Source organism: Polaribacter sp. (assembly GCF_036480315.1).
GTDB lineage: Bacteria > Bacteroidota > Bacteroidia > Flavobacteriales > Flavobacteriaceae > Polaribacter.
Window position 1 is genome coordinate 1 of sequence record NZ_JAZGGG010000043.1, and the last position, 55,203, is coordinate 55,203.

At 29.4% G+C, this 55,203-nt stretch carries 57 protein-coding genes, 1 tRNA gene and 2 pseudogenes; 31 read left to right on the forward strand and 29 right to left on the reverse strand.

Going from position 1 to position 55,203, the window contains the following annotated elements:
- The 10 genes and pseudogenes from V3V28_RS08710 to V3V28_RS08750 all read left to right on the forward strand — a co-directional run.
- Window positions 1-107 (forward strand): annotated as a pseudogene (locus tag V3V28_RS08710) (IS982 family transposase); the annotation flags it as partial.
- A 60-nt stretch (window positions 108-167) separates the two neighbouring features.
- Entirely contained in the window at window positions 168-581 is a 414-nt protein-coding gene (gene mscL / locus V3V28_RS08715) for a large conductance mechanosensitive channel protein MscL (RefSeq protein WP_331364637.1), read from the forward strand.
- Between the two features lie 183 nt (window positions 582-764).
- Window positions 765-1,301 carry an RNA polymerase sigma factor gene (locus tag V3V28_RS08720; RefSeq protein ID WP_331364638.1) on the forward strand — a complete coding sequence of 179 codons (537 nt, stop codon included), beginning with the start codon at window positions 765-767 and terminating at the stop codon, window positions 1,299-1,301.
- The gene (locus tag V3V28_RS08725; RefSeq protein ID WP_331364639.1) at window positions 1,298-2,056 is read left to right on the forward strand and encodes a hypothetical protein; all 759 of its coding nucleotides are present in this window, start codon (window positions 1,298-1,300) and stop codon (window positions 2,054-2,056) included. Before V3V28_RS08720 ends, V3V28_RS08725 begins: the two co-directional genes overlap by 4 nt.
- A gap of 14 nt (window positions 2,057-2,070) precedes the next feature.
- Window positions 2,071-2,886 (forward strand): hypothetical protein, encoded by an 816-nt coding sequence (locus tag V3V28_RS08730; RefSeq protein WP_331364640.1) that lies wholly within the window; start codon window positions 2,071-2,073, stop codon window positions 2,884-2,886.
- 62 nt (window positions 2,887-2,948) lie between these two features.
- Window positions 2,949-3,680 (forward strand): DUF4097 family beta strand repeat-containing protein, encoded by a 732-nt coding sequence (locus tag V3V28_RS08735; RefSeq protein ID WP_331364641.1) that lies wholly within the window; start codon window positions 2,949-2,951, stop codon window positions 3,678-3,680.
- Window positions 3,681-3,995: 315 nt separating this feature from the next.
- Window positions 3,996-4,193, forward strand: coding sequence for a hypothetical protein (locus V3V28_RS14680; protein WP_442957527.1), 198 nt, complete (start codon window positions 3,996-3,998; stop codon window positions 4,191-4,193).
- A gap of 501 nt (window positions 4,194-4,694) precedes the next feature.
- Window positions 4,695-4,877: a hypothetical protein gene (locus V3V28_RS08740; protein ID WP_331364642.1), complete on the forward strand. Its 183-nt coding sequence runs from the start codon at window positions 4,695-4,697 to the stop codon at window positions 4,875-4,877.
- A 219-nt stretch (window positions 4,878-5,096) separates the two neighbouring features.
- Window positions 5,097-6,221, forward strand: a complete 1,125-nt coding sequence (folK, locus tag V3V28_RS08745) for a 2-amino-4-hydroxy-6-hydroxymethyldihydropteridine diphosphokinase (RefSeq protein ID WP_331364643.1) — start codon at window positions 5,097-5,099, stop codon at window positions 6,219-6,221.
- Window positions 6,222-6,293: 72 nt separating this feature from the next.
- Window positions 6,294-7,775 carry an OmpA family protein gene (locus V3V28_RS08750; protein WP_331364644.1) on the forward strand — a complete coding sequence of 494 codons (1,482 nt, stop codon included), beginning with the start codon at window positions 6,294-6,296 and terminating at the stop codon, window positions 7,773-7,775.
- 140 nt (window positions 7,776-7,915) lie between these two features.
- On the opposite strand, the gene gldC is transcribed toward V3V28_RS08750, so the two are convergent.
- Together gldC and gldB are read right to left on the reverse strand one after the other, a co-directional pair.
- Window positions 7,916-8,251, reverse strand: a complete 336-nt coding sequence (gene gldC, locus V3V28_RS08755; RefSeq protein WP_331364645.1) for a gliding motility protein GldC — start codon at window positions 8,249-8,251, stop codon at window positions 7,916-7,918.
- Window positions 8,251-9,210 carry a gliding motility lipoprotein GldB gene (gene gldB, locus V3V28_RS08760; RefSeq protein WP_331364646.1) on the reverse strand — a complete coding sequence of 320 codons (960 nt, stop codon included), beginning with the start codon at window positions 9,208-9,210 and terminating at the stop codon, window positions 8,251-8,253. Before gldB ends, gldC begins: the two co-directional genes overlap by 1 nt.
- A gap of 59 nt (window positions 9,211-9,269) precedes the next feature.
- Here gldB and nadE point away from each other — a divergent pair, with 59 nt between their 5' ends.
- The gene (gene nadE / locus V3V28_RS08765; RefSeq protein ID WP_331364647.1) at window positions 9,270-10,058 is read left to right on the forward strand and encodes an NAD(+) synthase; all 789 of its coding nucleotides are present in this window, start codon (window positions 9,270-9,272) and stop codon (window positions 10,056-10,058) included.
- 63 nt (window positions 10,059-10,121) lie between these two features.
- On the opposite strand, the gene V3V28_RS08770 is transcribed toward nadE, so the two are convergent.
- From V3V28_RS08770 to V3V28_RS08795, 6 genes are all read right to left on the reverse strand, one after another.
- A complete protein-coding gene (locus tag V3V28_RS08770; protein ID WP_331364648.1) occupies window positions 10,122-10,253 on the reverse strand; it encodes a hypothetical protein in 132 nt (43 codons plus the stop codon).
- Window positions 10,254-10,355: 102 nt separating this feature from the next.
- Window positions 10,356-12,389 carry a DNA primase gene (dnaG, locus tag V3V28_RS08775; RefSeq protein WP_331364649.1) on the reverse strand — a complete coding sequence of 678 codons (2,034 nt, stop codon included), beginning with the start codon at window positions 12,387-12,389 and terminating at the stop codon, window positions 10,356-10,358.
- 127 nt (window positions 12,390-12,516) lie between these two features.
- On the reverse strand, window positions 12,517-13,755 hold the full coding sequence (gene clpX, locus V3V28_RS08780; RefSeq protein ID WP_331364650.1) for an ATP-dependent Clp protease ATP-binding subunit ClpX: 1,239 nt from the start codon (window positions 13,753-13,755) through the stop codon (window positions 12,517-12,519).
- Window positions 13,756-13,837: 82 nt separating this feature from the next.
- Window positions 13,838-14,500, reverse strand: a complete 663-nt coding sequence (gene clpP, locus V3V28_RS08785) for an ATP-dependent Clp endopeptidase proteolytic subunit ClpP (protein WP_331364651.1) — start codon at window positions 14,498-14,500, stop codon at window positions 13,838-13,840.
- Between the two features lie 163 nt (window positions 14,501-14,663).
- Window positions 14,664-15,986: a trigger factor gene (gene tig / locus V3V28_RS08790; protein ID WP_331364652.1), complete on the reverse strand. Its 1,323-nt coding sequence runs from the start codon at window positions 15,984-15,986 to the stop codon at window positions 14,664-14,666.
- A gap of 93 nt (window positions 15,987-16,079) precedes the next feature.
- A complete protein-coding gene (locus V3V28_RS08795) occupies window positions 16,080-16,439 on the reverse strand; it encodes a phage holin family protein (protein ID WP_331364653.1) in 360 nt (119 codons plus the stop codon).
- A gap of 180 nt (window positions 16,440-16,619) precedes the next feature.
- Between V3V28_RS08795 and V3V28_RS08800 the strand changes: the two genes are divergently transcribed.
- Window positions 16,620-16,754 (forward strand): hypothetical protein, encoded by a 135-nt coding sequence (locus V3V28_RS08800; RefSeq protein WP_331364654.1) that lies wholly within the window; start codon window positions 16,620-16,622, stop codon window positions 16,752-16,754.
- A gap of 125 nt (window positions 16,755-16,879) precedes the next feature.
- Here the strand turns inward: V3V28_RS08800 and V3V28_RS08805 are convergent, their stop codons facing one another.
- The 3 genes from V3V28_RS08805 to V3V28_RS08815 are packed head-to-tail and all read right to left on the reverse strand — an operon-like array spanning window position 16,880 to window position 20,480.
- Complete coding sequence (locus tag V3V28_RS08805) at window positions 16,880-18,691, reverse strand: lysophospholipid acyltransferase family protein (RefSeq protein ID WP_331364655.1); 1,812 nt, start codon at window positions 18,689-18,691, stop codon at window positions 16,880-16,882.
- Between the two features lie 53 nt (window positions 18,692-18,744).
- A complete protein-coding gene (locus V3V28_RS08810; RefSeq protein WP_331364656.1) occupies window positions 18,745-19,998 on the reverse strand; it encodes an aspartate kinase in 1,254 nt (417 codons plus the stop codon).
- Window positions 19,999-20,000: 2 nt separating this feature from the next.
- Complete coding sequence (locus V3V28_RS08815; protein WP_331364657.1) at window positions 20,001-20,480, reverse strand: GNAT family N-acetyltransferase; 480 nt, start codon at window positions 20,478-20,480, stop codon at window positions 20,001-20,003.
- 216 nt (window positions 20,481-20,696) lie between these two features.
- Here V3V28_RS08815 and fbp point away from each other — a divergent pair, with 216 nt between their 5' ends.
- The 3 genes from fbp to V3V28_RS08830 all read left to right on the forward strand — a co-directional run bounded on the left by fbp (window position 20,697) and on the right by V3V28_RS08830 (window position 23,554).
- The gene (gene fbp / locus V3V28_RS08820; RefSeq protein ID WP_331364658.1) at window positions 20,697-21,707 is read left to right on the forward strand and encodes a class 1 fructose-bisphosphatase; all 1,011 of its coding nucleotides are present in this window, start codon (window positions 20,697-20,699) and stop codon (window positions 21,705-21,707) included.
- A 112-nt stretch (window positions 21,708-21,819) separates the two neighbouring features.
- Window positions 21,820-22,425, forward strand: a complete 606-nt coding sequence (locus tag V3V28_RS08825; RefSeq protein ID WP_331364659.1) for a superoxide dismutase — start codon at window positions 21,820-21,822, stop codon at window positions 22,423-22,425.
- A 154-nt stretch (window positions 22,426-22,579) separates the two neighbouring features.
- Window positions 22,580-23,554: an endonuclease/exonuclease/phosphatase family protein gene (locus tag V3V28_RS08830; RefSeq protein WP_331364660.1), complete on the forward strand. Its 975-nt coding sequence runs from the start codon at window positions 22,580-22,582 to the stop codon at window positions 23,552-23,554.
- On the opposite strand, the gene V3V28_RS08835 is transcribed toward V3V28_RS08830, so the two are convergent.
- Window positions 23,551-23,790, reverse strand: a complete 240-nt coding sequence (locus V3V28_RS08835; protein WP_331364661.1) for a hypothetical protein — start codon at window positions 23,788-23,790, stop codon at window positions 23,551-23,553. The genes V3V28_RS08830 and V3V28_RS08835 overlap by 4 nt on opposite strands.
- A gap of 48 nt (window positions 23,791-23,838) precedes the next feature.
- Between V3V28_RS08835 and glpQ the strand changes: the two genes are divergently transcribed.
- A complete protein-coding gene (gene glpQ / locus V3V28_RS08840; RefSeq protein WP_331364662.1) occupies window positions 23,839-24,777 on the forward strand; it encodes a glycerophosphodiester phosphodiesterase in 939 nt (312 codons plus the stop codon).
- Between the two features lie 5 nt (window positions 24,778-24,782).
- Here the strand turns inward: glpQ and V3V28_RS08845 are convergent, their stop codons facing one another.
- The 5 genes from V3V28_RS08845 to aspS are packed head-to-tail and all read right to left on the reverse strand — an operon-like array spanning window position 24,783 to window position 30,220.
- Window positions 24,783-25,388: a hypothetical protein gene (locus V3V28_RS08845; RefSeq protein ID WP_331364663.1), complete on the reverse strand. Its 606-nt coding sequence runs from the start codon at window positions 25,386-25,388 to the stop codon at window positions 24,783-24,785.
- A gap of 15 nt (window positions 25,389-25,403) precedes the next feature.
- Window positions 25,404-27,179: a chloride channel protein gene (locus V3V28_RS08850; protein ID WP_331364664.1), complete on the reverse strand. Its 1,776-nt coding sequence runs from the start codon at window positions 27,177-27,179 to the stop codon at window positions 25,404-25,406.
- Window positions 27,180-27,887 carry a DUF6503 family protein gene (locus V3V28_RS08855; RefSeq protein ID WP_331364665.1) on the reverse strand — a complete coding sequence of 236 codons (708 nt, stop codon included), beginning with the start codon at window positions 27,885-27,887 and terminating at the stop codon, window positions 27,180-27,182.
- A 21-nt stretch (window positions 27,888-27,908) separates the two neighbouring features.
- Window positions 27,909-28,421: a GTP cyclohydrolase gene (locus tag V3V28_RS08860; protein WP_331364666.1), complete on the reverse strand. Its 513-nt coding sequence runs from the start codon at window positions 28,419-28,421 to the stop codon at window positions 27,909-27,911.
- Window positions 28,422-28,465: 44 nt separating this feature from the next.
- Complete coding sequence (gene aspS, locus V3V28_RS08865; protein ID WP_331364667.1) at window positions 28,466-30,220, reverse strand: aspartate--tRNA ligase; 1,755 nt, start codon at window positions 30,218-30,220, stop codon at window positions 28,466-28,468.
- Window positions 30,221-30,820: 600 nt separating this feature from the next.
- Between aspS and V3V28_RS08870 the strand changes: the two genes are divergently transcribed.
- The 6 genes from V3V28_RS08870 to V3V28_RS08895 all read left to right on the forward strand — a co-directional run bounded on the left by V3V28_RS08870 (window position 30,821) and on the right by V3V28_RS08895 (window position 34,588).
- Window positions 30,821-31,180: a cupin domain-containing protein gene (locus V3V28_RS08870; protein ID WP_331364668.1), complete on the forward strand. Its 360-nt coding sequence runs from the start codon at window positions 30,821-30,823 to the stop codon at window positions 31,178-31,180.
- A gap of 142 nt (window positions 31,181-31,322) precedes the next feature.
- Window positions 31,323-31,613, forward strand: coding sequence for a GIY-YIG nuclease family protein (locus tag V3V28_RS08875; protein ID WP_331364669.1), 291 nt, complete (start codon window positions 31,323-31,325; stop codon window positions 31,611-31,613).
- 162 nt (window positions 31,614-31,775) lie between these two features.
- A complete protein-coding gene (gene rsmI / locus V3V28_RS08880) occupies window positions 31,776-32,447 on the forward strand; it encodes a 16S rRNA (cytidine(1402)-2'-O)-methyltransferase (RefSeq protein WP_331364670.1) in 672 nt (223 codons plus the stop codon).
- Between the two features lie 103 nt (window positions 32,448-32,550).
- Window positions 32,551-32,784, forward strand: a complete 234-nt coding sequence (locus tag V3V28_RS08885) for a uracil-DNA glycosylase family protein (RefSeq protein WP_331364671.1) — start codon at window positions 32,551-32,553, stop codon at window positions 32,782-32,784.
- 104 nt (window positions 32,785-32,888) lie between these two features.
- Window positions 32,889-33,563 carry a hypothetical protein gene (locus V3V28_RS08890; RefSeq protein WP_331364672.1) on the forward strand — a complete coding sequence of 225 codons (675 nt, stop codon included), beginning with the start codon at window positions 32,889-32,891 and terminating at the stop codon, window positions 33,561-33,563.
- Window positions 33,536-34,588: a M28 family peptidase gene (locus V3V28_RS08895; RefSeq protein ID WP_331364673.1), complete on the forward strand. Its 1,053-nt coding sequence runs from the start codon at window positions 33,536-33,538 to the stop codon at window positions 34,586-34,588. Before V3V28_RS08890 ends, V3V28_RS08895 begins: the two co-directional genes overlap by 28 nt.
- On the opposite strand, the gene V3V28_RS08900 is transcribed toward V3V28_RS08895, so the two are convergent.
- Window positions 34,577-35,548 (reverse strand): hypothetical protein, encoded by a 972-nt coding sequence (locus tag V3V28_RS08900; RefSeq protein WP_331364674.1) that lies wholly within the window; start codon window positions 35,546-35,548, stop codon window positions 34,577-34,579. The genes V3V28_RS08895 and V3V28_RS08900 overlap by 12 nt on opposite strands.
- A 178-nt stretch (window positions 35,549-35,726) precedes the next feature.
- Window positions 35,727-36,329 (reverse strand): carboxymuconolactone decarboxylase family protein, encoded by a 603-nt coding sequence (locus tag V3V28_RS08905; protein ID WP_331364675.1) that lies wholly within the window; start codon window positions 36,327-36,329, stop codon window positions 35,727-35,729.
- A gap of 63 nt (window positions 36,330-36,392) precedes the next feature.
- Between V3V28_RS08905 and V3V28_RS08910 the strand changes: the two genes are divergently transcribed.
- Entirely contained in the window at window positions 36,393-37,403 is a 1,011-nt protein-coding gene (locus V3V28_RS08910; protein ID WP_331364676.1) for a dipeptide epimerase, read from the forward strand.
- A gap of 179 nt (window positions 37,404-37,582) precedes the next feature.
- Here the strand turns inward: V3V28_RS08910 and V3V28_RS08915 are convergent, their stop codons facing one another.
- Window positions 37,583-37,711: a hypothetical protein gene (locus V3V28_RS08915; protein WP_331364677.1), complete on the reverse strand. Its 129-nt coding sequence runs from the start codon at window positions 37,709-37,711 to the stop codon at window positions 37,583-37,585.
- Window positions 37,712-37,848: 137 nt separating this feature from the next.
- Entirely contained in the window at window positions 37,849-38,007 is a 159-nt protein-coding gene (locus V3V28_RS08920; protein WP_331364678.1) for a hypothetical protein, read from the reverse strand.
- A gap of 153 nt (window positions 38,008-38,160) precedes the next feature.
- Between V3V28_RS08920 and V3V28_RS08925 the strand changes: the two genes are divergently transcribed.
- Complete coding sequence (locus V3V28_RS08925) at window positions 38,161-38,589, forward strand: OsmC family protein (RefSeq protein WP_331364679.1); 429 nt, start codon at window positions 38,161-38,163, stop codon at window positions 38,587-38,589.
- A 22-nt stretch (window positions 38,590-38,611) separates the two neighbouring features.
- Complete coding sequence (gene recJ, locus V3V28_RS08930) at window positions 38,612-40,297, forward strand: single-stranded-DNA-specific exonuclease RecJ (RefSeq protein ID WP_331364680.1); 1,686 nt, start codon at window positions 38,612-38,614, stop codon at window positions 40,295-40,297.
- Window positions 40,298-40,591: 294 nt separating this feature from the next.
- Here the strand turns inward: recJ and V3V28_RS08935 are convergent, their stop codons facing one another.
- The 4 genes from V3V28_RS08935 to V3V28_RS08950 all read right to left on the reverse strand — a co-directional run bounded on the left by V3V28_RS08935 (window position 40,592) and on the right by V3V28_RS08950 (window position 47,746).
- Window positions 40,592-42,997: a helix-turn-helix domain-containing protein gene (locus tag V3V28_RS08935; RefSeq protein WP_331364691.1), complete on the reverse strand. Its 2,406-nt coding sequence runs from the start codon at window positions 42,995-42,997 to the stop codon at window positions 40,592-40,594.
- A gap of 69 nt (window positions 42,998-43,066) precedes the next feature.
- Window positions 43,067-43,438, reverse strand: a complete 372-nt coding sequence (locus V3V28_RS08940) for a DUF2200 domain-containing protein (protein ID WP_331364681.1) — start codon at window positions 43,436-43,438, stop codon at window positions 43,067-43,069.
- Window positions 43,439-43,634: 196 nt separating this feature from the next.
- A complete protein-coding gene (odhB, locus tag V3V28_RS08945) occupies window positions 43,635-44,846 on the reverse strand; it encodes a 2-oxoglutarate dehydrogenase complex dihydrolipoyllysine-residue succinyltransferase (protein WP_331364682.1) in 1,212 nt (403 codons plus the stop codon).
- Window positions 44,847-45,010: 164 nt separating this feature from the next.
- On the reverse strand, window positions 45,011-47,746 hold the full coding sequence (locus V3V28_RS08950) for a 2-oxoglutarate dehydrogenase E1 component (RefSeq protein ID WP_331364683.1): 2,736 nt from the start codon (window positions 47,744-47,746) through the stop codon (window positions 45,011-45,013).
- A gap of 182 nt (window positions 47,747-47,928) precedes the next feature.
- Between V3V28_RS08950 and V3V28_RS08955 the strand changes: the two genes are divergently transcribed.
- A tRNA-Asn gene (locus tag V3V28_RS08955) sits at window positions 47,929-48,002 on the forward strand.
- Between the two features lie 193 nt (window positions 48,003-48,195).
- Here V3V28_RS08955 and V3V28_RS08960 read toward each other — a convergent pair.
- On the reverse strand, window positions 48,196-48,942 hold the full coding sequence (locus tag V3V28_RS08960) for a uroporphyrinogen-III synthase (RefSeq protein ID WP_331364684.1): 747 nt from the start codon (window positions 48,940-48,942) through the stop codon (window positions 48,196-48,198).
- Between the two features lie 17 nt (window positions 48,943-48,959).
- The gene (locus tag V3V28_RS14685; RefSeq protein WP_442957528.1) at window positions 48,960-49,577 is read right to left on the reverse strand and encodes a DUF4271 domain-containing protein; all 618 of its coding nucleotides are present in this window, start codon (window positions 49,575-49,577) and stop codon (window positions 48,960-48,962) included.
- Window positions 49,578-49,682: 105 nt separating this feature from the next.
- Between V3V28_RS14685 and V3V28_RS08965 the strand changes: the two genes are divergently transcribed.
- From V3V28_RS08965 to V3V28_RS08980, 4 genes are read left to right on the forward strand one after another with little or no spacing between them, the layout of a single operon-like run.
- Window positions 49,683-50,405 (forward strand): polyprenol monophosphomannose synthase, encoded by a 723-nt coding sequence (locus tag V3V28_RS08965; RefSeq protein ID WP_331364685.1) that lies wholly within the window; start codon window positions 49,683-49,685, stop codon window positions 50,403-50,405.
- A gap of 4 nt (window positions 50,406-50,409) precedes the next feature.
- Window positions 50,410-50,871, forward strand: coding sequence for a GNAT family N-acetyltransferase (locus V3V28_RS08970; protein ID WP_331364686.1), 462 nt, complete (start codon window positions 50,410-50,412; stop codon window positions 50,869-50,871).
- Window positions 50,872-50,878: 7 nt separating this feature from the next.
- Window positions 50,879-52,219, forward strand: coding sequence for a dihydroorotase (locus tag V3V28_RS08975; protein WP_331364687.1), 1,341 nt, complete (start codon window positions 50,879-50,881; stop codon window positions 52,217-52,219).
- Window position 52,220: 1 nt separating this feature from the next.
- Window positions 52,221-52,649: a DUF4296 domain-containing protein gene (locus tag V3V28_RS08980; RefSeq protein WP_331364688.1), complete on the forward strand. Its 429-nt coding sequence runs from the start codon at window positions 52,221-52,223 to the stop codon at window positions 52,647-52,649.
- On the opposite strand, the gene V3V28_RS08985 is transcribed toward V3V28_RS08980, so the two are convergent.
- The gene (locus tag V3V28_RS08985) at window positions 52,642-53,640 is read right to left on the reverse strand and encodes an NAD-dependent epimerase/dehydratase family protein (protein ID WP_331364689.1); all 999 of its coding nucleotides are present in this window, start codon (window positions 53,638-53,640) and stop codon (window positions 52,642-52,644) included. The genes V3V28_RS08980 and V3V28_RS08985 overlap by 8 nt on opposite strands.
- Window positions 53,641-53,702: 62 nt before the next feature.
- On the opposite strand from V3V28_RS08985, the gene tyrS reads away from it, so the two are divergent.
- On the forward strand, window positions 53,703-54,995 hold the full coding sequence (gene tyrS, locus V3V28_RS08990; protein ID WP_331364690.1) for a tyrosine--tRNA ligase: 1,293 nt from the start codon (window positions 53,703-53,705) through the stop codon (window positions 54,993-54,995).
- A 100-nt stretch (window positions 54,996-55,095) separates the two neighbouring features.
- Here the strand turns inward: tyrS and V3V28_RS08995 are convergent.
- Window positions 55,096-55,203, reverse strand: a pseudogene (locus tag V3V28_RS08995) (IS982 family transposase); the annotation flags it as partial.

Here is a 55,203-nt window from a genome sequence, read left to right on the forward strand (position 1 = left end):
TTAAGACTAGAATACTCTCAAAATTAACCTCATTAACAATTATTCAATTCATTAATAAGTTTACTTTTGATAGAAATATTAACAACTTAAAAATTAGTATTATTTAAATGCACAACGGGTTATTTTACTACTTTTACATTCTAATAACTAATTAAAAATCAAGTAGAATGTTTAAAGAATTTAAAGAGTTTATTACTGGTGGTAATGTAATTGAATTTGCAGTTGCAGTAATTATGGCTGGCGCAATTGGTGCAGTTGTTAAAGGTTTTGTAAGTAATATTGTTATGCCAGTTGTTGGTATGTTTACGGGCGGTGGTAGTTTAGCAGACTTGAAATATGTTTTATCTGAAGCTACAGTTGATGCTGCTGGTAAAGTTACAACTCCAATGAATGCAATTACTTATGGTGCTTGGATTGATACAATAATCAACTTAATTATTATTGGCTTTGTAATGTTTATGATTGTAAAAGCATACAACAAATCTAAAAAGAAAGAAGCAGAAGCGGCTCCAGCAGCACCTGCAGGACCAACTCAAGAAGACTTATTAGCTGAAATTAGAGATTTATTAGCTAAAAAATAAGAATCTATTTCATAAAGTATTTAAAAACTCAAGTATAACTTGAGTTTTTTTTGCGCCTAGTTTTAGGCAAATAAACACTTAAATGAATACTCGTTTTTTTCTTATGATAAAAAAATTATTTAAAAATGTAACCTTTTTGTAAATTGAAGGTTTTAAGAATAGAAACCAACCAAAAACCAAACCTTGAAGCATTTAACTGACGAGGAAATTATGTTGCAAATAGCCAATGGCAAAATAGATATGTTAACTATTCTATTTGACAGATATCATATTCGTATCTATAATTTTTTCAATAAAATGGTTCATAATAAAATGGTGAGTGAAGATTTAACCCAAGATGTTTTTATAAAAGTAATTAAGTACAAAACATCTTACAAGAATGGAAATTTTGCAGCGTGGATATATACAATTGCTCGCAACATTTTCTCATCATATTATCAAAAAACAAAAAAAGAACGTGCCAATGAAATTGATGATAATACAATGTCTAGCGAAGTGTTGGTTTCTGAAAGTAGACAAGAAGAATTAGATCATTTACAAAAAGCGTTGTTACAACTAAAAACTTCGGAAAGAGAGTTGATTGTTATGCATCGTTTTCAAGAAATTAAATACGAGCAAATTGCCCAAATTATTGGTAGTAGCGAAAATGCAGTAAAAGTAAAAACCCATAGAGCATTAAAAAAATTAAAAGAAATATATTTTCAAACAGCAACAAAATGAAATGTAGCGAAAACAACTTGTTAGCATATTTAGAAAATTCTTTATCAGAAGTTAAAAATTCTGAAATAAAAGAACACCTAAATTCTTGCAAAGATTGCACACAAGAATTAGAAGAAATGAACTCTTTTTTATCTGTATTAAATACTGATGAAATGGAAACTCCTTCAGATAATTTGCGTGCAAGTTTCGAAAAGATGTTAGTACAAGAGATTGATAAAAATCAACCAAAAGTTGTACAACTACAATCAAAACAAGATTGGAAAACGTATTTAAGAGTTGCAGCAAGTGTTCTATTAGTTGTTAGTGCGTTTCTATTAGGGAAATTTCAAACAAATAAAACACAAACTGCGGAAAACATTGAACAAGAGAGTAAGCAAGAAGTATTGGCTTTATTAGTAAACAGTTCTGCTAGTAAAAGAATTTTAGCAGTTACAAATGCAGAAAAATTTACAAAGAAAGACACCAAAATTATAGATGCATTAATAAACAGATTATTTTTTGATAAGAATGCAAATGTACGTTCTGCTGCAGCAGAAGCGTTGTCTAAATTCTCATCTGAATTAATGGTTAGAGATGCATTAATTAAATCTTTAGAAACAGAAAAAAATGCATCGGTTCAAATAGAATTGATTCAAATTTTAGCAAAAATTCAAGAGAAAAGAGCTATTGAACCTATGCAAAATATTCTTAAAAAAGAAGAAACACCAGAATACGTAAAACAACAAGTTCAATTAAATTTACCTAGTTTATTATAAAAAAACAAGAAATCATGAAAAATATATTTATTCTATTATTATTAGTTTCAAGTGTTGTTTCAGCACAAAAAAAAGAATTCAAACATTCATTATCTGGCATTAATAAAGTTGTTTTAGAAAGTGGAACCAAAATTGTTTTAACTGCCGGAAATACTTCAGAATTAACATTAACTGAAGAAGAGCACAAGCACAAAGATCATGGAGATAATCACTTTCATAATAAAAGACAAAAAGAAGAAGAAAATAAAAAAGCAGATAAAAGAAAAGGATTAACACCAATTTATCCTGGAGGAAGAGATAATTCTAATGGATTTGGTTTTTCAATAAAAAAAGAAGGAAATATACTCTACGTAACAGATTTAAAATCTAATTTTCAAAGGCATGACATACATGTAACTTTACCAAAATCTATGAATATTTCTGTAGATGCAGGTAATTTGGGCTCTATTGAAATGGAAGGTTTTACAGGTGAAATAGAAGCATCTGCCAATGTTGGTGGAATTAAAATGAAAAATGTTACAGGACCAATTACTGTAGATGCAAATGTTGGTAAAGTTGATATTGATTTTGACAAAGTAAGTCAGACTTCACCAATAACTATTAGTACTTCTGTTTCTGAAATTGATGTTGCTTTACCAGCAAATACAAAAGCAGATTTAGAATTGAGAACACAAGGAACTGTCTATACAAATTTCGATTTTGATGTTCCTGTAAAAAAAGGGATGAAAAACGTAAGCGGTAGAAAAACCATAAATAGTAAGTTAAATAATGGAGGTGTAAAAATCTACATTAAATCTTCTATGGGAAATATTTATTTACGTAAAAAGTAAATTTATCCTGAACTAAACTCAGAAAACAAATCAATTAATTTTCACAACTTAAAACACTAAAAATGAAAAGTTTATTCTTATTCATAGGCTTGTTATTGTCTTTTAACAATCTTACAGCACAAAAAAAAGTAACCAAAAACACAGATAGTAAAAACATTGAAGATGTTTATATACATCTAAAATTTGCACAGAATATTATTGTAAAAAACTGGAACAAAAGTGAAATTTCTGTAGAAGCAACCGTAAATCTTAATGACAATAAGGAAAACGAGCAATTTTCTTTAAAAAGTGATAAAATTAATGGTACTTATAAAATAACATCAGATTATGGAGATTTATTTAAAAAGCACAAAAATAATGTAACCATAACGCATAATGGAGAAGGCTGCAATAGTTATAATAACTGTTCTAACCATAACAATGTTGTTGTAAACTATGTTGTGTACGTTCCTAAAAATATGGAATTAAAAATAAAAAGTATTTCTGGTAATGTAGAAGCAGAAAGGTATGTTGGCCAGTTAAATTTAGATTTAATAAGCGGAAACATCACCATTAAGAAACACTCTAAAGACATGCGTTTAAAAACCATAAGCGGTGATATAGATATTTATGTTACTGACGCAAAATTTGAAGCAAAAACTTTAACTGGCAGCCTATATTCTGATTTGGATATCGATTTTGATAAAAAAAGAAAAAGCGGTTATGGTTCTAGAATTAAAGCAACCATAAATAAAGGAACTGCTTATTTAAAGCTAAATACCATTAGCGGAGATATTTTCTTACGAAAGATTTAAAGCATTAATTTGAGTTCATTATTAAACAACCATTTTCTTATTAAGATGGTTGTTTTTTGTTTGGTTTGTTTCTAAACTTATTTCCTGTTAGCTTCGTTAACTATTGATATAAGTCATTAAAACGATTCATATCAATATTAACGTTAGGCTGTAAGCTGAAAAACACCTCGAATTGAATAAATTAATTACACATATAAAGAAATTAATTTAACTTCTGAACAAGAAGCAGAAATCAAAGATTGTTTTGTACTTAAAACCTTTAAGAAAAAAGAATTCCTACTTCAAAATGGAATTGTATCTAAATATTAATTTTTTATTGTTGATGGTTGTGTAAGAACTTTTATTTCTGACTTAAATGGAATTGAGCATACTATTATGTTTTCCATTGAAAATTGGTGGTGTGGAGATTTACAACGTTTTATAAACCAGACAAACGCTGCTTATTCAATCCAAGCTCTCGAAAATACTGTCGTTTTTGCTATAAATAAAAATGATTGGAAAAAATCTGACTGAACAATCAGAAGTATTTTCTAGTTATACAAGGTCATTGTATCAAAGTGCAGTAATAGCTCAACAAAATAGACTTGTCCAGAACTTGTCACTAACAGCCATTGAAAGATACAAACATTTTTCAACAAAGTTCCCTACTCTTTTACAAAGGGTTTCACAAAAAAACATTGCAAGTTATCTTGGTATCGCACCTGAGTTTTTAAATTTTATTAAGATACCTTATTTTTTCTTACTCATAAATAATTGATTTTTGCGTAAAGGAATTATTCACTTAATAGTACTAACAATATTGATAACTAATCAAATTGATGGTAACAAAAAAGATACAATTATGAGCGAGCAAAATTTAATTTACCAGAAAGAAAAGGAGAAACTCCACCACAACTTCAATTTTCGGACAAAAGTCCGAGAGAGATTTATCAAAGATTTCACGATAGGATATTTACTACTTTCCATAAGGTTAGAAAAGAACCAACACGAATTTCTGTTCCAACATCAACTGCAATGTCGCTAGACGAAAATGAAAATATTGGACATATTGATGCGTTTATGCCTCCTTCTGGTGGTAGAGAATTTACACATATTCATTTAGATGGAAGTTTCCATACCGTTGTTGGTACTGATGTAGAAAATGAAATTATCACTAAAAATGGGGAATTAGGCATATGTATTATGACCAAGGCGTAAAAGAGGTTTTTAGTATATGCACCTCAAAATGAAGACGAAATTGAAATAGCGAAAATTATTGTAATTAAATCTTACGAGTATGCAACTGGCAAGAAATACAATGAATAAGAAAAGCCTACTGCCAACATTTGTAAATAACAAATAGAATTCAAAATATTTAAGTATTTTTTTTGTTTATAGCTATTATATAAAATGCTTTTATTTTCTTTGTAATTCTTAATGAAAATACAAAATACTACATATTTATCTTTAGGCACAAATCAAGGAAATAAACTTGAGAACCTACAAAACGCAATAAATCATATTGACGATAAAGTTGGTGTTATTCAAAAAATATCATCTATTTATAAAACTGCTTCATGGGGTTTTTCTGGTGATGATTTTTATAATATTTGTATTAAAGTAACTACAATTTTATCACCAGAAACTTTATTAAATACGGTTTTAGATATTGAAAGTGAATTAGGCAGACTAAAAACAAACACTAAAGAGTATCAAAATAGAAATATAGATATTGATGTTTTATTGTTTAATAATGATATTATACTTTCAAAATCTCTTATTGTTCCGCACTCTAAAATGTTAGAGCGTAAATTTGTAATGGTTCCATTAGTTGAAATTGCAGATAATGTAATTCATCCTATAGAAAAAAAACAATTAAAGATATGCTTACAAAATTGTAATGATTCTTCAGAAATTTTAAAAATTGATGAACAACTAGTTCGTCCAATACCAATTTCAGAAAAATATAATTACATCGCTATTGAAGGAAATATTGGTGCAGGTAAAACTTCTTTGGCAAAAATGTTATCACAAGAATTTAATGCGAAATTGGTTCTAGAGCGTTTTGCAGACAATCCTTTTTTACCTAAATTTTATGAAGACAAAGAGCGTTACGCATTTCCTTTAGAAATGAGTTTTTTAGCCGATAGATATCAACAATTGAGCGATGATTTAGCGCAATTCGACTTATTTAAAAATTTTATAATTTCAGATTATTATATCTTTAAATCATTAATATTTGCACAAGTAACGCTTCAGAAAGAAGAATATATCCTTTATAGAAAAATGTTCGATTTAATGTATAAAGAAATTACAAAGCCAGATTTGTATGTCTATTTGTACCAAAATACAGAACGATTGTTAGAAAATATTAAAAATAGAGGTAGAGGTTACGAACAAAACATTAAATCTGAGTATTTAAAAAAAATACATAGTGGTTATAAAAGCTTTATAAACACAGAGAAAAACTTAAATTCATTAATTATAGATGTATCGGAATTAGATTTTGTAAACAAAAAACATGATTACAAATACATAATTAATAAAATTAAGGAATTTTAAAATAAATTTTATACTTTTGCAACTTATATAATTCCCCCAAAAAATGTTAAACAAAGAATATACTAGAATCTAATGAGGAGAATTTTTATATTTATTTTATTTACTTGCTTAGTAGCAAGTAAATCATTTGGTCAATTTACTACTGACGAAATTACTTACGGAAACAGAATTGATTTAGAAAACTCTAACAGTTGGGCTGTTGGTGGTGGATTCAGTAACTTTATTATGCATGGAGATTTGCGTTCTATTGGTACAGGAGATGACACTAATTACCTAAATTTTGGTGGTTTCTTATATGTAGATAAAATGTTTAACCCTTTATTAGGGTTAGAATTAAAAGCAACTTATAGCCAAATTTCTGGTGGTGCTCAATATTTTAACAACTCAAGTCTTTATTATAATATTCAGTATGCAGAAAGTGTTACTGATTTAAACAATACAAACTTTAAAGGTAGAGCGTATGGTGCAGAACTAAATTTAATTTTTAGTTTTACCAACCTATATCAAACTACAGCAAGTAAATGGCATGCAGCCGGTTATTTTGGTATTGGTTACCACCAATATAATTCATCATTGTATGAATATAAGAATGGTGATAATATAAAAATACCAGATGCAGATTTTGGTAAAAACCCCGCAAGAAACAGTGTAAATGAAGCAAGTTCAATTTACTTATCTGCACAACTTGGTATAAAAAGAAGAATTAACAAACTTGTTGATTTAGAATTTAGAACGGGTATGTACTTTAATTATGAAGATCATTTAGATGCAGCAATTTCTAGAAAACAAGATTGGGAAACATTTTTTGTTACAAGTATAGGTGCAACTGTTAAGTTAGGAAAGAAAAAAATATTTACTATTTGGGGAGATCAAGGTAATGGTGGCGGAGACGCTTTCAAGATTATTGATACCGATAAAGATGGTGTAATGGATCAATTAGATATAGACCCTAATACACCTGCTGGTGTAATGGTTTATGGTAATGGTAAACCTGTAGATTCAGATAAAGATGGTCTACCAGATTATAAAGATAAATGTCCTTTAGAATACGGACCATTATCTAATGAAGGTTGTCCTTTAAATGTAGATTCTGATGGCGATGGAATTATGGACGGTAAAGACTTATGTCCTAACACTCCTGGTACAGTAGAAAACAGAGGTTGTCCTAAACAAGAAACAACTCAACCAAGTAACGTTACCCAACAAATTGGTTTACTTGCTGCAAGTATTTACTTTGATACAAATAGTGATAGAATTAAAAGTATTTCATTTTCTACAATTGATAAGATTATAACATTAATGAAACAAATACCAGATGTTAAGTTTGTTATTGAAGGTCATACAGATGATAGAAATAGCGATAGATATAATTTATATTTATCTCAAAAAAGAGCTGCTTCTGTTAGAAAGTATATGGTAAAACAAGGTATTGCCAATGATAGATTAGAGTCTAAAGGATTTGGAGAGTCTAGACCTAAATTTTCTAATAGCAATGCCGGTGGTAGACAATTAAATAGAAGAGTTGAAATTAAACCAGAAGGCGGTTTAGATTAAATTTCAAAAAAACTATTAAAATATAAAAAGAGGCTAACTTAAAAGTTAGTCTCTTTTTAGTTTAAAATAAATAAGACTGAATGCAAAAGAGTGTTTATTTTTATAATAAACACTCTTTTACTTATAGAAAGAAAAATATATTATTTCTTTAACTCTAGCTTCTCCGCAAAATATTCACAAAAATCACGCATCGTTGCACCCATTTTATGATCATCTGTTGCACGTTCAAAAGTTTCTGCCATAGAAACTAATGTTTGATGATAGAATTGTTTCATTTCATCAACCGGCATATCTTTTGTCCATAGATCCATACGTAAAGTATCTTTCTTTTTATAATCCCAAACAGAAATCATAATCGCTTTAGATTCTTCATTATCTATTCCGCCATCTTTTGCTGTCCAAGAAATTTCTTCGGGAACTTTATTTTCATCTAGACCTATTTTAAATTTAATTTCTGAAGTATGATTAACTGACATTATTTTTTTGGTTTGTATTTAGATTTATTAAATAAATCTATTGCATTAATTTTCAATAATTCTTGCAAAGATACATCATTATGCTTCATATAAGAACGTACAATTTGCCAACCTACCCAAGTACCAATTTTTCCTGGTGATAGATTATCGTGTTCCATATAAAATTTAGAAAAAGGGACCGTTTCTAAAAACCTTTTATTCAATCTAGTATCGGTACTAAAAAGTAATTTTTTCTCCATAAAATACATCCAAATTTGTTCTTCGTTTGAAGTAGACCAGTTTAGTTTATCTTGCTCATAACCTATTTTTTCTTTATCAGAAATGGCTGGCAGATACATATCTAACAAGTACATCTTTTTACCTTCTTCAATCATTTTTCCTAAAAAACTTCTATTTACCGAAGGCGACATCTGTTTACTAATTATAGCATTAGCAACATCTACAATTAAATGTTCTTTTGTATTATTTTCTTTAATATAGTTGGGATAATCTGCATAAAATCTATGATTCTTTCCTAAATAAACATCCAAAGAAATAATAAGTAAACTGTCTGCGTATATAACTCTACTATCATAATCAATATTAGTTAGCATTGTTATTACTTTGGGCGATTTAAATGTAGGATTGTAAAATTTTACATGTTTAAATAAACTCTTTAATTCGGTTTCTGTTGATGAAAAATCTTTATATCTTTTTTGAGTTTCAGTAAATAATTCTTGTTCATCCTTATTTGTTATTTTTGATAAAGAAATACTATCTGTAATTTCTTTAGGAAAGAAGAAAGGAAACTTCCCTTTAACTTTTGGTAATGTTTGTTTAGTTGCAGAATAGAAGTCTACATCGAATCTATCCACAGAAAAATTAACCTTTATTTCAGAAACATCAACATCATTTTTTTTATCCGAATTACAAGATGAAAAAAAAAATAAAACAATAAGTACCCCTATAAAAAATCTCATAAACTTTGTATCTTGCTGTTACGATTATAAAACGATAAAAATACTAAAATAGTTTATATATGAAGACCGATAAAGTTGCAGAATATATTATAAATTGGTTAAAAGACTATGCAGAAAATGCAAAAGTAAAAGGGTTTGTAGTTGGTGTTTCGGGTGGAATTGACTCTGCATTAACCTCAACTTTATGTGCAAAGACAGGCTTTCCAACACTTTGTGTAGAAATGCCAATTCACCAAGCACAGAGTCAAGTTACAAGAGCAGAAGAACATATTAAACAATTAAAAAATAATTTTAAAAACGTTTCTGAAGTAAGAGTAGATTTAACGTCTACTTTTGAAGACTTTAAAAATGGGGTTCCTAAAGTAGAAAATTCTGCTACAGTAGCATTATCACTTGCTAACACAAGAGCAAGATTGAGAATGACAACTTTATACTATTTTGCAGGTTTACATGGTTATTTAGTTGCTGGTACTGGTAATAAAGTGGAAGATTTTGGCGTTGGTTTTTACACAAAATATGGTGATGGTGGTGTTGATTTAAGTCCGATTGCAGATTTAATGAAATCTGAAGTTTATGAATTATCTACCTATTTAGGTGTCCCTAACTCTATTCAAAAAGCACAACCAACAGATGGTTTATTTGGCGATAGCAGAACTGACGAAGATCAAATTGGTGCTTCTTACGATGAATTAGAATGGGCAATGAAAGCGCAAGATGAAGGCAAAACTGAAAACGATTTCTCTGATAGAAAAAAAGAAGTCTTTAAAATTTATGAAAGACTGAACAGAATTAATCAACATAAAATGGTTCCTATTCCAGTTTGTGAAATTCCACAAGAATTAAAATAACATATTATTTTTTTTAAAAAAGAGCCTTAATTGAAATTAAGGTTCTTTTTTTTTTGATTTTATCTAAAGTAAATTTGCTGCAACCATCATTTTTTTGATTCTTAAATAAGCTCTTTTTTTAGATCCTTTAGATATTTCAAAAGGTAAAAAAATGAATAATTGAACAATTTTTAAAAGTTGTAAAAGTCTTTTCATAATAATATATTTTTCTCTTTAGCAAGTGCAATATACAAAAAAACAATTTATTCGTAAATTATAGCAATAGGGGAAAATACCCCTTTTTACAATTTAATAACATTAAACAACTCTATTTAACTTTTCAAAGAGCCTCATTTTCAAATTTGTATAGTTTCTAATTACTTCTAGATCTATAGTCACAGCTTGGTCTTGAGTAGCTTCTTTCATCAATTCTTCTATTTTCTCACCAATTAATACGCGTCTTAAATTATAGACAACATCGCTAACATCTTTTGCTAAAACTTCTAAAACTGACTTTACTTCTATGTTTTGTCCTTCCCAATCACTTAACTGTCTATTAGGATTTTCTTTTTCCATTAAAACAGAAGTTACAATAGTAGAAATTTCTGAATTTTTATGGTTTATTAATCCATCAATATCTAATTTTTCTAATTGATTTAATTGATGGATAATTTCATTATAAATCTCTTGAAAAGTTACATTTGAAAAAGCAATTTCATCTTCATGTAAATGCACATAAATTTCAGCAGAAACTGTATTCTCATATTTTCTTAAAGTAATAGATTCTTTTCCTCTATCATCAACATTAATTACTTCTTCTATAAACTCTACTTCTTCATTTCCGTATAAAAGTAAAATCTTAATAATTTCGTTTTCTAAAATTGAAAGCTGATCTATTTTATGTATAGAAACTGGCCCGCCTTTAACCAAGCCCATTTGAGCTTGTTCTTGCTCCATAAAATATTCTGGTGGCGGCTCGTTAGGATCTTGTTGCGAATTATTTTGTTGTGTTCTATTTTGTTGCCTACTAGGTTTGTTTTTTTCTAAAGTTGCTTTTTTTAATAATTGCGCCAATTCACTAAACAAAACGCGTTCAGAAATATCCATAATTCTGGCACACTCTTGTACATAAACTTCTCTTTGAATGCCATCTGGAATTTTAGAAATACTCATAACAATATCTCTAATTACAGTTGCTTTTTTAATAGGATCATTATTAGAATCCTTTAATAAAAGTGATACTTTAAAGTTGATAAAATCTTGCGCAGCTGTTTCTAAATATGCTTTTAATTCAGCATCTGAATGCGATTTTGCAAAACTATCTGGATCTTCACCATCTGGAAACTGAACAACCTTTACGTTCATTCCTTGCTCCAAAATTAAATCGATTCCACGAATGGAAGCTCTTATTCCTGCGGCATCACCATCAAAAAGAACGGTAATATTTTTTGTTAACCTATTAACTAATCTAATTTGATCAGACGTTAAGGCGGTACCAGAAGAAGCTACAACATTCTCTACACCAGATTGATTAAAAGATATTACATCTGTATAACCTTCAACTAAAAAACAATTGTCTTGTTTTGCTATTTCTTTTTTTGCTTGATAAATTCCGTACAAGATTTTACTCTTATGGTAAATATCACTTTCGGGTGAATTTAAATATTTAGCTGCTTTTTTATCTGCCGTTAAAATACGGCCTCCGAAACCTAAAATTCTACCTGACATAGAATGTATCGGAAACATAACGCGTCCTTTAAAACGGTCGAATTGCTTGTTTTCTTTTACAATTGATAAACCTGTTGAAGCTAAATATTTTAAATCATAGCCTTTTGCTAAAGCTGCTTTTGTAAAATTATCCCATTCATCTAAACAATATCCTAGCTCGAACTTTTTAATGGTTTCATCACTAAAACCACGTTCTTTAAAATAAGACAAACCAATTGCTTTACCAAGATTAGAGTTTAGCATTAAATCATGAAAATAATCTTTACCAAAAGTTGAAACCATAAACATGCTTTCGCGTTCGTTCATTTGAGCCTTCTCTTCAGAAGTTTGTTCGGTTTCTTCAATTTCTATATTGTACTTTTTGGCCAACCATCTTAATGCTTCTGGATACGAATAATGTTCATGTTCCATTAGAAAAGAAACAGAGTTCCCTCCTTTTCCAGTAGAAAAATCTTTCCAAATTTGTTTTACTGGTGACACCATAAAAGAAGGCGATTTTTCATCTGTAAACGGACTTAAGCCTTTAAAGTTACTTCCTGCTTTTTTTAGCTGAACAAACTCACCAATAACCTCTTCTACTCTTGCAGATTCGAAAATACGGTCTATGGAACTTCTGGATATCATTAATTGGTTTTATTGGAAAGTAAAAACAAATATAAGAAAACCATATTTTCTGATAAGTTGTATACTTACTTAAATTAAAAAACCTCACTAATCTAAATTAGTGAGGTTTAAAGTATATATTTAAATATTAAGAAGCAGCTCTTAATTTTTTAAGTGCAGTTTTTGTCAATTTTGCTTCTGCGTATTCTTTAGTTACCTTAAATTCTTTTTCATCTGAACTTGGTAAATCGAACATGGCATCTGTAAAAATTGCTTCACATAAAGAACGTAATCCTCTTGCGCCTAATTTATATTCTACTGCTTTTTCTACAATGTAATTTAATGCTTCTTCTTCTATAGAAAACGCAACATCATCCATTGTAAACAATTTAGAATATTGTTTAATTATAGCATTTTTTGGCTCTGTTAAAATTGCTCTTAAGGTTTTTGCATCTAAAGGATTCATATAACTCAAGACTGGTAAACGACCAATGATTTCTGGAATTAGACCAAACTTTTTTAAGTCTGAAGGAATTATATATTGTAATAAATTTTCTTCATCAATTTTATCATCGTCAATGGAAGCGCTGTAACCAACAGCTTGCATATTTAAACGCTTACTGATAATTCTTTCAATTCCTGAAAATGCACCACCTGCAATAAATAAAATCTCTTTGGTATCTACTTCTATAAATTTTTGTTCAGGATGTTTTCTTCCTCCTTTTGGAGCAACATTAACAACGGTTCCTTCCAATAATTTTAATAATGCTTGCTGAACACCTTCTCCAGAAACATCTCTAGTTATTGATGGGTTGTCTCCTTTTCTGGCAATTTTATCAATTTCATCTATAAAAATAATACCTCTCTGCGCCTTTTCTACGTCGTAATCTGCAGCTTGTAGTAGTTTACTTAAAATACTTTCTACATCTTCACCTACATAACCTGCTTGCGTTAAAACGGTTGCATCTACAATAGCAAAAGGTACGTTTAGCATTCTTGCAATAGTTTTTGCTACTAACGTTTTACCTGTTCCTGTTTCACCAACTAAAACAATGTTAGATTTTTCTATTTCTACATCATCTTCATCGTCTTTTGTCTGTAATAACCTTTTGTAATGATTATAAACAGCAACTGCCATAGAGCGTTTAGTTTCTAATTGACCAATAATATATTGATCTAAAAACTCTTTAATCTCTAAGGGTTTTTTAAGCATTAAATCTTTTGATAAACCACTCGTTTTTGATTCAGAAACTTCTTCTTCTACAATACCGTGTGCTTGCTCAATACATTTATCGCAAATGTGCGCGTCCATACCTGCAATTAACAAATCTGTTTCTGCTTTTTTACGTCCGCAAAATGAACACTCTAAATTTTCTTCTTTTGACATTTTGTATAGTTTTTAGTTGTTAGTAATTAGTTTTAGTCTTGTTTGTTTACTAAAAATTAATTGCTAACAACTATATACTGTTTTATTTTTTTCTTGCTAAAACTTCATCAATCATTCCGTAAGCTTTCGCTTCGTCTGCTTTCATCCAATAATCTCTATCAGAATCATTATGTACTTTTTCTATAGTTTGCCCAGAATGATTTGCAATAATTGCATACAATTCATCTTTTAACTTTAAAATTTCTCTTGTAGTAATCTCTATATCTGAAGCTTGCCCTTGTGCACCACCTAAAGGTTGGTGAATCATAATTCTAGAATGCGGCAATGCAGAACGTTTACCTTCTGCACCTGCACACATTAAAACAGCACCCATTGAAGCTGCCATACCTGTACAAATTGTTGCAACGTCTGGTTTTATAAACTGCATTGTATCATAAATACCTAAACCAGCATAGACACCTCCACCTGGAGAGTTTATATAAATTGAAATATCTTTATTTGCATCTAAACTTTCTAAAAACAATAATTGCGCTTGTATAACATTAGCAACTTGATCATTTATTCCTGTTCCTAAAAAGATAATTCTATCCATCATTAAACGAGAAAAAACATCCATTTGAGTAATGTTCATTTGACGCTCTTCCATAATGTAAGGCGTTAAACTACTTGTTATTTTACCAAAATGTGTGCTATTAATTCCGTGATGTTTTGTTGCATATTTTTCGAACTCTTTTCCGTAATCCATCTTCGTGATTATTTTTAATGATTGAAATGTAAATATAAGAACTATTTCTTACTATTATCTTTCAGTTTGTCGCTAAAAAAACCTGAATCTAACAATTCAGGTTTTCTATTTTTATTCTCTGTAATAAATAACAGAGTGTAATTCTGAAAACAGTCTTTAACCGTTATTTATAAACCTCTTTGATAAAGTCTTCGTAAGAAAGTTCTTTTGTCTTAAAGTTCATATTCTCTTTATAAAAAGTCAATAATTTATTACTAATTAATTGAGATTGTAATTTTTGAGCTTCTTCTTGGTTTTGTAAGATTCTACCAGCAATATCATCCAGTTCTTTTTCTTCTGGATTCATGTTACCAAATTGTGCCATTTGCGTGCGGATAAACCCTTTTGCATAGTCTACCAATTCTGCATAATCTATTTTAATATCGTTTTCCTTCATAATCTTTCCTTCAATTAATTGGTAACGTAAACCTTTTTCTGATTTATTAAATTCTGCTTCAGCTTCATCTGCTGTTAATGGTTTTTCACCGGCAGTTGCTAACCATTTCTTTAAGAAATCTGCAGGTAAATCAAACTTTGTGTTTTCTACTAAATGCTCTGTTATTGCATTTAATAATTGTTGATCTCCTTGTTGGTTGAATTGCTTTTCTGCGTCTTCTTTAATTTTTTCTCTTAATTCTAACTCTGAACTTACAGAACCATCTGCAAATAATTTATCGAACAATTCTTTATCTAAATCTGCAGGTTCTGTTTTTGTAACTTCTTCTACAGTTAAAGATACAGTAACATCTAAATCGTGAATTACATCATGTTCTACACCTAAAATTTGCTGTAATTTATGATCGTTTTCAAATAATTTCTTTGTATCTAATTCAATAACATCGCCAACTTTAGCGCCTATTACTTTCTTTTCGTTTTTCTTCCCTTTAAGGTCGTTTACTAAAAAAGTAGATTTATTGTTGATTTCTTTTTCTTCATTTACAAAAGTGCCAGTAACATTAGCGTGTTCTGTTGCTTCATCTATTGCACTTACTTTTCCGTAACGAGTTTGAATATTCTTAACTTCTTCGTTCAATAAATTATCTGTTGCAACAATACTATATTTTGTAACTTTCTTTTTAGATTTTAAATCTATCGTAAATTCTGGTGCTAAACCTAATTCGAATTCAAAAGAAAAAGTTTCTGCATCCCAATTAAAATCTTCAGTCATTCTAGGTAATGGATTACCTAACATTTCTAATTTTTCGTCTGCTATAAATTTATTTAAAGATGCTTGTAAAAGCTTATTAACCTCATCTATCATTATAGATTTTCCGTATTGTTTTTTGATCATTCCCATTGGTACATGACCTTTTCTAAAACCAGGAACATCTGCTTTTTTTCGGTAATCTGTTAACAATTCTGATACTTTTGCTTGATAATCGTCTGCAATAATATCAATTTTTACAACTGCGTTTAACGCATCTATGTTTTCTTTTGTAATATTCATTTCTTGTTCTTTTATCTTGAAAAATGGAGTGCAAAATTAATGATTTTAATTGATTGCACAAATGTTTAAATACTTCTATTTCAGTAAGCTTGTTTAGTTTCTGATTGTTTTTTTATCGTCTTTTAGTAATGAAAATAATGCCGACCTAAAAATGGATAGTAAAATACTGAATAATAATGCTGTCCAAAACCCTGAAACTGCAAAACCATCTACTAATTTATCTGCCAATAATACTATAATTGCGTTTATTACAAAAATAAATAACCCAAAAGTTACTATAGTAGCTGGTAATGTAAAAAAGATTAATAAAGGTCTAACAATCATATTTAACAATGCAATTACAATAGCAACAATAATTGCGGAAGTGTAACCTGCTACTGAAATACCAGATAATATATTAGCTAAAACAATTACTGCTAATGCTGTTAATAATATTTTTAAAAATGTTTTCATACTCTTTTAATTTGATATGTTAAAAGCGAAAACTGTACCAAAGGAAGAACTCGGAAATTTTGGCAGGTTTTGTTTTTTTGGTTTGTTTCTACAACTTAAATTCTGTTAACTTCGTTAACTACGTTTATGAAACATTAAAACGTTGTGCAACATTAAAAAAAATTGTAACTAAAATTAAAAATGGCAAAATACTTAAGAACTTCAAGCATAAGTGCTGAATTAGAAAACTTAATAGAATATGATGAGAATTTAAAAATGTATTTTCCAACGGAAGATATGTTTCATGGTTTAATAGATAAATATGATAAAAAGTAATAAGAAAAACGTACTTATATAAACAAGCACGCGTTAGGGATTGCAGTGAAAAGCCCACAGGGAGGAACGACCGAGGACTTGAAACGGAAACCCGACCCTTTTCGGGTAACGCCCAAATAAAAAAATTATTTATTATTCTGCAATTCTGTAGCTTTGCGCTCTAACTCTGCTTGAAACTCTTCCATTACAGGTTTTACGGTGCTTTCTGGTATGTCTGCAACTTTAATGTACATTAAACCATCTACTGCATTGTTAAATTTAGGGTCTACATTAAACGCAACCAAACGTGCATTTTGTTTGACGTACTTTTTAATTAAAACCGGAATTCTTAATGCTCCTGGTTCTATTTCATCAATAATTTTATCGAACTTTTGCATATCTGCTTTGGTTGCATCAAATACAAAATCTTTGTCGCCATCTTTTAATTTTACCTTAAATTCTTTCTTCGGATAAATATATTGAGCCACATAAGGATCATAATAATGAGATTTCATAAACTCAATCATTAACGATTTTGAGAAATCTGAAAACTGATTGCTAATAGAAACGCCGCCCATTAAATATTTATATTCTGGATAACGCAAGGTTACGTGTACGATTCCTTTCCATAATAAAAATAACGGCATTGGTTTCTGCTGATATTCGCCAATAATAAAAGCTCTACCCATTTCTATGGTATTGCTCATCATTTGATGCAATTCTGGTTCAACTCTAAACAAAGTCTGAACATAAAAACCGTTGATTCCGTATTTTTTATAAATCTCTTTTCCAAGTCCCATTCGGTAGGCGCCAGCCAAACGACCTGCTTCTCTATCCCACAATAATAAATGGTGGTAATATTTATCGAACTTATCTAAGTCTATTTCTTTATTGGTTCCTTCACCAACAGCTCTAAAAGTAATTTCGCGTAATCTACCAATTTCATGTAATAAATTAGGGATTTCTTTTGCGCTTGCAAAAAATACTTCATAATTTTTACTTTCTAATAATCTGCCTTCTTTTTCTCTTAAAGTGTTTATTTCTTTTACAAATAAATCTGAATTTCTTTGTGTAGTTATTTTTTTAGCAGGCTTTTTAGGGATTTTTAAATTTTGTGTAGAAAGTAATTTATGTGCTTTCTCAAAAGGATTTGCCAGCATGTAAGTCTTCTTTCTTATAAACTCATAAAATGCAGGAATGTCTTTATACTCGTTTTGGTCTTTTACAGAAATAGGTTTTCCGATTCTAACTTTAATAACTCTACCTCCTTGAGACATTACTTCAGAGGGTAATTTTGCAGTTCTTAGAGTGTCCGATATTTTTGATAAAAAATAAAAAAGTCGACTGTTTTTGGCATGAAAATAAATAGGAATTACTGGTACATTCGCTTTTTTAATTAAACGAACAGCTCCTTCTTCCCAAGGTTTATCTACATTTAATTTTCCATCTTTATAAGTAGAAACTTCTCCCGCAGGAAAAATACCTAAAGGTTTACCTTCTCTTAAATGTAACAATGCACTTTTAATTCCGGCAACACTAGATTTTGCATCCTTTCTTGTTTCAAAAGGATTTACTGGCATAACGTAAGGCTTTAAAGGTTCTACTCTATGTAGTAAAAAGTTGGCAATTATTTTATAATCTGCTCTTTTTTCGATCAGTAATTTTAGTAATAAAACACCATCAATTCCTCCTAAAGGATGATTAGAAACAGTAATAAAAGCGCCATCTTTTGGAATTCTTTTTAAATCTTCTTCTGGAATTTCGAACTTAATATTACAATCGTCTAGAATTCCGTTTAAGAAATCTAAATCGGTCTTGTTTTTATTATTATCGTAAATTTTATTAATAGATGATATGCGAAGAATTCTTAATAAAATCCAACCTACAAAGGTTCCCAAAAACCCAAGCTTCTGCAAACCAATTACTTGTGAAATTTCTTTTGATGTTACTAATGCCATAAATTACGATTAGACGTAAATGCAAATGTACGAAAAAAAGAAATATCTAATTCTTAATTTGTTACTAAAACTATTTGAATCGTTTCCTTATTTACTTGCGTTAATAAAGATTTTCCTTTTGCCTCAATACCTGCAATTGCATTTTCGTTAAAATGGCGAACTGTATATAAATCTACCTTTTTCTGAACATCAATTTTAAATTGTTTTTTTAATTCTTCATAAAAAGCATCAAATCTATTAAATTTATTATCAATACAAACAGAAAAACTAATCGCAGAGTTCTGAATCAAATTTACTTTCAATTGATAATCATGTAATTTCTGGAAGATAAAACTGATATTAGTTTCTACCATAAAAGAGAAATCTAACGCAGAAATAGATACTAAAATTTGATCTTTCTTTACAATAAAACAAGGTGTATAAGGTACTAATTTTGTTCCTTTAGAAACTGTAGTCCCTGCTTCTTTTGGATTGATAAAAGAACGGACTAATAAAGGGATTTCTTTTCTTTCTAATGGTTGTAACGTTTTAGGATGAATTACAGAAGCGCCATAAAACGCCATTTCTATTGCTTCTTCGTAAGATATTTGCTCTAACAAAGTTGTGTCTGTAAAAACTCTTGGATCTGCATTTAAAACTCCTGGTACATCTTTCCAAATAGTTACATTTTCTGCGTCTAAACAATATGCAAAAATACCTGCGGTATAATCTGAACCTTCTCTACCTAATGTAGTTGTATTTTCTGTATCATTTGCAGCAATAAAACCTTGTGTAATGTTTAGTTTTTGCTTGTCAATTTTTCTTTTGATATTATCCTCAGTAAGTTCCCAATTTACTTTTGCATCTCTATAAGTACTATCTGTTTTAATATAGTTTCTTACATCGAACCAAGTATTCTCTACACCTATTTTAGCTAAATATGCACTTACAATTCTTGTAGATAATAATTCACCAAAACAAATAATTTGGTCATAGACATAATTATATCTTTGTGATGTATTTCTTGCTAAAAACCAACCTAACTCTCCAAAAAGAATGTTTACTACGTTGTAAATTTCATCATTTTCATCAAAAAGAGTATTCATCATATTTTTATGATATTCTTCAATAAAATTCAACTTTTCGGATAATTTTTCAGACTTGCTATAATAAGTATCTACAACATCTTCAAAAGCATTTGTCATTTTTCCCATTGCAGAAATAACAACAAGTGTATTTTCTGTTCCTTCGCTTTCTAAAATACTGGCAATATTCTTAATGTTTTTTGTATCTTTTATAGACGTTCCACCAAATTTAAAAATTTTCATTTCTAATTATTTTGAATAAATTTTGCTAAATTTTCTTTGTTCATTTGCACTACAGACCAATCATGTAAATAGGTTGCTCCTGTACTTTTATAAAATTCAATTGCGTTGGTATTCCAATCTATAACTTCCCAAGCAACTCTATTAAAATCGTTTTCATAAGCATAATTTAAAACAGCTTTATACAATGCTTTTCCTGCTCCTATTTTTCTTTTACTTTGCGTTACCATTAAATCTTCTAAATGAATTGTTTTTCCTTTCCAAGTAGAATAACGTTCATAAAACAAAGCAATACCAATAACTACCGTATTTTCTTCTGCTACAAAAAGTTTAAATTTAGGGTTATTAGAAAATCCATCTTTTAATAAATTTTCTACTGTAACTTCTACAGCATCTGGCTCTTTTTCAAAGACTGCCAATTCTGTAATTAAATCTAAAACCGATTGCACATCTTTTTCTTGCCCTTCTCTAACTATAAAACTCATTGCTTGTAAATTTTGGTCAAAGATACTTTATTTGATATCTCTTAAAAATATTTTAACTTTTTGAACATTTATTTTTAATTTGTTTAAATTTTAAAAAAATGACAAATTTTCTAATAGAGAATCATTAAAGGTCTTTTTTGCGAAAAAAAAACAATACGAAAACGATGTAGTAAGGGAAATTTTAGCATCTTTGTAAGATTAAAAAATCTATTAAAAATGGCGAATAAAAATCAAACTTTAGGTGAATTCATTATTGAAAATCAAGATTCATTTAAATATACTTCTGGAGAACTTTCTAGATTAATTAATTCTATTAGATTAGCTGCAAAAGTTGTAAACCATGAAGTAAATAAAGCTGGTTTAGTAGATATTACGGGTGCTGCAGGAGATACAAACATACAAGGTGAAGATCAACAAAAGTTAGATGTTTATGCCAATGATAAGTTTATACAAACACTAACAAAAAGAAATATTGTTTGTGGTATTGCAAGTGAAGAAGAAGATAGTTTTATTACAATAAATAGTCAAGATGAGAATCATCAAAATAAATATGTAGTTTTAATTGATCCTTTAGACGGTTCTTCTAACATAGATGTAAATGTTTCTGTAGGAACTATATTTTCTATATTTAGACGTGTAACTCCTGCAGGAACTCCTGTTAAAATAGAAGACTTTTTACAAAAAGGAAGCGAACAAGTTGCTGCTGGTTATGTTGTTTATGGAACTTCTACTATGTTAGTTTACACAACTGGTGATGGTGTAAATGGTTTTACACTAAACCCAGCAATAGGTACTTTTTATCTATCGCACCCAAACATGACTTTCCCAGAAGACGGAAATATTTATTCTGTAAATGAAGGAAATTATTTAGATTTTCCATTAGGAATAAAAAAATACATAAAATATTGTCAGGAAGAAGAAGGAGAAAGACCATATACAAGTAGGTATATTGGTTCTTTAGTTTCAGACTTTCATAGAAATATGATTAAAGGTGGAATTTACATGTATCCTAAAGGTTCTAGAAATCCTAATGGTAAATTACGTTTATTGTATGAATGTAGTCCAATGGCATTTATTGCAGAACAAGCAAATGGTAAATCTTCAGATGGTTATACAAGAACTATGGATGTAAAACCTACTGAATTACACCAAAGAGTTCCGTTTATTTGTGGAAGTAAAAACATGGTAGAGAAAGCGGAAGCTTTTATGCGTGAGTTTGGCGAATAAGACATTTCTATATCACTATAAATTAACAAAACACTAACTTCTTGTAAAACCATATTATTATGGTTAAATTTGTGCGGACAAGAAATTAATTTAACTCTTTAAAAATAAAAACATGGCTTTTCAATTACCAGAATTAGGTTTTGCATATGATGCTTTAGAACCAAATATTGATGCAAGAACTATGGAAATTCACCATACAAAACATCATAACGGATATACAACAAAATTAAACGCTGCTGTTGCTGGAACAGATTTAGAAGGAAAATCTATTGAAGATATTCTTGCTAACTTAGACTTAAGTAATGGTGCAGTAAGAAATAATGGTGGTGGTTTTTTTAATCATTCTTTATTTTGGTCTGTATTAAACCCAAATGATAGAGGTTATCTTTCTGGTGAATTAAAAGATGCTATTGAAGCAGCATTTGGTTCTAAAGATGCTTTTATTGAAGCTTTTTCTAAAGCTGCTGCAACTCAATTTGGTTCTGGTTGGGCTTGGTTGTGTGTAGATAAAGGTGGAAAAGTTTCTGTTTGTTCTACTCCAAATCAAGACAATCCTTTAATGCCAAATGGTTGTGGAGGAACGCCAATATTAGGTTTAGATGTTTGGGAACATGCTTACTATTTAAACTACCAAAACAGAAGACCAGATTATATTAATGCATTTTTTAATGTAATTAACTGGAACGAAGTTGAAAGACGTTACGCTGAAGCTAAATAAAGGCCAAACCTTTTAAAACATCTCACTCATAAAATGAGTGATTTTATAATATTAAAATAAAAAGCATCCAATTAATTGGATGCTTTTTTTATGTTTTTTAAAATTTTCAATAAGGTTCTAAAATTTAGCTACATTTACAATTAAAACCCTTTTTATGTTTCCATCAATATCATCTTATAAGCAAAGTAAAAAAATTACAACTGTTGGTTTTTACAATGTAGAAAACTTGTTTGATACTGAAGATGACCCAAAAACTTTTGATGATGATTTTACTTCAGAAGGAAAAAATCGTTGGAACTATAAACGTTATAAAATAAAAATAAAAAAATTAGGTTCAGTAATTTCTCAATTAGGAATGAACCGTTCTAAATATCCGCCAGCGATTGTTGGTTTGGTAGAAGTAGAAAACGCAAAAGTAGTATCAGATTTGGTAAATTTTACAAACTTAAAAAAGCATCACTATGATTTTGTTCATTATGATTCTCCTGATGATAGAGGAATTGATGTTGCTTTATTATACAATAAGCAATTCTTTGAGTTATTAGGTTCAGAACATTTTCCTCTGTATTTAGAAGATGAAAGAGGCAAAAGAGATTACACGCGTGATGTTTTAGTAGTTTATGGAAATTTAAACGGTGAATTGGTACATATTATCGTAAATCATTGGCCATCTAGAAGGGAAGGAACTGAAGAGTCTGAGTACAAACGAATTGAAGCTGCAAAATTAGCAAGAACCATTGTTGAGGTAATTGAGGCAAAACATTATGATGCTAAAATTATTATTATGGGAGATTTTAATGATGATCCAACAAGTAAAAGTATAAAAACATTGGTTTCAGACAATTTTTACAACCCAATGGAAAAAATGTTAGACAGAGAAAAAACTGGAAGTTTAACGTATAATAAAAAATGGAATTTATTCGACCAAATTATTTTTAGCAAAAACTTTTTAGAGAAAGAAGATGGAAAAATGTATTTTAAACACGCAGAAATCTTCAATAAAAAATGGTTAAAAGTGATAAAAGGAAAACTGAAAGGAAGTCCGTTTAGAACTTATATTGGTCCTTGGTATCAAGGTGGGTTTTCAGATCATTTTCCAGTATATGCTTTTTTGAAAAAGAAAGATTAATCTTTTCCTTGTTGATTAAAAGCATCTTTTAATTTCTGGTCATTTAATATATATTTCTTGTATTTACCATCTCTGTATCTATAGTAAATAAACAAAGGCATAAACAAAAATGCCAGATAAAAAATACCTAAACCCATTACAATTTCTGCTTTATCGTGTTCTGTATTTATTAAATAGGCTCCTACTCCCATCCAAACTAAAAAGATAATAAATAGTATTATTATTAGGTTTTTCATATTGCAAAACTACAAAAAGTCTATCTTTAATTTCTAATTAAAATTAACTTGTCTCCAAGAGTACATTCAACCAGACAAAAAATGAAAACGAACAAAAAAATAGTAATTGCTCACAGAGGCGCTTCTGGTTATTTACCAGAACATACAATGGAAGCTAAAGCAATGGCTTTTGCAATGAATCCTGATTTTATTGAGCAAGATTTGGTATTGAGTAAAGACAATATTCCTGTTGTTATTCATGATATCTATTTGGATGATGTTACTGATGTTGCTACAAAATTTACAGTTAAAAAAAGAAAAGACAACAGATATTATGTAATCGATTTTACATTTGAAGAATTACAAACTTTAAGAGTTTCTGAACGTTTTAACCCAAAAACTAGCGAGCAGTTTTATAAAAATCGTTTTCCGAAAGGAAAAGGAAATTTTAAGCTCCATTCTTTTGAACAAGAAATTGAATTGATACAAGGTTTAAATAAATCTACAGGGAAAAATATAGGAATTTATCCAGAAATTAAAGATCCTGAATTTCATAAAAAGGAAGGAAAAGACTTAACAAAAATTATTTTAAAAACACTTGCTGATTATGGTTATAAAAACAAACAAGACAATTGTATTTTACAATGTTTTGATGCCAAAGAATTAGAAAGAATTCGTGTAGAATTAAAATCAGAATTATTTTTAGTTCAGTTAATGGAGTTTCCAGAAGAAGTAAAAAACCTACAACATTTTGCAACTTATGCCAACGGAATTGGACCTTGGTATAAGCAACTTTTAGACAAAAAAGTAGATGATAAATTTACTTTCACTTCTTTAGTTGCTGGTGCTCATAAATTGGGTTTAAAAGTACATCCTTATACTTTTAGAGCTGATGCTTTAGACGAATTTTCATCCTTTGAAGAAATGATGCAAACGCTGTTAATTGATGCAAGTGTTGATGGTGCTTTTACAGATTTCCCAGATTTGGTTGTGGAGTTTTTAAACTAAAAAAATTAAGCAGCTAAAATTACTGGTAACAAAATTATAAAAACAAGAAGAGTACTAATTAATAGTGAAATAATTAAGGGTTTAGATATCTGTTTCTTTTCAAGTTTTAAATCCTTTCCTAAATATTTATTCCAAAAATATTCTGATAAAACGACATAACCAATAACATTAAAAATTAACGTGAATAAAAAATTTCTGGGTATATAATTTAAAATAAAATACGTGAAAATTGTATATACAATTCCAAAGACAAGCACTTCTATTCTTGCTTTTGGCTTTTTCATAGCCTTTAAATTAGACATCAATAATACAGCTCCAAAAATTGTACTAAAAAACATTGTAAAACCTAGTATTGCGCTCTTCGAATATAATATAGGTAATTCAAATTTCTTAAAAGAACTTTCGTCTTCTTTTAAAACTTCTACAGGAATATCTTTTTCATGAACTTCATCAGAATCAATTAATGATTTCTCTAATAAGCCTCTGTTTTCCATTTCCCAAATAACAGCTTGTACTGCTTCATCTGTATAATTACTTTTTTCTGCAAGAATATTCTCTAACTCATTGTTAGATTTTTTATTCATATTATTTGTAAAACTATTTGTTCTCATCTTACTTTTAACTTTTTAAGAAGTAACCTCAATTAACTTATTTCGATAAGCAGTTAGCAACTTCGATTTTGAAATAAAGCCTACATACTTTTCATTTTTTACAACTGGTAAATTCCAAGCGTTGCTATCTTTAAATTTCTGCATCACTTGTTCTACAGAATCATTATGGAAAATTATTTCTGGCGCAGATTTCATGAAATCTGACACAAAAATAATTTCATACTGCGTTTGATCGAACATCATTGGGCGAATATCATCCAACAAAACAATGCCTAAAAAACGTTTTTCTTCATCTAAAACAGGGAAAATATTTCTTTTTGATTTTGCAACAGATTTTTTTAGCATTTCACCAAAAGTCATTTCTGGTGTAATAGCTTTAAAATTGGTTTCTATTAGCTTATCAATTTGCATCATCATTAACACATTTTTGTCTTTATTATGTGTTATTAATTCGCCTCTTTTCGCCAATTCTACCGTGTAAATTGAATTTGAAATAAAGTATTTTGTAAATGCAAAACTGATTGCTGCAACTAACATTAAAGGCACAAAAAGCTCGTAACCTCCTGTAATTTCTGCAATTAAGAAAATTGCAGTTAATGGCGCATGTAAAACTCCTGCCATTAACCCTGTCATTCCTATTAATGTAAAATTAGATTCTGAAACATTAAAACCAAACTGATTTATAATTTTTGCAATTGCATTACCCAATGCAGATCCCATAAAAATTGTTGGAATAAAAATTCCTCCAACTCCACCTGCTGCAAAAGTTGTTGTCATTGCAATTGCTTTAAAAACTGCAATAATTAACAGCATAAAAACAACCATATACACATTGTTTAAATCGATATTATAAGGAATATCTTTTAACGCTGTTGCTGTGTCTCCTGTTAATAAATTATTGATTAATCCATAACCTTCACCATACAAAGGCGGAATTAAATAGAGCATAATTCCGATTGCGAAACCACCAATTAGTAGTTTTTTAAACGGACTTTTAAAACGTTCGAAAAAACGAGTAATTGCGAAATACATTTTAGAGAAATACACTGAAGCAATACCTGTTAAAAATGCTAAAATTATATAAAATGGAATGTCTTCCATTTGAAAAACATCTACCAATTTAAAACCGAACAAAACATCTGTTCCAACAAATAAATAAGAAGTCATCACTGCAGAAACAGAAGCTAATAATAACGGCACTAAACTTGCAAAAGCCAAATCTAAACTAAAAATTTCTACTGCAAAAATAATGGCTGCAATTGGTGCTTGAAACATAGAAGACATTGCTCCTGCTGTTGCACAACCAATTAATAACATTCTAGTTTTTGCATTCATATGAAATAACTGTGCTACATTAGATCCCAATGCGGCACCTGTACTTACAGCAGGACCTTGTAAACCTGCGGAACCACCAAAACCAACAGTTAAAGGCGCAGTAATTAAAGAGGCAATAATCTTATAACGTTCTATAATTCCGTTTCTTTTTGAGATGGAATGTAATGTTGTGGAAATTCCGTGTCCGATTTCTTTTTTTAAGACAAATTTCTTAATAGAATACACTAAAAACAAACCAATAACCGGAAAAATAAAATAGAGTGAATAATGATAATCTTCAATAAATTTACCTTCTAGTAATTCTTGAATTATAAAAGTTAAATCTTTTAATATGAAGGTTCCTAAACCGGCTAAAAAACCTACTAGAATACTTAGAACATAAATAAATTGTCTTTCGGAGATATATTTATATCTCCAAATTAAAACCTTTTTTAGTATTTTGTATTTTGCTGGCATTTACTTTTTTGCTGACAAAATATCAGTTCCTAAATAACCATTGTCTTTGTTATAATACCAGGCTCTATTTTTTGGCATTTTTATCTCATTAATGGTCTCTAAACCTGTTAATAAAATGTATTCTCCGCTATCTTTTGCTTCTTTAAAAAACTGATACACTTCCATTGCATACGTTTTTGGATCGAAATAAAAACACCAAGTATCTTTACCAATTGCTGCAGAATAGTTTACTTTTAATACTAAATACTTTTTTCCTTTAAAAGTTTTCTTTTCTACTTTTTGATTGATAATTGTGCCATTATCTTTCAATTTCATTGGCAAACCATACAAATAAGTATAATAATTCTTATACATATTTGCGCGTTCACAATTTAAGCTGTATTTCTTTTTTAATTCTTCAGACGGATTTGTATTTCCGTTAATTACAACACTACAATCTATTTTATGAACTGCATGTTCAGTAATAATTGTATCTCTTTTTGCAATTACAGAAAAATATTGTTCTGGTAAATTTATATTTATTTTACTTTTTCTAGGAGAACGTTTTGGTGTTTCCATAGTCACAAAAAGTTCACCTTTAAAGGTTTCCCAATTTCCATTTGGGTCGTGAAATTTTATTGCTTTTTCTAACAATTCATCTCCAGTAATATTTTGAGAAAATGAAATTATTGATGTAAAAAGGATTAAAAGTGTGGTTAGGTTTTTCATAATTTAAAAGTAGTCAATTTTCTATAATTCAGTTCGTTGAATTCCTGTAACTATAATTCCGTGTTTTATTAATGTTTCGACTTTATTAGGATTGTTGGTTAACATTTTTACAGATTTCACTTTTAAAACAGTTAAAATCTCTGACGTAATTGTAAAATCTCTTGCATCTTTTTTAAAACCTACTTTTTCATAAGCTTCAGCTTGCGGAACACCTTTTTTCTTATGTTCAATGCTTTTTATCAAAGCAAAATGACCATTTCCTTTTCCTTCTTGCTCTAACCAAATAACAATTCCTTTTCCTGCTTTCTGAATTAACTTTTGAGAAATTTCCATTTGTTCTCTACAATCACATTCTATACTATTAAAATGATGCGCAAAAATACAAGAAGAATGAACTCTACATAAAACATCTTCTTCGCCTTCAACATTTCCCATTACCAAAGCATGAGATTCTTTTTGTCCGTTATAAAACAATGTCTCTTTGAATTCGCCAAACTTTGTTTTAATGTTTGTTTCTGCTAATTTTACAATCATCTTTATGGTATTAAAAAATCCCGCAAAAGCGGGATTTTTAATTTTTATTCTTGAATGTTTAATTTCAAGCTTAATTCTTTTAATTGATCATCGTCTATAAAAGCAGGCGCGTCAATCATTACATCACGTCCAGAATTATTTTTCGGAAACGCAATAAAATCTCTAATTGTTTCTTGTCCGCCTAAAATAGCAACCAACCTATCCAATCCGAAAGCCAAACCACCATGAGGAGGCGCACCATACTCAAACGCATCCATTAAGAAACCAAATTGTGCTTTTGCATCTTCATCAGAAAAACCTAAATGCTTCAACATGGTTGCTTGCATTTGTTTATCGTGAATTCTAATAGAACCTCCACCAATTTCATTTCCGTTTAAAACCAAATCGTATGCATTTGCTTTTACGGCTCCAGGATCTGTATCTAACAATTCCATTTGACCAGGTTTAGGAGATGTAAAAGGGTGATGCATTGCATGGTAATGACCAGTTTCTTCATCCAACTCTAATAAAGGGAAATCAATAACCCAAAGAGGTGCAAATACTTTAGGATCTCTCAAGCCTAAACGTTCTGCTAATTCCATACGTAAAGCAGATAACTGTGCTCTTACTTTATTTGTATCACCAGATAAAACACACACTAAATCACCAGTTTTTGCACCTGTAATTTCTGCCCATTTCGCTAAATCTTCTTGATCGTAAAATTTATCTACAGAAGATTTAAAAGTTCCATCTTCGTTTACACGAGAATAAATCATTCCTAAAGCGCCAACTTGAGGACGTTTTACCCATTTAATAATATTATCTATTTCTTTTCTTGTAAATTTATTTCCTCCTGGTACAGCAAAACCAACAACCAATTCAGCGCTGTTAAAAACACCAAAATCTTTATGCTGTGTAACTTCGTTTAATTCGCCAAACTCCATTCCAAAACGGATATCTGGTTTGTCATTTCCATACAAACGCATTGCATCATCATATAACATTCTAGGAAATTTCTCCACCTCAACATTATTCACTTCTTTTAGCAAGTGACGCGTTAATCCTTCAAAAATATTTAGAATATCTTCTTGTTCCACAAACGCCATTTCACAGTCAATTTGTGTAAATTCTGGTTGTCTGTCTGCACGTAAGTCTTCATCTCTAAAACATTTTACAATCTGAAAATATTTATCCATTCCACCAACCATCAAAAGTTGTTTAAATGTTTGTGGAGATTGAGGTAAAGCATAAAACTGACCTTCATTCATTCTACTTGGCACCACAAAATCTCTTGCGCCTTCTGGCGTAGATTTTATTAAATAAGGCGTTTCAACTTCAATAAATTCTTGGTCAGACAAGTATTTTCTAACTTCCATCGCTACTTTATGACGGAAAATTAAACTGTCTTTTACAGGATTTCTTCTAATATCTAGATATCTGTATTTCATTCTAATATCTTCACCACCATCTGTTTCATCTTCAATTGTAAAAGGCGGAGTTATAGAAGCATTTAAAATTTCTAATTTAGAAACCAACAATTCCACATTACCAGTTGCCATTTTAGAATTTTTAGATTCTCTTTCAATCACGGTTCCGGTTACTTGTATTACAAACTCTCTCCCTAAAGATTTTGCTTTTTCCATCATTTCTTTTGGCGTGCGATCTTCGTCGAACATCAACTGCGTAATTCCGTAACGATCACGTAAATCTACCCAAATCATAAAACCTTTATCACGAGATTTCTGTACCCAACCTGCCAAGGTTACTTCTGTATTTATGTGCGATGCTCTTAACTCGCCACAAGAATGACTTCTATACATTTCTTTTCTTTTATTGAACCGCAAAATTAAACAATTTATCCATTTTATAATGATAGAATTTAGTATATGTTTAATATGTTAATTCTATTATTTGAGAATCTCTAAATATTTTTAATTGTAAGTTATTTTTAGATTTTGAAATTGAATCATTTATCTGTATATTTTTATATATATTTTCTGGAACGTATAGTTTTTTAAGACAATGACTGGTGAACTACGTTGGAATTTATCAATAAACTTATTTTTAACAATTCCACTATAATCAAGATTCAAATCAATTTTCATTTGTTGTTGTTTTATATCAGAATTTGAAATGAAGATATATATGAACATCCCTAATGAGATAAAAGACAATATTTTTTTCCTGAAAATTTCATAGTATAATTTGTATTTTGGTGTGTATAAAATTACATTTTTTATTTTAAGATAATAGGTTAAATAACTTGATTAATATTATCTCTTTTGGGCGTTCATTTCTAAACAGAAATGCCCCGCTTTTCGCACTCGCTTTTTTTATTCAGAAAAAGAATAAAAAAGAGCTCAAACAAATGCTGCAATCGGTAACGCAGAATCTGTCTTATTCTTTGTAAATTTGTCTCTATGAGCGTAATTAATATTAAAGAAAAATTTAAATTATTTTCAGACTTATGGTCACCAAAGAAAATAGGCGAATTAAACGGACAACAAATATTATTAGCAAAATTAAAAGGTGAATTTGTTTTTCATAAACACGATAACGAAGATGAACTTTTTATGGTAATAAAAGGCTCTTTAGAAATTGAATTAAGAGATAAAACAGTAACTTTAAATGAAGGCGAGTTTTATGTGGTACCAAAAGGAGTAGAACACAAACCAATTGCAAAAGAAGAAGTACATATTGTATTATTTGAACCACTTTCTATAAAACATACTGGCGATGTTGTTGCAGATATTACTGTAGAAACGTATGAAAGTATTTAAAAATTTCTCGAAACAAAAATTCTTAAAAAAAGAATTTCGCTCGAAGAGGCTGTATGTTTATCAGCATTAGTAACAAGTGTTGTCAGTTCGAGTGATTTCGATTTTTTATCGAAATTGTATCGAGAACACACAAATTAAAATTATGAAAACCTATTATGTTTACATTTTAAAATGTGCTGATAAAACATATTACACTGGTTTCACGTCAAATCTTGAAAAACGTTTTTTTGAACATCAACATGGAAAACATATAGAAAGTTACACATACAAAAGAAGACCTTTAGAATTGGTTTTTTATTGTGAATTTTCTGAAGTAGGATTTGCAATTGACACAGAAAAACAAATAAAAAAATGGTCGAAAGCTAAAAACGAAGCTTTAATAATTGATGAATATGAAAAACTTCCTAATTTAGCAAAGAAGAGATTTAAGTGATTAAAAAAAACTTCTCGATACAAAATTCTTTAAAAAAGAATTTTACTCTAAGTGACAGTTTGTGATCATTCATAAACAAGAGTAAGCAGGCACTGTCACTTCGAATTATTTTGAGGAACGAAAAAATTGTACCGAGAACTTTTAAAATTTGAAATCAAACAAATGAGCAAATTATATTTAGTGCCAACACCAATTGGTAATTTAGAAGACATGACTTTTAGAGCAATTAGAATTCTAAAAGAAGTCGATTTTATTTTAGCAGAAGACACACGTACAAGTGGAAAACTGTTAAAACACTTTGAGATTGAAACGCAAATGCACAGTCATCATATGCATAACGAGCATAAATCTGTAAAAGGTGTTGTACAAAGAATACAAAACGGAGAAACCTGCGCGTTAATTTCTGATGCTGGAACTCCTGCAATTTCAGATCCTGGTTTTTTATTAACCAGAGCATGTGTAGAAAATAATATTGAAGTAGATTGTTTGCCTGGCGCAACTGCTTTTGTACCTGCTTTGGTGAATTCTGGTTTGCCAAATGATAAGTTTGTTTTTGAAGGTTTTTTACCTGTCAAAAAAGGAAGACAAACGCGTTTCTTATTATTAGCAGAAGAAAACAGAACTATGATTTTTTATGAATCTCCTCATAAATTAATTAAAACTTTAGGTCATTTTGTTGAATATTTTGGAACTGACAGACAGGTTTCGGTAAGTAGAGAATTAACAAAAATGTTTGAAGAAACGATTAGAGGAACTGCAACCGAAGTTTTAGCACATTATACAAACAAGCCCCCAAAAGGTGAAATTGTTGTTATTGTTGAAGGGAAGAAGTAATGTATCAATTTTAAAATGTAACAATTGTCTGTTCTAGCGCAGTCGAGAACTATTTTTTTCAATATTATTATTTGAAAGAAAATTCAAAATTTTTTTTGATTTAATGCCAAATCTTCAAATGATTATTTTAATAGGAATGTATGCACAGAATTATTACTTAAAAGATACTGCAAAAAGAACACTTACAGAAACAGAAGATAATTATCCAGAGAACTTACCAAAGTATTTTGTGATGCCTCATCCAAGTCCAAGAAACCGTTTTTGGCTAACTAAAAACCCTTGGTTTGAGAGAAATGTAATTCCTGAATTACAAAAAAGAGTATTAGTAATAATTTAGATTCCAGTTTTCATAGAAATGACATTTAAAGTGAATCCTTGATAAAAATCAAGAAGCATTTTTAGATTAAAAAAACTACATTTATAACCTCTAAAACTGAAGTTATGTTAAAAAAAATAATTCCCTTTCTATTTATTTCAATTTTCTTTATCAATTGTAAAGATGATAAACCTGTAAAGTTATCATCAGAAAACTATGAAGATTTTATAAACAAAGAATTTACAGGAGATTTAGCTTTTGAAACTACATCTTTTGTAGAAAAATATTGGCGTGTTGTTGGAAACACTGGTTTTAATAAAAGTGTTTTTAGAATTGCTGTAGAATTAGAAAAAGCAGGATATGTTTTAGAAGAAAATGCAACAGAAAAAGATATTCTAACCTATCGAATTGAAAAACGTCCGCTTAAAAAACCAACTTGGGAATCTGTTAATGCAATGATTACCATAAATAATGAAAAAGAACCACTTTTAGCGCATTCTTCAAATAGAAACATGATTGCATTAAATTCTTACAGCACTCCAAAAGAAGGAGTTTCAGCTGAAGTAATTCATATAAAAGACTTTAAAAATCTTTCAAAAATTGATGTAAAAGGGAAAATTGTTTTTGCAGAAACAAGTCCGTATAGAATTTATAAAGCTGCAATTGTAGATGGAAAAGCTGCAGGAATTATTTACAACCAGAAAAGAATACTACTTCTATTCAGTTTCGTTCAATTCCACATGATTCTATTCACAAACCTTGGGCAATTGCCATGTCTTTTGAATCAAAAGAACGTTTGAAAAAATCTTTAGAAAAAGGAAAAGTAAGTTTAAATGTTAAGGTTGAAACCAATATTTATCCTTCAGAAGAACTAACAATTATTGCAGATATTAAAGGAAACGAAAAGCCTAAAGAACGCTTGGTTTTTAGTGCACACATTCAAGAACCTGGTGCAAATGACAATGCAACGGGTGTTGGTGTTGCTCTAGAAATGGCTTCTTTAACGGCAAAATTTATTCAACAAAAAGAGTTTCAACCAAAAAGAACATTAACGTTTTTATGGGGAGATGAAATTGTATCTACAAGAAGATATGTAAAAGAAGATTCTATTAGAGCTAAAGATATAAAATGGGGAATTTCTTTAGACATGGTTGGTGAAGATACCGAGAAAACTGGAGGTATTTTCTTAATTGAGAAAATGCCAGATCCTAGTGCAATTTGGACCCGTGGAAATGATAAACATACAGAATGGGGAGGTTCTAAAATGAAATTGAGTCAAATGAAACCTCATTATTTAAATGATTTTTTAATTAACAAATTTAAGAAACAAGGTAAAAGAGCAAATTGGAAAGTGAGTACAAACCCGTTTGAAGGAGGTAGTGATCATGTTCCTTTTTTAAGAGAAAATATACCAAGTGTTTTGTTTTGGCACTTTACAGATCAATTTTATCATACAGATAACGATAGAATAGATAAAGTTTCAAAAACTACTTTAAAAAATGTTGGAACTACAGCTTTAATTGCTGGGTATACACTTTTAAATGCTGATGAAAACACCGCGAAATCTATATTATTTAATTTAGAAAAAGCAGCAGTTAGTCGTTTAAATGAAGAATTAAAACAAAGTAAAATTGCTTTAAATAAAGGTGATTCTCTAAAAACTCAACTCCTAATAATTAATGCTTGGAATAATTGGTATCAAGAATCATTTACAACTACTATAGACATGGTTTCTTATAAAAATAATCTAAATAAAGAAATTGAAAACTCTAAAAAATTAATAGATTCAATTTCAAAAACAATAATAAAAAAACTAGAAATTTAATTTTAGCTTTCTTTTTTCAATTTTTTGATACATAGAATTAAAGAATTTATTCCTTTCTACAGAAGATTCACCTGTTAGATTTGTAGAAAACTCTAATTGTGTTTTTAAATGTTGTTCTATTTGGTTTGTTGTATTCTTATCTATTACTTTAAAATACGTTAAATTGGTAAAAGGAACAAATACTTTTTTTTCAGTATCCGATTTCATGAATATTGTATTTAATAATGAAATTAGATTATTTTGGTACAAATGAAAGCTTTCTTTACTCTCTATTCTCTTGTTATTTTTTGCTTGTTCTTCAATTAATTTTAAAGAATCTATTAATCCATCTGCTATAGATAACGCTTCTTCTTTTGTTGTGAGGCCAACATCAAAAAAGTATTGAATCTGATTTATAATATTGTCAATTGTAGAATCATTCCAAATTTCTACAAGAGAAACATTTCCATATTGTTTTAAAAAAAAATTATATTTTTCAATGATGTCATAAGATGGTTCAAATTTAGAAAAAGGTATTTTCTTCAGATTAGGGTCTTTACTCAACATATTAATGAATAAATAAATTCTAAACTTTTTTAAACTACCATTGTCTGCATGATAAAAAGGAAAATCTTTGACACAGTTATAAATTTGTCCGTTTTTAGAACTAATAATTTTTGTGATTTCTTCTTTAGATTTATCAAAAAATGTATGTAAAAAATTGTCTGAAACTAAATTGTGAGATTTTTCAACAATTATTTTTTCTGGATGGTTTTTTCTATCTACTGAAACATCATTTAGGTTGATGTTAAAATAGCTCGAAAGCGATAATCCTTCTTTTAAAGTTAAAACTGTTTTTCCTTTAATTCTTCTATAAGAAGCGTCGTAACTTATATCTAGAACATCTGCAATTTCATCTATAAAAGAGATGTTTTTAGGAATTTTTTCTTTTATTAATTCGAATAATTTTGCCTTCTCCATTTTTGTGATTTAAACAAATTTACTTAAAATTTACAAAAATACATTATGTTTTTTGCGAAATTCACAAGAACATAACTTTACCCTTCAATTACTTTTGTGTCTATAAAATTATTTGATTCGGGGGGAACAAATAACTTTTTAATAAAACCTTTTCATAAAAATGAAAAGGTTTTTAATTTTAATATTTAGACCCATCGTGTTTACCAACTTCAAAACCGTGTTTTCCTAAGAACTGATTTCCACTATCAATTGCATCTTCCTCTAAAGTAGTTCCCATAGAATCATTCCATCTATTTAAGTAGCCAAAAAGAGAAATTACTCCTAACATTTCTACAATTTCACCTTCATCCCAATATTTATATAGTTCTTCTTTTATAGAAGCATCAACCGCATTTGGCACCATAGAAGCTGCTAAAGAAAAATCTAAAGCTGCTCTTTCAGCATCAGAAAATGCAGCATGTGTTTTGTATTCCCAAATATTATCTAATTGTTCTTGCTCTGCTCCATAACGTTCTGCCGCCCTAATTGCGTGCGCCTGACAATATCTGCAACCAGTTGCGTTGCTTGAAACCCAAGCAATCATTCTTTTTAATGCCGATGTAACCCGACCTTCATTAGCCATTACCGCTTTATTTAAGTTGATAAAAGCTTTAGAAATTGCAGGTCTACGTTGCATTGTTAAAACAGAATTAGGACAAAAGCCCAAAGTCTCATTAAAAAATGTTGCTAATTCTTTTGTTTCTATATCGTGTTCTGCATTTAAAGGTGTTACTAATGCCATATTTTTTTATTTTTTTATAGAATTCTTATTTAATAACTTTACGATAAATATAACTTTAAAAAAATGAAAATTATACTACATTCATATAATCTTGAATTAAAACATACTTTTACTATTTCAAGAGAATCTCGTGATTTTCAGCCTTCACTAATTGTTGAGTTAAACGATGGTAATTTTAAGGGTTTTGGGGAGGCAACTTCTAATCTGTATTATAATATTACTGTAGAAAATACAACCGAAATTATTCTAAAAAACTTGCCGTTTATAGAATCTTTGTCTAATGAGAAACCTGCCGTCTTTTGGAAAAAATTAGCACCTCTTTTTAAAAAAAACATGTTTGCTCTATGTGCTTTAGATATGGCTTTTAACGATTTAAATGCTCGTAAAAAAAGTAAAAAATTGTATGAAGTTTGGGGTTTTGATATAAGTAATAACCCAATGACAGATTATACTATTGGAATTGATTCTATAAATAAAATGGTTTCAAAAATGAAAGAACTTCCTTGGCCAATTTATAAAATAAAATTAGGCACTAAAGATGACATTGCTATTGTAAAAGAATTAAGAAAACATACAGATGCCATTTTTAGGATTGATGCAAATTGTAGTTGGTCTGTTGATGAAGCCATTGAAAACTCTTATCAACTAAAAAAGTTAGGTGTAGAGTTTTTAGAACAACCGTTAAAAGCAAATGATTTTGAAGGTGCTAAAAAATTATATAACAATTCTACATTGCCAATTATTGCAGATGAGAGCTGTATTATAGAAAGTGATGTTGAAAAATGTTTTGGTTTATTTCATGGTGTAAATGTAAAACTGACAAAATGTGGCGGTGTTACTCCTGGAAAAAGAATGCTAGAAAAAGCAAAATCATTAGGTCTAAAAACAATGGTTGGTTGTATGACAGAATCTACTGTAGGTATTTCTGCAATTGCACATTTATTACCTCTTTTAGATTATGTAGATATGGATGGAAGCCTATTATTAAAAAAAGATATTGCTACAGGAATAACAATAAATAACGGTATTATTTCTTATTCTGATAAAAATGGAACTGGTGTAACATTGCTTTAACTATACAAATAAAAGAAATTTAATTTAGTTATTTGCAATTAAACTAACGCTCCCAATTTTTTCTATTTTAACTCCATTTTTATCAGTTAAAATTACTCTAAACCAATAACTACTTGGTGGTCTTTTTTTTCCGTTATAAGTTCCGTTCCAACCTGAATATAAGGAATCAATTTTCTATATTAATATTCCGAATAAAAAATATCTGAAATCGTAAATTCATCTTTATCATATACTTTTATATGCCATACATCATTCTTACCATCATTATTTGGTGTAAAGAATTTTGGGTATTCTAATCTTGAAAACATGTGTTCTTTTGTACCACAACCAATTTTCTCTTTTATAAATAATGTGTATTTCCTTGCTGGAATGTTCTCGAAGAAACCAATATTTATATAGTTTCCAAACTCTTCATCAAGAGAAAATTCTGATAATGTTAATAAATCTAATCCTGTTTGGTATCCTGAATAAAAAAAGAATCTAATCTAACATCATATTCATCTGTAATTGTGAAATCAGTAACAATATTAATTTCAGTTTGTGGGCAGAAAACTTGTCTACCAGAAGCACTTAAAACAGGTGGTTTATCAGACTGTGAGTGCAAGTGTAAAAACGATAGCAATACTAAGATTGAAAAAAGGATGTATTTAATATTTATTCATTTTAAATCACTAACTTAAAAGTCTTGTTCTTATTTTTGTATGAACAGCACAATTTAATACTTCATTATTAAAAAACGAAAATAAAATCATCAAATATGGCATCAAATACAGTAACTACAATTTGGACACAGAAAGAACAATTTGAATCAGACAACCCAAGTGGACATAAATTAACAATGTTTTCTACAGCAGATGAAGAAAATAAAGATACAGTTGGTTATGGACCTAAAGCTTTAATGCTATCTTCTTTAGCGGGTTGTTCTGCATTAGACATTGTTTCTTTATTAAAGAAAATGCATGCAGAAGTTGAAGACTTTAAAATTGAAATTACTGCAGAATTAACTGAAGAACATCCAAAATTTTACAATAAAGTAAAGGTTGATTACCATTTTACTGATAGTGAATTACAACCAAAAAAGATACAAAAAGCAGTAAACTTGTCTGTAACAAAATATTGTGGAGTTATGGAAATGTTTCGTCAATTTGCAGATGTAAAAACAGAAATTCATTTGCATAAAATCTAAAAGTGAAGTCAAAAAAAAAGCTATGAGATGGACTTTAAAACCAGAAACCAATAAAGAAGAAGTAAAAAAATTAGCAGAAGATTTACAAGTAAATGCTACAATAGCTCAAATTCTTTGCCAGCGAAATATTGAAACTTTTGAAGATGCTAAAAAATACTTCCGCCCAAGTTTAGACGAAATTCATGATCCTTTTTTAATGAAAGATATGGATTTAGCTGTTACCAGAATTGAAACTGCAATTGCTAACAACGAAAACATTTTAGTTTTTGGAGATTATGATGTAGATGGAACTACAGCTGTTTCTTTAGTTGCTTCTTATTTAAAAACCATTTACCCTAACATTGCAACCTATATTCCGGATAGATATGCAGAGGGTTATGGTGTTTCTTATATGGGAATTGATTTTGCGCATGACAATGATTTCTCATTAATTATTGCGTTAGATTGTGGAATTAAAGCCATTGAAAAAGTTGAGTATGCAACAAAAAAAAATGTAGATTTTATTATTTGTGATCACCACAAACCAGGAGACGAAATACCAAAAGCAGTTGCAGTTCTAAATGCTAAAAGAGAAGATTGCAACTATCCTTTTGATGAACTTTGTGGTTGTGGCGTTGGTTTTAAGCTAATACAAGCATTAGGTGTTTCTAGAAATCAAACCATTGAAGATTTTGTCCCATATTTAGATTTGGTTGCTACTGCAATTGCTGCGGATATTGTACCAATGAATGGCGAAAATAGAGTTTTGGCGTATCATGGTTTACAAGTGATAAACGAAAATCCAAGAAACGGAATTAAAGCCATAATACATCAAACTAAAAAAACCGAATTAACAATTACCGATGTTGTTTTTACAATTGCACCCAGAATAAATGCTGCAGGTAGAATGAAACATGGTAATTATGCAGTTGAATTATTAACAGAAATGGATTTTGATGCTGCAGTTGAATTTTCTGCTGCAATTGAAATTTTTAATGCTGATAGAAAAGACTTAGATAAGAAAATTACAGATCAAGCTTTAATTCAGATTATTGATAATGAAGAGGAGCAAGATTTCTCGTCTGTAGTTTATCAAGAAGATTGGCACAAAGGTGTAATTGGTATTGTGGCTTCTAGATTGATTGAAAAATATTACAGACCCACTTTAGTTTTTACAAAAAGTGGCGATAAATTAGCTGCTTCTGCGCGTTCTGTTAAAGGTTTTGACGTTTATAATGCTTTGCATGAATGTGAAGAATTTATAGAACAATTTGGCGGACATAAATACGCAGCAGGTTTAACAATGTTACCAGAAAATTACGAAAACTTTAAAAAAAAGTTTGAAGAAGTTGTTGAAAGAACTATTGATAAAAAACTTCTAACACCAGAAATTTCTGTGGATGCAGAAATTGATTTATCAGAAATTACACCCAAGTTTTTTAGAATTATTCAGCAAATGGCACCTTTTGGGCCAATGAATATGAAACCAACTTTTAAATCTACTTGTGTAAGAGATAATGGTTATGGTAAAAAAGTTGGTGCAGATAAAACACATTTAAAACTAAATGTTTTTCAAGGTGATAATAAAAGAACGTATAATTCTATTGGTTTTAATTTAGGAAATAAAATGAAACTTGTTCAAGATGAATTTGATATTGTATATGCTCTAGATGAAAACGAATGGAATGGAAATAAATCGATACAATTGTTGTTAAAGGATTTGAAGTAAAAAAAATTAATCCAAAACTGGTGTACTAAGAAATAACCAAAGTAATAAAAAAGAAAAAATTACACCTATTGAATTAATTATCAATAAAAATTTACTGTTTTTATATTTAATTTTAAACGAAAAATATGCAGGGATTAGCAACAAATTAATTAATAAGGTAATTGGTAAAAAAAGTAAACCAAAACCCATTGTTCCCCCACTTTCTTTCAAGTTAATAAATGTAAAAGGAATAAAATATAAGTTTACAATTATTATTATGCCAAGAGTTTTATTAATATTTCTCAAAATTAAACTCTAATTTTCCATAGACAACAAAACCATTCTTAATTCCATAAAAGTAAAAGACTTGTCTACTTTTTCCTTTAGTTCTGTTAAGTTTTTAAACTTTGCTTCTTCAATTGACTTAATTATTTTTTTATACTTTTTAATATCTATCAATTCTAAAATATCTACATCTCCAGAAGGAATATAACTTGCCAAATGACTTTCTATAGTACCAGAAGTTAAACTTCGTTCTTTGGCAATATTTTTTACTGAAAGACCTGATTTAAACAACTCAAAAGAAATTTGCTTGGTTGGTTTTTTGTCTTCTTTTTTTTGCTCGTTTAACTTATTTATTCCGTTTTCTTTACAATACGTATTTACTACTTCTAAAATTTGTTCGCCATATTTTGAAACCCTGGTTTTTCCCATACCTTTTATTTCCAACAATTCTGTTGAAGTTCTTGGAAGAATATCACACATTGCATATAATGTTTCTTGAGTAAATATCTGAAAAGCAGGTATACTTTCTGCAATTCTAATTTCGTCTCTTAATTCACGTAATTTTAATGCTAATAAAGGGTCTTTTCTAGTAGATAGTTTTTTCTTTTTAGCTGTTGGTGCTGTTTTTTGTAAAACAGCTTTTGCTCTTACTTCTAAATACTCTTGGACTTTAAAGCCGTTTGTCATTTTTTGAAGTGCAAATAATTTTTCTAATAACTTTTCCTGAAGGCTGTCAAACTGTTTAGAGAAGTCTTTTTTTATTGCTTTATTATCTGTAGAAAACTCTATAGCGTTTAATGGTTTTAGAATATTTTCTTTTGTTTGTGTTATAAAATAATCAATCGCTTTTGTAAAACGTTCTTGAGTTTGAGAGCTATTCTCAGGTAAAATATTGTCTTCTGCAATTTGTAAAAGTTGATTTTTAAATCCATTAGAAACTCTCATTAAAGCCACAACTCCATCATCTTTTATGGTTTGTAAATAATCAATTACATCACCTTTTATACTTGTTTTATTTTTATAAAAAATATCAATTAATCTAGAAATTGGATATAAAAAAGATTGATAATCTAACAATTCTGAAATTAAATTCAATTGAAATTGTTGTTCAGATTTGTTTAAAATATTCTCATCCGGGTGATTTTCTTCTACACTTTCATTAAAAACACTTACCGTTCTATCATTAATAATTGCGCTACTTGTAATTGGCGTTTTTAAAACCAAACCTTCTAAAGAAGTACACCTACTCATTGCCACATAAGTTTGTCCGTGTGCAAAAGATGCTTCTGCGTCTATAATTGCTTTTTCGAACGTTAAACCTTGACTTTTATGAATGGTAATTGCCCAAGCTAAACGCAGTGGAATTTGCTTAAATGATCCAATAATATCTTCTTTAATTTCTTTAGTTTCTTCGTTGATGGAGTAATTTACATTATCCCACATTTCTCTTTCTGTTATTATTTCTTCAATTTCATTTGGGCATTGAACTGTTACATTTTCTCTAGAAATGTCTGTAATAATTCCTATTTTTCCGTTATAATATTTTTTTTCTGGGGAAGAATCATTTTTGATAAACATTACTTGCGAACCAACTTTTAATTCTAGTTTTTCTGAATTCGGAAAAGCATTTTCATTGAATTTCCCCGAAACCTCTGCATCAAAAAAGTAGCTTTTATTTTTGAGTTTATTTAGCTCTGAATCATTAATTAAATTAGCTCTATTATTATGCGTAGTTAAGGTAATATAACCTTCATCTTTTGTTGGTGAAAAAGTAGGATTGTAACGTTCGTTTAATATTTCTGCTGATTCTTTAGATAATGTATCTGTTCTAATTTCATTCAGAATTTTGATAAAACGCTCGTTTTTCTGACGGTAAATATGTTTCAATTCTATAGAAACAACGTCTGCTTCTTGATATGCTTTAGAGCTAAAAAAATATACAGTTTCATAATGTTGTTGCAGTAAACTCCATTCGTTTGGTCTTACAACAGGTGCTAATTGTTGCAAATCGCCAATCATTAAGATTTGTGCGCCGCCAAATACTTTATTTCGGTTTTTATACCTGCGCATTACTTGGTCGATTCCATCCAATAAATCTGCACGAACCATAGAAATCTCATCGATAATTACTAAATCTAACGATTTTATAATATCAATCTTTGTTTTAGAAAATCTACGTTGTGGTTGACTACTCTGACTCTGATTTGGTAAAATAGGTCCAAAAGGCATTTGAAAGAAAGAATGAATCGTTACCCCTTTTGCATTAATTGCTGCAACACCTGTTGGTGCCACAATAACCATTCTTTTTAAAGATTCTTTTTTAATTTGATGTAAAAAAGTAGTTTTTCCTGTACCTGCTTTTCCTGTGATAAAAAGATTTCTATCTGTTTTTTCAATAAAATTTAAGGCAAGTTCTAACTCTTTGTTCTCTATCATATCAACAACTAATCTACTCATTTATTCTTGACGTAAAAATAGCTTATTTAGATAACAATATTCTGAAATTTAACTAGAACGCAATATCTTTTCCATTTTTCTTCCTTTTGCTAATTCATCAATCAACTTTTCCATTTGTCTGCATTGTTTATACAATTGAAATTCATCTTCAATTTCTTCAATTCTATAACCACAAACAACTCCTTTAATCATATTTGCATTAGAATGGATTTTCGCTTGCTCAAAAAACGTTCTAAAAGTTACTTTCTCTTCAATAAGTGATTGTAATTTTTTTTCGTCAAAACCCGTAAACCATTCTATTACTTGATGAAACTCTTCTTTTGTTCTACCATGCTTTTCTAATCTATTCCAGTAATGTGGATAAATAGATGCAAAAATCATATTTGCAACTTGTTGGTTTTTTTTAGTGGTAACTTTCATTTTATGAATGTATTAATGTAGCAATTTACAAAATTCTATGAAACAAAGAGTTGGCAAACAAGTTTAGCCCTGATTAAAACGACATCCTTTTTTTGTTTTTCTCAAAAAAAGATATAGTGGAAAGCAGGAAATAGCTTCAAAAAAAAATCCCAAGCAAAAGCTCAGGATTTTAATATTTATCTGGCAACATTGTTGCCTACATTTCTAATGCTTTTGTAGGATTGTTATCCATCAATAACTCCATTGGGTTTTCTAATGCTTCCTTTACTGCTACCAAGAAACCTACAGATTCTCTACCATCTACAATTCTGTGATCATAAGATAAAGCAACGTACATTATTGGCTGTATTACAACTTCACCATTTACTGCCATTGGTCTGCTTACAATGTTGTGCATTCCTAAAATCCCACTTTGTGGAGGATTTAAAATTGGTGTAGATAACATAGAACCAAATACACCACCATTGGTGATTGTAAACGTTCCACCAGTCATTTCATCAATTGTAATTTGTCCATCTCTAGCTCTTAAAGCCAAACGTTTAACTTCAGATTCTACACCTCTAAAAGATAAATTTTCAGCATTTCTAATTACTGGAACCATTAAACCTTTAGGGCCAGAAACAGCAATAGAAATATCTTGAAAATCATTTTTGATTTGGAAATCTCCATCAATCATAGAATTTACATCTGGGTATAATTTTAATGCTCTTACAACCGCTAAAGTAAAGAAAGACATAAAACCTAAACCTACTCCGTGTTTTGCTTTAAAGTCTTCTTTAAATTGTTTACGTAAATCGAAAATTGGTTGCATATTAACTTCGTTAAAAGTAGTTAACATTGCCGTTTCGCTTTTTACAGCTACCAAACGTTCTGCAACTTTTCTACGTAACATAGACATTTTCTTACGAGAAGTTCCTCTAGAACCGTTTGCAGGTTGCGTTCCCATAGAAGGTACAGCTTTTACTGCATCGTCTTTAGTTATTCTTCCATCTTTTCCAGTTCCTTTTACTGTAGATGCAGCAATACCTTTTTCAGATAATACTTTTTTAGCAGCAGGCGAAGCCGTTCCGGTTGCGTAAGTAGCTGCTTTTGGCACTTCCTTAACCTCAACTTTCTTTTCTTTTTTTGGCGCTTCTGTTTTTGCTGGCGCAGCACCTTCTGGTTTTGCAGCACTTGTATCAATTAAACATACAACAGCACCAACTTCAACAGCATCTCCTTCTTCAGCTTTTAAAGTGATAATTCCACTTTCCTCTGCAGGTAATTCTAAAGTAGCTTTATCAGAATCTACTTCTGCAATTGGTTGATCTTTTTCTACATAATCTCCATCTTCAACTAACCAAGTTGCAATTTCTACTTCTGTAATTGATTCTCCTGGTGAAGGAACTTTCATTTCTAAAACACTCATGGTTTCTTTTTTTACTTTTACCGAAATAATTTCGGTATTTAATTATTCTACTTTATATTTTTTTGGCGTTTTAACAGGCTTTCCACTTTATATTTTAATTGCTTAACCTTTCGACTGCGCTCAAGGTGACAATTAAAAGGATGTCGTTTCAATCCTTAACGCGCTTACTCATTATCATTAAAAACACTATCAATAACGGCTTTATGACGCGTCTGAAATCGTGTACTAGAACCTGCTGCTGGTACTGCGTAATATTTACGAGAACAAACATTTAATTTTACTAAATCTAAACGTTCTAACATAAAGCTCCAAGCTCCCATGTTTTTAGGTTCTTCTTGTGCCCAAACGTAATTTTCTACATTAGGGTATCTATCAATTACTTTCTGTAATTTTTCTAAATGTAAAGGAAATAGCTGCTCAATTCTTACCAAAGCAACATCTTCTCTTTCTAAATTTTCTCTTTCTTCCAATAAATCATAATAGAATTTACCCATACAGAAAACTAGTTTCTTAACGTTTTTAGGGTTTAAAGTATCATCTATAACTTCCTGAAATTCTCCTGTTGCTAAATCTTCTACAGTACTTACTACTTTTGGGTGACGTAATAAACTCTTAGGTGTAAATACAATTAAAGGTTTTCTATAATTACGTTTCATTTGTCTACGTAATAAATGATAGAAATTACCTGGAGTTGTACAATTAGCAACCGTCATATTATCTACAGCACAAAGCTGTAAATAACGTTCTATTCTTGCTGATGAATGTTCAGAACCTTGTCCTTCATATCCATGAGGTAATAAAACTACAATTCCGTTTTGCAACTTCCATTTATCTTCTGCTGCAGAAATGTATTGATCAAACATTATTTGAGCTCCGTTAGAAAAATCTCCAAACTGTGCTTCCCAAATAGTTAATGTATTAGGATTTGCCATGGCATAACCATAATCGAAACCTAAAACGCCGTATTCAGATAATAACGAATTATAAATAGTCATTTGACCTTTATTATTCTCATTAATATTTAATAAATTAATTCTTTCTTCTGTAACTTCATCACGTAAAATAGCATGTCTATGTGAAAAAGTACCTCTTTCCACATCTTGCCCAGAAATTCTTACATTAAACCCCTCTTCCATTAAAGAACCATAAGCTAAATTCTCTGCCATTCCCCAATCTAACTTATTGGTTTCAAATGCCATTTTAGCTCTTCCGTTTAGAATACGTTCTGCTTTTCTTAAAAACTTTACACCTTCTGGAACAGTAGAAACAACTTTTGCAATATTCTTTAATTTCTCAATGTCATATTTTGTATCATCAGCAAGTAACATTGCATCTAGACGCTGGCGTTCATATCCTTTCCAGGTAGATTGCATAAACTCTTTAACTTTCGATGTTTTTACTTTTTTTGCTTCATCAAATTCTATTTCAAGCATTTGCTTAAATTCAGAAGTAATTTCAGCTAAATAAGAATTCCCTATAGAACCTTCCTTAAGTAATTTTTCTGCATAAATATCTTTCGGATTTTGATGTTTAGAAATTGCTTTGTATAATTTTGGTTGTGTAAAACGAGGTTCATCACCTTCATTATGCCCATATTTTCTATACCCTAATAAATCTATAAAAACATCCGATTTAAATCGCATTCTAAATTCTAATGCCATTTCCATTGCATGACAAACCGCTTCGGTATCATCTGCATTTACATGCAAAACCGGCGATAAGGTAACTTTACCAACATCTGTACAATACGTACTAGAACGTGCATCTAAATAATTGGTGGTAAAACCTATTTGGTTATTTACAACAATGTGAATTGTACCTCCAGTTTTATAACCATTCAATTTTGCCATTTGAACAATCTCATAAACAATTCCTTGACCAGCAATTGCTGCATCTCCATGAATTACTATTGGTAGAATCTTACTAGAATCACCATTATATTTTCTATCTATCTTTGCTCTTGTAATTCCTTCTGCAACTGCTGCAACCGTTTCTAGGTGAGATGGATTAGGAACAAGATTCATTTTAATCTCATTACCGTCTCTATAGGTTTTACTTAACGTTAAACCTAAATGGTATTTTACATCTCCATCTATATTTTGGTCTTCAAAATCTTTTCCTTCAAATTCACTAAATAAATCTCTAACAGGTTTTTTGAAGATGTTTACTAAAGTATTTAAACGACCTCTATGTGCCATCCCTAAAACACATTCTTTTACGCCAAACTTTTCAGCTGCATTTCTTAAAACAACACTTATTCCAGGAATTAAAGCTTCACCACCTTCTAAAGAGAAACGTTTTTGCCCAACATATTTTGTTTGTAAAAAATTTTCAAAAGTAACTGCTTGATTCAGTTTTCCTAAAATATATTTTTTTGCTTCAGTAGTATAATTTGGATGATTATCGTTTTTATTAATACGATCTTGCCACCACTTTAATTTATCTGGATTACGCATATACATATATTCTACACCAATAGAATCACAGTAAATACTCTGTAAGTTTGCAATTATTGTAGAAAGCTTCGTTTTACCTAAACCAATAACTTCACCTGCAGAAAATTCTATATCTAAATCCTTTTTAGATAAACCAAAATTTTCAATATCTAAATTTGGTTCATACTGTCTTCTTTCTCTTACTGGGTTTGTTTCAGTAAATAAATGGCCACGTGTTCTGTAACCATTAATTAAGTCTACCACCAGAAACTCTTTTTTTACTTCTTGCGGAATTTCCATAGAAACTTCCTCTTCAGAAAAAGAATAATTCTCATTTGCTAAATCATATCCTTGAAAAAAGCTTCTCCAACTTGGTTCAACTGAGTCTGGGTTAATTAAGTATTGATCGTATAAATCGGCAATAAAGCCTGTATGTGCTGCGTTTAAGAACGAAAATTTGTCCATATAATAGTTTGTGCTTTTTAAATAAGCTTATTCTAAAAACAAAAATACGATTTTTGAAATAAAAGAGGAATTAAATTCCATTATAAAAGAGTGAAAAAAAAATATTTTTTTTCACTCTTTTATTTGCCAATACTATAAAAAGATATATATTTGCACTCGCTAATCACAAAAGTGATGCAAACTCCTCTTTAGCTCAGTTGGTTAGAGCATCTGACTGTTAATCAGAGGGTCCAAGGTTCGAGTCCTTGAAGAGGAGCAAAAAAGTCTTACCATTATTGGTAAGGCTTTTTTATTTTACAAAAACTACTATTCTAAATTACTTCAATATTAAGTTTCTCAATATGAGTGAAATACTCAAAAAAAATTAAATCTCAAAAAAAAAGACAGTAATTTTAAAATTACTGTCTTTTTTTTATTTTCTCAACAAAACAATCTAAAATAATTTGAATCTATTTCTTGTTTGCTAGTTTAATATATTTATCTAAAGCCATTGTCATAGAAGGTGTTTCTGGACTTGGTGCAGTAATATCACACTTTAAACCAGCTTCTGTAGCGGCTTTAACAGTAGAGTTACCAAATACAGCAATTCTTGTTTGGTTTTGTTTAAATTCAGGGAAGTTCTTAAATAATGATTCTATTCCAGAAGGACTAAAGAAAACAAGCACATCATAAAAAACATCTTCTAAATCAGACAAATCACTTACCACTGTTCTGTATAAGTCTAATCTTGTCCAAGTAACACCTAATTTGGTTAATTCATCTGGTATTAATGGTTTTAATTTATCTGAAGATGGTAATAAAAACTTTTCAGTTTTATGTTTCTTTATCAACTTTGTAAGTTCAGTAAAGGTTCTTGTACCAACATAAATCTTACGTTTTCTATAAACTACGTATTTTTGCAAGTAAAAAGCCACAGCTTCTGATTGACAAAAATATTTCATACTATCTGGCACTTTAAAACGCATTTCTTCAGCAATTCTGAAAAAATGATCTACAGCATTTCTACTTGTTAAGATAATAGCAGAAAAATCTTTTAAGTCCGTTTTACCGGCTCTTACTTCCTTTACAGAAATACCTTCCACATGAATAAATGATCTAAAATCGATCTTTACTTTTTGTTTATCAGACAAATCAAAATAAGGAGAAGTTTCTGTCTTTGGTGCTGGTTGTGAAACTAAAATCGTTTTCACTTTCATACGCTTTCTTTTTGTAGTTAAAACATCAATTTAAACAGTATAAATAGCGGTGCTATTTCAAAGGCGCAAAGGTACAAAATAAAATAAAATAACTTATTAAAAATCAGGTTTTTGTTACTTATTAGATGAAAAGAAAATCGCACTAAAAATAACAATATTGTAAAAACTGCTAAAAAAGTAATATTTAGTTTCGTGTATTGTACTAAAATTAGGCAAATGAACAAAAAAAACGATATATTATATAGGTACGTAGATTTAGATAATAAGAAAAATCGAATTTCCTTTTTTACTATAAAAACTAAAGAAAATAAATATTCTAAACTCCATTTTAATATAAAATAGGAAAATATAGAAAGAAAAGTTATCCAAAAAAGGTAAAAACTCTCTATTTTACCTTCAAAGAAATGAATTAAAAAAGAGTAACAAACTAAAGACAAAACGTTAATAGAAAATAGAAAAATTAAAAGCTGAAAAGCTTTTAAAAAACTAGTATTTTCTTCAGCTTCACTTTCTACAAAGTTTTTATTAATTAGCGCAGAAAAATATCCTTTTAATTTAATTGCATCTAATCCTTTTAGAAAAAAGATAGTCCCAAATTGAATTACCAGTAAAATGGTAATCCAGTCTGTATTCATAAATATTTTATCTAACGCTTCCACTTTTTTTGTTTTGGTAAGATTAACACAAAATTAGTAATTAAATAATGTATATTTGCCTTCTTACTACATGAAAATTTATTTATGTCAGACGCTTTAGTTATCATTCCTACTTATAACGAAAAAGAGAATATAGAAGCCATTATTCGAGCTACTTTTAATCAAAAAAAAGAATTCCATATTTTAATTGTTGATGATAATTCACCAGATGGAACTTCAGAAATTGTTACAAACCTTATAAATGAGTTTCCAAATCAGCTTTTTTTAGAAAAAAGATTGGGAAAAAACGGATTGGGGACCGCTTACATTCATGGTTTCAAATGGGCATTAGCTAAAAAGTACGAATATATTATTGAAATGGATGCAGATTTTTCTCATAATCCAAAAGATTTAGTTCGTTTATACGATGCTTGCCATAAAGACGGAGCAGATGTTTCTGTGGGTTCTAGGTATGTAAACAACCAAGTAAATGTTGTTAATTGGGACATTAAACGATTACTACTTTCATATTTTGCTTCTAAATATGTGCGTTTTATAACAAGAATTCCTCTTTTTGATACCACTGCAGGTTTTGTTTGCTGGAAAAGAAAAGTTTTAGAAACTATTGTTCTTGATAAAATAAAATTTGTGGGCTATGCTTTTCAAATTGAAATGAAATTTAAAGCTTGGAAACACAAATTCAACATAAAAGAAGTTTCTGTAGTTTTTACGGATAGAGATTTAGGAACTTCTAAAATGAGCGGAAATATAATTTCTGAAGCATTATTTGGAGTCATAAAAATGAGATTTAGTAAACTACCAAAATAGAAAAATGACTATAATCTCTACTAGAATTGCAAAAATTGAAGACTTAAAAATATTATTAGAATTTGAACAAGGAGTTATAGAAGCAGAAAGACCCTTAGATTCTTTTTTAGGCGAAGGAAATCTTACTTATTACAATATCCTTGAATTAATTTCTAATGATAACATTCATTTTATAGTTGCAGTTTTAAACAACGAATTGGTAGGTTCTGGTTATTTAAGAATAGAAAACTCTGCACATTATCATAAAAACCCTAAACATGGTTATATTGGTTTTATCTTTGTAAAACCATCTTTTAGAGGAAATAGAATTAGTAATTTAGTTTTAGATACTCTAAAAAATTGGGCAAAAGAGAAAAGTTTAAAAGAATTAAGATTAGATGTCTACAGTAATAATTCTGGGGCATTAAAATCTTACGAACGTTTTGGTTTTACCAAAAGTTTAGTTAACATGAGAATTGATATTTAAAAAGAAAATGGAAAAGTCAACTTTAATAAAAAACGCTACAATAGTAAATGAAAACAAAACTTTTAAAGGTGATGTTCTTATTGAAAATGAAATAATTTCAGCAATTTCATCAGACATAAAAGCAACAGAAAACGTTGAAGTTATAAATGCAGAAGGTAAATTTCTAATTCCTGGTTTTATAGATGATCAAGTTCATTTTAGAGAACCTGGTTTAACACATAAAGCAAATATTGCTACAGAAAGTAGAGCTGCAATTGCTGGCGGAATTACAACTTTTATTGAAATGCCAAATACGGTACCGCAAGCTACAACACAAGATTTATTAGAAGATAAATTTAAAATTGCTGCCAACGATTCTTACGCAAACTATTCTTTTATGTTTGGTGGAACAAATGATAATTTAGAAGAATTATTAAAAACAGATCCTAAAAAAGTAGCCGGAATTAAATTATTTTTAGGTTCTTCTACCGGAAATATGTTGGTTGATAATGAAGCCGTTTTAGAGAAAATTTTCTCTTCTACAAAAATGATTATTTCTGTTCATTGTGAAGACGAAACAACGATTAGAAAAAACACACAAGAATTTATAGACAAATACGGGGAAGATATTCCTGTAAAATACCATCCAATAATTAGAAGTGAAGAAGCATGTTATTTATCATCTTCTAAAGCAATTGAATTGGCGAAGAAAACTGGAGCAAGATTGCATATTTTTCATGTTTCAACAGCTAAAGAAACAGAACTTTTTAGAAATGATATTCCTTTAGAAGAAAAACAAATTACGGCAGAAGTTTGTATTCACCATTTATGGTTTTCAGACAAAGATTATGAAGAAAAAGGAACACATATTAAATGGAATCCAGCTGTAAAAACAGAAGAAGACAGATTAGGCTTATGGGAAGCATTGTTAGATGATAGAATAGATGTTTTAGCAACAGATCATGCACCTCATACTTTAGAGGAGAAAACAAATTCTTACTTAAAAGCACCAAGTGGTGGTCCATTAGTACAACATGCAGTAATTGCATTGTTAGAAAAAGTAAAAGAAGGCGTAATTCCTATTGAAAAAGCTGTTGAAAAAATGAGCCATAATCCTGCAAAATTATTTCAGATTGAAAAACGTGGTTTTATTAAAGAAGGCTATTTTGCAGATTTAGTATTAATTGACTCCAACAAACCGCAAACTGTTTCTAAAGATAATATCTTATATAAATGTGGTTGGTCTCCTTTTGAAGGAACTACTTTTTCATCAACCATAACACATACATTTGTAAATGGAAATTTAATTTATAACAATGGTGTTTTTAATGATGAGGTTAAAGGTAAAAGAATTACTTTCAATAGATAAGATGAAAAAACTACTTTACATATTTATTTTTACTTTTTTGGTTTCTTGTACAAGTAATACCATTTTTGAAAAACCCAAAAACTTGATTCCTAAAGACACCATGAGTCTTTTAATTCAAGATTTAATGATTGCTTCTACTGCAAAATATGTAAAAACCAAAAAGCTAGAAAAAAACATTAATTATATGCCTTTTGTCTATGATAAATTTAAAATTGATAGCACTAGGTTTTTTGAAAGCAACGCTTATTACGTTTCTAAAGTAGATATTTACGAAGCGATTCTTACAGAAGCAAAAAATAGTCTTGACAAAAGAAAAGAAAAAGTTACAAAATTAAAAAGCTATTTAGACTCTATAGGTAGAGATTCAATAAAAAAATCTAAAATTACTTTAAAGGCTTTAGATACTATAGAAGAACCTGAAGCTAATTAGAATATTTCTTACAAACTCTTTTTACAACGGTTTCTATTTCTTTGAATTCAAAATTTAATGCTTTTTCTATTTTTTCTGAAGAATATTTAGAAATTGAATGTGCAGATTTTGCAGAATATTTACTTAATAAAGGTTCTTTTCTGGTAAAAACAGCAATTAATGAAGAAACCCTCCAAAAAATTGAAGTCTGCCAAGGTTTTATTTTTTTTGAAGGACGTTTTTTTCCAAATGTATCAGCTATTAAAAAGAAAACTTCTTTGAATGATTTGTTTTCAGAAACTAAAATAAAACGTTCGTTTTTTATATTAGAACTCATTAATTGAATCATTACCTCAACAACATCTTTTACACCCACAAAACCTGTAATTCCTTCTGTGTAATATTTAAATCCGTTATAAATTTGATTGAATAGTTTCCCTGAACCAGATGCAAAAAAACCGCTTCCTAAAATTACACCAGGATTTACAATTACTACTTCAACTCCTTCTTGACTTGCTCGCCAAACTTCCATTTCTGCACCAAATTTAGTTATAGAATAACCACTATTGTCTTGTTCTTTATTCCACTCATCTTCTTCTGTAGTTAACTGCCCTTTTACAGTATCACCAACAGAAGCAATAGAACCTACAAAACAAAGCTTATCAACTTTAGCATCTATTGCAAGGTTTACAATTATTTCTGTTCCATGAATATTTACTTTTCGCATTTCTCTATATTCATTCGGATTAAAAGAAATATAAGCAGCACAATGATATACTTGTTTTACATCAACAAAAGCTGGAATCATTGCTGGAACATCAGTAATATCAGCTTGAAACCATTCAATTATATTGAATAAATTTTCATCCGAAGAATAAAAAGAGAAGACCTTTTTTACATTTTCTAAAGACGTTTTAGTTCTATAAATAGCTCTTATCGCATCATTTTTTAAACTTAAATGATACAATAAATGCGAACCAACCAAACCTGTGCCTCCAGTAACTAAAATCATAGAACGAATTTAGTATATTTTGCTTGATAAAGGTATATTTGCCAACTGATAAATTGAGAATAATGAAGAATTTTATTGAAGAATTACAATGGAGAGGAATGCTAAATGACAGCATGCCAGGAACTGAAGAACATTTAAGTGAAGAAATGAGAAGCGCCTATGTTGGCTTTGACCCAACTGCAGACTCTTTACACATTGGTAACTTGGTACCTATAATGTTATTAGCTCATTATCAGAGATGTGGCCATAGACCAATTGCTTTGGTTGGTGGCGCAACAGGTATGATTGGTGATCCATCCGGAAAATCTGCCGAACGTAATTTATTAGACGAAAAAACTTTACGTCACAATCAAGAATGTGTAAAAGCACAATTGGGTCATTTTTTAGATTTTGAATCTGATGAAAAAAATGCTGCAATTCTAGTAAATAATTACGATTGGATGAAAAATATTTCTTTCCTAGAATTTATTAGAGATGTTGGTAAACATATTACCGTAAACTATATGATGGCTAAAGATTCTGTAAAAAACAGAATTAGTTCAGAGTCTAAAGACGGAATGTCTTTTACTGAATTTACCTACCAAATGGTTCAAGGATATGATTTTCTTCATTTATATAGAGAAAATGCTACCACAATTCAAATGGGTGGTTCAGATCAATGGGGAAATATTACAACCGGAACAGAATTAATTAGAAGAATTGGTAGTGGAAAAGGATATGCAATTACCTGCCCATTAATTACAAAATCTGATGGATCAAAATTCGGTAAGTCTGAAGGAGGGAATGTTTGGTTAGATGCAAAAAGAACTTCTGCTTATAAATTTTACCAATATTGGTTAAATACTTCTGATGACGATGCAGAAAAATATATAAAAATATTTACATTTTTAGATCAAGAAACTATTGCTGCTTTAATTACGGAACATAAAGAAGCACCACATGTACGTGTTTTACAAAAACGTTTAGGTGAAGAAGTTACAGTTTTAGTTCATGGAAAAAATGAGTATGAAAAAGCGATTGCTGCTTCTAATATTTTATTCGGAAAATCTACTTCTAACGATTTAAAATCTTTAGATGAACAAACATTTTTAGATGTGTTTGATGGTGTACCACAAGCAACAGTTTCTATTGCAGATGTAGAAGAAGGTTTAGATATGATTGGTGCTTTAGCAGCTAAAACTAATTTTTTAAACTCAAATGGAGACGCAAGAAGAGCTTTAAAAGAAAATGCGATTTCTGTAAATAAAGAAAAAGTAAAAGAAGATTTTACAATTTCTAAAAAAGATTTAATTGCTAATAAATATGTGTTATTACAACGTGGTAAAAAAACGTATTATTTATTGGTAGTGGAATAATCTATTTAATAAAAAATATAATCAACAAAAAAAGAGCTGAATGAATTCAGCTCTTTTTTATTAAATTTCAAAATTATATAGAATTTAACCCGTTGTGCATTTAAATAATACTAATTTTTAAGTTGTTAATATTTCTATCAAAAGTAAACTTATTAATGAATTGAATAATTGTTAATGAGGTTAATTTTGAGAGTATTCTAGTCTTAAA

What these genes read in the sequence shown, in the direction of transcription:
- mscL (WP_331364637.1), top strand. Translation starts at nt 168, where the DNA reads ATGTTTAAAGAATTTAAAGAGTTTATTACTGGTGGTAATGTAATTGAA.
- V3V28_RS08725 (WP_331364639.1), top strand. Translation starts at nt 1,298, where the DNA reads ATGAAATGTAGCGAAAACAACTTGTTAGCATATTTAGAAAATTCTTTA.
- V3V28_RS08730 (WP_331364640.1), top strand. Translation starts at nt 2,071, where the DNA reads ATGAAAAATATATTTATTCTATTATTATTAGTTTCAAGTGTTGTTTCA.
- V3V28_RS08735 (WP_331364641.1), top strand. Translation starts at nt 2,949, where the DNA reads ATGAAAAGTTTATTCTTATTCATAGGCTTGTTATTGTCTTTTAACAAT.
- V3V28_RS08740 (WP_331364642.1), top strand. Translation starts at nt 4,695, where the DNA reads ATGTCGCTAGACGAAAATGAAAATATTGGACATATTGATGCGTTTATG.
- folK (WP_331364643.1), top strand. Translation starts at nt 5,097, where the DNA reads ATGAAAATACAAAATACTACATATTTATCTTTAGGCACAAATCAAGGA.
- V3V28_RS08750 (WP_331364644.1), top strand. Translation starts at nt 6,294, where the DNA reads ATGAGGAGAATTTTTATATTTATTTTATTTACTTGCTTAGTAGCAAGT.
- gldC (WP_331364645.1), bottom strand. Translation starts at nt 8,251, where the DNA reads ATGTCAGTTAATCATACTTCAGAAATTAAATTTAAAATAGGTCTAGAT.
- gldB (WP_331364646.1), bottom strand. Translation starts at nt 9,210, where the DNA reads ATGAGATTTTTTATAGGGGTACTTATTGTTTTATTTTTTTTTTCATCT.
- nadE (WP_331364647.1), top strand. Translation starts at nt 9,270, where the DNA reads ATGAAGACCGATAAAGTTGCAGAATATATTATAAATTGGTTAAAAGAC.
- V3V28_RS08770 (WP_331364648.1), bottom strand. Translation starts at nt 10,253, where the DNA reads ATGAAAAGACTTTTACAACTTTTAAAAATTGTTCAATTATTCATTTTT.
- dnaG (WP_331364649.1), bottom strand. Translation starts at nt 12,389, where the DNA reads ATGATATCCAGAAGTTCCATAGACCGTATTTTCGAATCTGCAAGAGTA.
- clpX (WP_331364650.1), bottom strand. Translation starts at nt 13,755, where the DNA reads ATGTCAAAAGAAGAAAATTTAGAGTGTTCATTTTGCGGACGTAAAAAA.
- clpP (WP_331364651.1), bottom strand. Translation starts at nt 14,500, where the DNA reads ATGGATTACGGAAAAGAGTTCGAAAAATATGCAACAAAACATCACGGA.
- tig (WP_331364652.1), bottom strand. Translation starts at nt 15,986, where the DNA reads ATGAATATTACAAAAGAAAACATAGATGCGTTAAACGCAGTTGTAAAA.
- V3V28_RS08795 (WP_331364653.1), bottom strand. Translation starts at nt 16,439, where the DNA reads ATGAAAACATTTTTAAAAATATTATTAACAGCATTAGCAGTAATTGTT.
- V3V28_RS08800 (WP_331364654.1), top strand. Translation starts at nt 16,620, where the DNA reads ATGGCAAAATACTTAAGAACTTCAAGCATAAGTGCTGAATTAGAAAAC.
- V3V28_RS08805 (WP_331364655.1), bottom strand. Translation starts at nt 18,691, where the DNA reads ATGGCATTAGTAACATCAAAAGAAATTTCACAAGTAATTGGTTTGCAG.
- V3V28_RS08810 (WP_331364656.1), bottom strand. Translation starts at nt 19,998, where the DNA reads ATGAAAATTTTTAAATTTGGTGGAACGTCTATAAAAGATACAAAAAAC.
- V3V28_RS08815 (WP_331364657.1), bottom strand. Translation starts at nt 20,480, where the DNA reads ATGAGTTTTATAGTTAGAGAAGGGCAAGAAAAAGATGTGCAATCGGTT.
- fbp (WP_331364658.1), top strand. Translation starts at nt 20,697, where the DNA reads ATGGCGAATAAAAATCAAACTTTAGGTGAATTCATTATTGAAAATCAA.
- V3V28_RS08825 (WP_331364659.1), top strand. Translation starts at nt 21,820, where the DNA reads ATGGCTTTTCAATTACCAGAATTAGGTTTTGCATATGATGCTTTAGAA.
- V3V28_RS08830 (WP_331364660.1), top strand. Translation starts at nt 22,580, where the DNA reads ATGTTTCCATCAATATCATCTTATAAGCAAAGTAAAAAAATTACAACT.
- V3V28_RS08835 (WP_331364661.1), bottom strand. Translation starts at nt 23,790, where the DNA reads ATGAAAAACCTAATAATAATACTATTTATTATCTTTTTAGTTTGGATG.
- V3V28_RS08845 (WP_331364663.1), bottom strand. Translation starts at nt 25,388, where the DNA reads ATGAGAACAAATAGTTTTACAAATAATATGAATAAAAAATCTAACAAT.
- V3V28_RS08850 (WP_331364664.1), bottom strand. Translation starts at nt 27,179, where the DNA reads ATGCCAGCAAAATACAAAATACTAAAAAAGGTTTTAATTTGGAGATAT.
- V3V28_RS08855 (WP_331364665.1), bottom strand. Translation starts at nt 27,887, where the DNA reads ATGAAAAACCTAACCACACTTTTAATCCTTTTTACATCAATAATTTCA.
- V3V28_RS08860 (WP_331364666.1), bottom strand. Translation starts at nt 28,421, where the DNA reads ATGATTGTAAAATTAGCAGAAACAAACATTAAAACAAAGTTTGGCGAA.
- aspS (WP_331364667.1), bottom strand. Translation starts at nt 30,220, where the DNA reads ATGTATAGAAGTCATTCTTGTGGCGAGTTAAGAGCATCGCACATAAAT.
- V3V28_RS08870 (WP_331364668.1), top strand. Translation starts at nt 30,821, where the DNA reads ATGAGCGTAATTAATATTAAAGAAAAATTTAAATTATTTTCAGACTTA.
- V3V28_RS08875 (WP_331364669.1), top strand. Translation starts at nt 31,323, where the DNA reads ATGAAAACCTATTATGTTTACATTTTAAAATGTGCTGATAAAACATAT.
- rsmI (WP_331364670.1), top strand. Translation starts at nt 31,776, where the DNA reads ATGAGCAAATTATATTTAGTGCCAACACCAATTGGTAATTTAGAAGAC.
- V3V28_RS08885 (WP_331364671.1), top strand. Translation starts at nt 32,551, where the DNA reads ATGCCAAATCTTCAAATGATTATTTTAATAGGAATGTATGCACAGAAT.
- V3V28_RS08890 (WP_331364672.1), top strand. Translation starts at nt 32,889, where the DNA reads ATGTTAAAAAAAATAATTCCCTTTCTATTTATTTCAATTTTCTTTATC.
- V3V28_RS08895 (WP_331364673.1), top strand. Translation starts at nt 33,536, where the DNA reads ATGTCTTTTGAATCAAAAGAACGTTTGAAAAAATCTTTAGAAAAAGGA.
- V3V28_RS08900 (WP_331364674.1), bottom strand. Translation starts at nt 35,548, where the DNA reads ATGGAGAAGGCAAAATTATTCGAATTAATAAAAGAAAAAATTCCTAAA.
- V3V28_RS08905 (WP_331364675.1), bottom strand. Translation starts at nt 36,329, where the DNA reads ATGGCATTAGTAACACCTTTAAATGCAGAACACGATATAGAAACAAAA.
- V3V28_RS08910 (WP_331364676.1), top strand. Translation starts at nt 36,393, where the DNA reads ATGAAAATTATACTACATTCATATAATCTTGAATTAAAACATACTTTT.
- V3V28_RS08915 (WP_331364677.1), bottom strand. Translation starts at nt 37,711, where the DNA reads ATGTTTTCAAGATTAGAATACCCAAAATTCTTTACACCAAATAATGAT.
- V3V28_RS08925 (WP_331364679.1), top strand. Translation starts at nt 38,161, where the DNA reads ATGGCATCAAATACAGTAACTACAATTTGGACACAGAAAGAACAATTT.
- recJ (WP_331364680.1), top strand. Translation starts at nt 38,612, where the DNA reads ATGAGATGGACTTTAAAACCAGAAACCAATAAAGAAGAAGTAAAAAAA.
- V3V28_RS08935 (WP_331364691.1), bottom strand. Translation starts at nt 42,997, where the DNA reads ATGATAGAGAACAAAGAGTTAGAACTTGCCTTAAATTTTATTGAAAAA.
- V3V28_RS08940 (WP_331364681.1), bottom strand. Translation starts at nt 43,438, where the DNA reads ATGAAAGTTACCACTAAAAAAAACCAACAAGTTGCAAATATGATTTTT.
- odhB (WP_331364682.1), bottom strand. Translation starts at nt 44,846, where the DNA reads ATGAGTGTTTTAGAAATGAAAGTTCCTTCACCAGGAGAATCAATTACA.
- V3V28_RS08950 (WP_331364683.1), bottom strand. Translation starts at nt 47,746, where the DNA reads ATGGACAAATTTTCGTTCTTAAACGCAGCACATACAGGCTTTATTGCC.
- V3V28_RS08960 (WP_331364684.1), bottom strand. Translation starts at nt 48,942, where the DNA reads ATGAAAGTGAAAACGATTTTAGTTTCACAACCAGCACCAAAGACAGAA.
- V3V28_RS14685 (WP_442957528.1), bottom strand. Translation starts at nt 49,577, where the DNA reads ATGAATACAGACTGGATTACCATTTTACTGGTAATTCAATTTGGGACT.
- V3V28_RS08965 (WP_331364685.1), top strand. Translation starts at nt 49,683, where the DNA reads ATGTCAGACGCTTTAGTTATCATTCCTACTTATAACGAAAAAGAGAAT.
- V3V28_RS08970 (WP_331364686.1), top strand. Translation starts at nt 50,410, where the DNA reads ATGACTATAATCTCTACTAGAATTGCAAAAATTGAAGACTTAAAAATA.
- V3V28_RS08975 (WP_331364687.1), top strand. Translation starts at nt 50,879, where the DNA reads ATGGAAAAGTCAACTTTAATAAAAAACGCTACAATAGTAAATGAAAAC.
- V3V28_RS08980 (WP_331364688.1), top strand. Translation starts at nt 52,221, where the DNA reads ATGAAAAAACTACTTTACATATTTATTTTTACTTTTTTGGTTTCTTGT.
- V3V28_RS08985 (WP_331364689.1), bottom strand. Translation starts at nt 53,640, where the DNA reads ATGATTTTAGTTACTGGAGGCACAGGTTTGGTTGGTTCGCATTTATTG.
- tyrS (WP_331364690.1), top strand. Translation starts at nt 53,703, where the DNA reads ATGAAGAATTTTATTGAAGAATTACAATGGAGAGGAATGCTAAATGAC.